The sequence below is a fragment of the Mangrovibacter yixingensis genome (assembly GCF_020523985.1).
GTDB classification, from domain to species: domain Bacteria; phylum Pseudomonadota; class Gammaproteobacteria; order Enterobacterales; family Enterobacteriaceae; genus Mangrovibacter; species Mangrovibacter yixingensis.
Genome location: NZ_JAIVKM010000014.1, coordinates 1 through 45,000, shown reverse-complemented (window position 1 = coordinate 45,000; position 45,000 = coordinate 1). Strand labels below are relative to the sequence as shown.

37 protein-coding genes are annotated in these 45,000 nt (G+C 51.7%); 19 read left to right on the top strand and 18 right to left on the bottom strand.

What is annotated here, in order from left to right:
- Positions 1-2,972, top strand: a 2,972-nt coding sequence (locus LC084_RS22580; protein WP_226574462.1) for an autotransporter outer membrane beta-barrel domain-containing protein, incomplete at its 5' end; no start/stop codon positions are given.
- A 196-nt stretch (positions 2,973-3,168) separates the two neighbouring features.
- Here the strand turns inward: LC084_RS22580 and ppa are convergent.
- Positions 3,169-3,696, bottom strand: a complete 528-nt coding sequence (ppa, locus tag LC084_RS22575) for an inorganic diphosphatase (protein WP_004098041.1) — start codon at positions 3,694-3,696, stop codon at positions 3,169-3,171.
- Positions 3,697-4,091: 395 nt separating this feature from the next.
- Here ppa and ytfQ point away from each other — a divergent pair, with 395 nt between their 5' ends.
- From ytfQ to yjfF, 4 genes are read left to right on the top strand one after another with little or no spacing between them, the layout of a single operon-like run.
- Entirely contained in the window at positions 4,092-5,048 is a 957-nt protein-coding gene (gene ytfQ / locus LC084_RS22570) for a galactofuranose ABC transporter, galactofuranose-binding protein YtfQ (RefSeq protein WP_226574460.1), read from the top strand.
- Between the two features lie 59 nt (positions 5,049-5,107).
- Complete coding sequence (ytfR, locus tag LC084_RS22565; RefSeq protein ID WP_226574458.1) at positions 5,108-6,610, top strand: galactofuranose ABC transporter, ATP-binding protein YtfR; 1,503 nt, start codon at positions 5,108-5,110, stop codon at positions 6,608-6,610.
- A 13-nt stretch (positions 6,611-6,623) separates the two neighbouring features.
- Positions 6,624-7,646, top strand: a complete 1,023-nt coding sequence (gene ytfT / locus LC084_RS22560) for a galactofuranose ABC transporter, ATP-binding protein YtfT (protein ID WP_226574465.1) — start codon at positions 6,624-6,626, stop codon at positions 7,644-7,646.
- Positions 7,633-8,634: a galactofuranose ABC transporter, permease protein YjfF gene (gene yjfF / locus LC084_RS22555; RefSeq protein WP_226574456.1), complete on the top strand. Its 1,002-nt coding sequence runs from the start codon at positions 7,633-7,635 to the stop codon at positions 8,632-8,634. Before ytfT ends, yjfF begins: the two co-directional genes overlap by 14 nt.
- Positions 8,635-8,903: 269 nt before the next feature.
- On the opposite strand, the gene LC084_RS22550 is transcribed toward yjfF, so the two are convergent.
- Positions 8,904-9,617 carry a hypothetical protein gene (locus LC084_RS22550; RefSeq protein ID WP_226574453.1) on the bottom strand — a complete coding sequence of 238 codons (714 nt, stop codon included), beginning with the start codon at positions 9,615-9,617 and terminating at the stop codon, positions 8,904-8,906.
- 358 nt (positions 9,618-9,975) lie between these two features.
- Positions 9,976-10,974, bottom strand: coding sequence for a class 1 fructose-bisphosphatase (gene fbp, locus LC084_RS22545; RefSeq protein WP_226574450.1), 999 nt, complete (start codon positions 10,972-10,974; stop codon positions 9,976-9,978).
- Positions 10,975-11,159: 185 nt separating this feature from the next.
- Between fbp and mpl the strand changes: the two genes are divergently transcribed.
- Complete coding sequence (gene mpl, locus LC084_RS22540) at positions 11,160-12,536, top strand: UDP-N-acetylmuramate:L-alanyl-gamma-D-glutamyl-meso-diaminopimelate ligase (RefSeq protein WP_226574448.1); 1,377 nt, start codon at positions 11,160-11,162, stop codon at positions 12,534-12,536.
- A gap of 799 nt (positions 12,537-13,335) precedes the next feature.
- Here mpl and LC084_RS22535 read toward each other — a convergent pair.
- Together LC084_RS22535 and yjgA are read right to left on the bottom strand one after the other, a co-directional pair.
- Positions 13,336-14,544, bottom strand: a complete 1,209-nt coding sequence (locus tag LC084_RS22535; RefSeq protein ID WP_226574446.1) for an aldose 1-epimerase family protein — start codon at positions 14,542-14,544, stop codon at positions 13,336-13,338.
- Between the two features lie 423 nt (positions 14,545-14,967).
- The gene (yjgA, locus tag LC084_RS22530) at positions 14,968-15,522 is read right to left on the bottom strand and encodes a ribosome biogenesis factor YjgA (protein WP_226574443.1); all 555 of its coding nucleotides are present in this window, start codon (positions 15,520-15,522) and stop codon (positions 14,968-14,970) included.
- 93 nt (positions 15,523-15,615) lie between these two features.
- On the opposite strand from yjgA, the gene pmbA reads away from it, so the two are divergent.
- From pmbA to LC084_RS22475, 11 genes are all read left to right on the top strand, one after another.
- Complete coding sequence (pmbA, locus tag LC084_RS22525) at positions 15,616-16,968, top strand: metalloprotease PmbA (RefSeq protein WP_226574441.1); 1,353 nt, start codon at positions 15,616-15,618, stop codon at positions 16,966-16,968.
- 46 nt (positions 16,969-17,014) lie between these two features.
- Positions 17,015-17,404, top strand: coding sequence for a cytochrome b562 (gene cybC, locus LC084_RS22520; RefSeq protein ID WP_226574439.1), 390 nt, complete (start codon positions 17,015-17,017; stop codon positions 17,402-17,404).
- Positions 17,405-17,708: 304 nt separating this feature from the next.
- Positions 17,709-18,041: a glycine dehydrogenase gene (locus tag LC084_RS22515; protein ID WP_226574436.1), complete on the top strand. Its 333-nt coding sequence runs from the start codon at positions 17,709-17,711 to the stop codon at positions 18,039-18,041.
- A gap of 10 nt (positions 18,042-18,051) precedes the next feature.
- Complete coding sequence (locus LC084_RS22510) at positions 18,052-18,417, top strand: glycine-rich SFCGS family protein (protein ID WP_226574433.1); 366 nt, start codon at positions 18,052-18,054, stop codon at positions 18,415-18,417.
- On the top strand, positions 18,417-18,713 hold the full coding sequence (locus LC084_RS22505; RefSeq protein WP_226574430.1) for a DUF4312 family protein: 297 nt from the start codon (positions 18,417-18,419) through the stop codon (positions 18,711-18,713). The genes LC084_RS22510 and LC084_RS22505 overlap by 1 nt, the downstream gene beginning before the upstream one ends.
- A gap of 240 nt (positions 18,714-18,953) precedes the next feature.
- Positions 18,954-19,730 (top strand): DUF4311 domain-containing protein, encoded by a 777-nt coding sequence (locus LC084_RS22500; RefSeq protein ID WP_226574428.1) that lies wholly within the window; start codon positions 18,954-18,956, stop codon positions 19,728-19,730.
- Between the two features lie 11 nt (positions 19,731-19,741).
- Positions 19,742-20,386: a DUF4310 family protein gene (locus tag LC084_RS22495; protein ID WP_226574425.1), complete on the top strand. Its 645-nt coding sequence runs from the start codon at positions 19,742-19,744 to the stop codon at positions 20,384-20,386.
- Positions 20,387-20,431: 45 nt separating this feature from the next.
- A complete protein-coding gene (locus LC084_RS22490; RefSeq protein WP_226574423.1) occupies positions 20,432-21,565 on the top strand; it encodes an amidohydrolase/deacetylase family metallohydrolase in 1,134 nt (377 codons plus the stop codon).
- The gene (locus LC084_RS22485; RefSeq protein WP_226574421.1) at positions 21,549-22,667 is read left to right on the top strand and encodes a DgaE family pyridoxal phosphate-dependent ammonia lyase; all 1,119 of its coding nucleotides are present in this window, start codon (positions 21,549-21,551) and stop codon (positions 22,665-22,667) included. The genes LC084_RS22490 and LC084_RS22485 overlap by 17 nt, the downstream gene beginning before the upstream one ends.
- Complete coding sequence (gene dagF / locus LC084_RS22480) at positions 22,664-23,404, top strand: 2-dehydro-3-deoxy-phosphogluconate aldolase (protein WP_226574418.1); 741 nt, start codon at positions 22,664-22,666, stop codon at positions 23,402-23,404. The genes LC084_RS22485 and dagF overlap by 4 nt, the downstream gene beginning before the upstream one ends.
- Positions 23,405-23,460: 56 nt before the next feature.
- The gene (locus LC084_RS22475; protein ID WP_226574416.1) at positions 23,461-25,377 is read left to right on the top strand and encodes a BglG family transcription antiterminator; all 1,917 of its coding nucleotides are present in this window, start codon (positions 23,461-23,463) and stop codon (positions 25,375-25,377) included.
- 147 nt (positions 25,378-25,524) lie between these two features.
- Here LC084_RS22475 and nrdG read toward each other — a convergent pair whose 3' ends face one another.
- The 5 genes from nrdG to treR all read right to left on the bottom strand — a co-directional run bounded on the left by nrdG (position 25,525) and on the right by treR (position 32,813).
- The gene (gene nrdG / locus LC084_RS22470) at positions 25,525-25,989 is read right to left on the bottom strand and encodes an anaerobic ribonucleoside-triphosphate reductase-activating protein (RefSeq protein WP_226574414.1); all 465 of its coding nucleotides are present in this window, start codon (positions 25,987-25,989) and stop codon (positions 25,525-25,527) included.
- Positions 25,990-25,991: 2 nt separating this feature from the next.
- On the bottom strand, positions 25,992-28,127 hold the full coding sequence (gene nrdD / locus LC084_RS22465; RefSeq protein WP_226574412.1) for an anaerobic ribonucleoside-triphosphate reductase: 2,136 nt from the start codon (positions 28,125-28,127) through the stop codon (positions 25,992-25,994).
- A gap of 416 nt (positions 28,128-28,543) precedes the next feature.
- Entirely contained in the window at positions 28,544-30,208 is a 1,665-nt protein-coding gene (treC, locus tag LC084_RS22460) for an alpha,alpha-phosphotrehalase (protein ID WP_226574410.1), read from the bottom strand.
- 58 nt (positions 30,209-30,266) lie between these two features.
- On the bottom strand, positions 30,267-31,685 hold the full coding sequence (gene treB, locus LC084_RS22455; RefSeq protein WP_226574409.1) for a PTS trehalose transporter subunit IIBC: 1,419 nt from the start codon (positions 31,683-31,685) through the stop codon (positions 30,267-30,269).
- 162 nt (positions 31,686-31,847) lie between these two features.
- Complete coding sequence (gene treR, locus LC084_RS22450) at positions 31,848-32,813, bottom strand: trehalose operon repressor TreR (protein WP_226574407.1); 966 nt, start codon at positions 32,811-32,813, stop codon at positions 31,848-31,850.
- 466 nt (positions 32,814-33,279) lie between these two features.
- Here treR and mgtA point away from each other — a divergent pair, with 466 nt between their 5' ends.
- Positions 33,280-35,979, top strand: a complete 2,700-nt coding sequence (mgtA, locus tag LC084_RS22445) for a magnesium-translocating P-type ATPase (protein ID WP_226574464.1) — start codon at positions 33,280-33,282, stop codon at positions 35,977-35,979.
- A gap of 92 nt (positions 35,980-36,071) precedes the next feature.
- Here the strand turns inward: mgtA and ridA are convergent, their stop codons facing one another.
- The 8 genes from ridA to arcA all read right to left on the bottom strand — a co-directional run bounded on the left by ridA (position 36,072) and on the right by arcA (position 43,609).
- Positions 36,072-36,476 (bottom strand): 2-iminobutanoate/2-iminopropanoate deaminase, encoded by a 405-nt coding sequence (gene ridA / locus LC084_RS22440; RefSeq protein ID WP_226574405.1) that lies wholly within the window; start codon positions 36,474-36,476, stop codon positions 36,072-36,074.
- Between the two features lie 103 nt (positions 36,477-36,579).
- Positions 36,580-37,041, bottom strand: a complete 462-nt coding sequence (gene pyrI / locus LC084_RS22435) for an aspartate carbamoyltransferase regulatory subunit (RefSeq protein WP_226574404.1) — start codon at positions 37,039-37,041, stop codon at positions 36,580-36,582.
- Between the two features lie 13 nt (positions 37,042-37,054).
- Complete coding sequence (gene pyrB, locus LC084_RS22430) at positions 37,055-37,990, bottom strand: aspartate carbamoyltransferase (RefSeq protein ID WP_226574402.1); 936 nt, start codon at positions 37,988-37,990, stop codon at positions 37,055-37,057.
- A gap of 203 nt (positions 37,991-38,193) precedes the next feature.
- Entirely contained in the window at positions 38,194-38,703 is a 510-nt protein-coding gene (locus LC084_RS22425) for an arginine repressor (RefSeq protein WP_226574400.1), read from the bottom strand.
- A gap of 123 nt (positions 38,704-38,826) precedes the next feature.
- Complete coding sequence (gene arcD / locus LC084_RS22420) at positions 38,827-40,299, bottom strand: arginine-ornithine antiporter (protein ID WP_226574398.1); 1,473 nt, start codon at positions 40,297-40,299, stop codon at positions 38,827-38,829.
- A gap of 68 nt (positions 40,300-40,367) precedes the next feature.
- Entirely contained in the window at positions 40,368-41,372 is a 1,005-nt protein-coding gene (argF, locus tag LC084_RS22415) for an ornithine carbamoyltransferase (protein ID WP_226574396.1), read from the bottom strand.
- 80 nt (positions 41,373-41,452) lie between these two features.
- Positions 41,453-42,370 carry a carbamate kinase gene (gene arcC / locus LC084_RS22410; protein WP_226574394.1) on the bottom strand — a complete coding sequence of 306 codons (918 nt, stop codon included), beginning with the start codon at positions 42,368-42,370 and terminating at the stop codon, positions 41,453-41,455.
- 18 nt (positions 42,371-42,388) lie between these two features.
- Positions 42,389-43,609 (bottom strand): arginine deiminase, encoded by a 1,221-nt coding sequence (gene arcA, locus LC084_RS22405; protein ID WP_226574391.1) that lies wholly within the window; start codon positions 43,607-43,609, stop codon positions 42,389-42,391.
- Between the two features lie 692 nt (positions 43,610-44,301).
- Between arcA and LC084_RS22400 the strand changes: the two genes are divergently transcribed.
- On the top strand, positions 44,302-44,757 hold the full coding sequence (locus LC084_RS22400; RefSeq protein ID WP_226574388.1) for a YhcH/YjgK/YiaL family protein: 456 nt from the start codon (positions 44,302-44,304) through the stop codon (positions 44,755-44,757).
- Positions 44,758-45,000 lie beyond the last annotated feature (243 nt).

The following is a 45,000-nucleotide window of genomic DNA, read 5'->3' as shown; positions in this document are numbered from 1 at the left end:
CGTTTGTACACCTCCAATCATCATTGATGCATAACATGGCCGACAGTCTGCTGGATATTGTCTCGGTGTTGGATTCACGAAGTACCAATATTTATTCTGAGGATGGGGGATATATTGGTAGCCGGACAGGCCTGTATGGCGTGGCGGTGTTGAATAATTCCTCATTTATCAACGACGGTACCGTGCAGGTCAGCGGCCAGGGCGCCCACGGTGTGGCGGTGGGGAATAACAGCCAGGCTGTCAATAACGGGCTGATAACCCTGAACAGCATGTCGAACGACCTGGACGAAGACGGCAACCTGTTAACCGAAACCGGCCTGCACCTGACCGCGCAGAACTTCCGCCGCGGCACGGCGATGCTGGTGAACGGGGGTGGTGCCAGGGCCGTGAATGCAGCCGGTGGTGAAATCCGGGTGCATAACGCCGGGATGGGGATGGTGGCGAATGACGGTACAGCCCTGAACCAGGGGACCATCACCCTGACGGTGGATAACGACAATACAGATGGCCTGTATGCCATGGCGGCTGTCGGGAGTGGTATTGCCATTAACGACACCACCGGGGTGATTAACATTAACACTGACCTGGGCCAGGCATTTTACACTGAAGGCAACGGTCAGGTGTTTAACTTTGGTACGGTGAACTTTTACGGCAGCCCGATAAATAACGGCGACCCGAACTGGGGCGCCTCTACCAGTGAATCTGATTATGTGATTCTCACCACCCCGGTACTGACCGCAGAGGGGGAAAACGGTAGCTGGAGCGATGAATCCCGGCCCTGGTTACTTCTGCAGGATACCGCGAATTATGGCGATGCCACCTTTGACAGTGCGCAGGAATTATACATCAACAGTGTACTGGTCAACCATGAGGGTGCCACAATCAACGCCCGTCTGTCAGGCATGGGCAGCGCGAGTCAGTTTGTGAACCGCGGCACGGTCACTGCCACAGAGCCGGGCAGTGCGGTGATAAAAAACCTGACCACCTGGAACGAAGGGCTGATAACCAACATCGGCCCGGCAGTCAGTGGGGAAGTCAACGCCCTGTGGAACAGCACCCGCTCCGGGGCGGATGTGTACCTGTATAACAGCGGTGAAATGATTGCCACCGGCGGGTACAGCGCCATCAGCACTTCCGGTGGAAACGCCACCAGTAATGGAGGATGGATTTATAACCTGGAAGGCGGGCGGATTTACGGTGAAAACCCTCTGGCCGCGCTGGTTAACCTGGGCCGCCCCTACAACTTCCACAATGCCGGTGAAGTGACCGTGAAGGGCGACGGTGCGGTGGCCATCCGTACCGGCACCGGTGGGTACACCACCCGCGTGGTGAACGACGGGGTGATAAACGTGGGGACTCAGGAGGGCCGGGAAGACGGCACCAACGGTGAAGGCCTGGTGGGTATTCAGGCACCGGGCGATGCCAATATTGTCAACAACACCGCAAACGGGGTGATTAATGTCTGGGCAGACAACTCCTGGGCATTTGAAAAGACCAGCAGTAAGTCAGTCCTCATCAATAACGGCAGCGTGGTGCTCCACGGAACCGGTGGCGGCATTATCAAAGACAGTGAGGATGACGGCCGGGGGGATGACGATGACCTTTCCGTTCCCAATCCGCCCTCCGTCCCGGAATGGAACAGCAATGCCAGCCTGGTTAACAACTATGTTATCGGCACCAATGCTGACGGCACGGCGGGGAAACTGGGGGGCAACAACCTGCATATCGACAGCACGGTGACCATCAGCGCCGGGTTTACGGCGGGCACGGCGGCGAAGGAAGTCACCTTCAGCAATGTCTTCACCGGCAACAGCATCAGCGGGGCAGAGAACATCGGTTCACAGACCGTGGTGTGGAACGCACAGGGGTATAACAACGCCGACGGCAACGTGGACGTGACCATGACCAAAAACGACTACGTGGCGGTCATCAGCGACCAGAGCGTGGCGGGCGTGGCAGCGGCGCTGGATAACGGCTACACCAGCAACAGCCTGTACAGCAGCCTGAACGTGTCCACCTCTGCCGAGCTGGACCGGGCGCTGAAACAGGTGTCCGGTGTCCAGGCCACGGGCCTGAACAAAGAAGCGCGTATTCTGGGCCAGCGCTTTACCCGGCTGGCGGCCGAATCCCCGGTGGCCACCGACAGCGGCCTGTCGTTTAACGTGGTGGCAAAAGGCGACAAACGGGCCGAAATGGCCAACAAAGTGACCTACGACATGGTGGCGGTGGGCCAGCGCTTTGACAGCGGCTTTGGTGAACTGGAAGCGCACTACGGCATGGCACGGCTTTCCGGCAGTGGCGGTAACGCCATGAGCCGCGCCGGGGATAACGGGCTGACCGGCGGTTACAGCCAGTTCTTCGGGCTGGGCCACCACCTGAGCCTGGGCGACGGTCTGGGCTGGCACAACAGCCTGCGTTACGACCGCCACCAACTGGACAGCCGCCGCGACATCCGCTTTGAAGGGGTGCGCAACAGTGCGCGCAGTGACGTGCACATTCAGCAACTGGCGCTGCGCAGTGAAGGGGCGAAAACCCTGAACCTGGGCGACAGCCTGAGTGTGAAACCGTTCGCCGGGGTGGCCGTGCGCCACCAGATGACAGGCGGCATGCAGGAGCGCGGCGCGGGTGATTTCAACCTGAGCATGAGCCGTTACACTGAAACGGCGGTGGATGCGGTAACGGGCCTGCGCCTCAACTGGGCGGGAGAGAGTGGCTGGGGTGCCCATGCCCACCTGGAAGCGGGGCCGAACCTGGCATTCAGCCGCCAGGGGCGCACGGCAAGCCTGGCAGGTGCATCGGGGCAGCAGTTCCGGGTGGAAGACGGCAAGCGCGGTGGCGGGGTGAACAGCCAGGCCACGGCGGGCACGAACTACCGTCAGGGTAACCTGGATATCGGTGCGAATGCGTTCCACTGGCGTGAAGACGGCGCACAGGACAAAGGCTTCCTGTTAAACCTGACCCGCTATTTCTGATAACAGGCGGTGAAAACGGGAAGTGCAGGCAACAGCGCACTTCCCGGATAACAGCCACCAACACCGGGTAATATATCCGGGTAATACATAAAAAAAGCACTGCCGCAGGGCAGTGCTTTTTTACTTTTTACTTTGCGCTGATAGGTGCAGTGAGCACTCTGCCACTGGCGCTACGCCACATGGCTGCATCAGGCAATTATTTTTTAGCGCGCTCGAAAGAGGCAACGATTTCAGCTTTAGCCGCTTCTGCGTTGTCCCAACCGTCAACTTTCACCCATTTGCCAGCTTCCAGATCTTTGTAATGTTCAAAGAAATGGGTGATCTGTGCTTTCAGCAATTCTGGCAGGTCGTTCACATCTTTAATGTGATCGTATTCTTTGCTCAGTTTGGTGTGCGGTACTGCAACCAGTTTGGCATCTTCGCCAGACTCGTCAGTCATTTTCAGCACGCCAACCGGACGGCAACGAATAACAGAACCTGGTTCCAGCGGGTACGGAGTTGGCACCAGTACGTCAACCGGGTCACCGTCCAGAGACAGAGTGTGGTTGATGTAGCCATAGTTGCACGGGTAGAACATCGCAGTAGACATGAAACGGTCTACAAACAGTGCGCCGCTTTCTTTGTCTACTTCGTATTTGATAGGGTCAGCGTTAGCAGGGATTTCGATAACAACGTAGATGTCTTCCGGCAGATCTTTGCCTGCTGGTACGTTCAGTAAGCTCATGTCTGTTTCCTTTAAATGTGTGGCAAACAAGTGCCGGGTATTATAGCCAACTGCGCCCGAATGTCTTCGCCTGTTTTTCTTAATCAGGAAAAGTTCGAGTCAACGGGCTGGTCGCTTTCCAGCATAAAAATCCATAAAGCCAGCTGCATTATTTATAAATTCTTGTAACCGGTTACAAAAGGGAAATGCCAGCGAATTCATTGGTGAAAAAAACCGCATTCACCTTTTCTGGTGAGGAGCCTCACCCAGCCCGATCCTTGACTAAAACTGGATGTTAACAATTATGCTACTTTTTTGAATTGTGATGTAACGCATTCTGTTACATCCCGTATTGTCTATAGTTTCCCCTGCAGATGTACTTCTTACCAATAATAACCCTACGAGAGGACGCGCTTATGTGGAAGCGGTTACTTTTAGTCTCTGCAGTTTCAGTGGCTATGTCATCAGCAGCGATGGCAGCCCCCCTGGTGGTTGGATTTTCTCAGGTTGGTTCTGAATCTGGCTGGCGTGCGGCAGAAACCAATGTTGCCAAAACGGAAGCGAAAGAGCGTGGAATTACCCTGAAAATTGCTGATGCACAGCAAAAACAAGAGAATCAAATTAAAGCAGTACGCTCTTTTGTTGCCCAGGGTGTGGACGCAATCTTCATTGCACCCGTGGTAGCAACAGGCTGGGAGCCGGTGCTGGAAGAAGCCAAAGATGCGAAGATCCCGGTGTTCCTGCTGGACCGTTCTATTGATGTGAAAGACAAATCCCTGTACATGACCACGGTTACGGCAAACAACGTGCTGGAAGGCCAGTTAATTGGCGACTGGCTGGTGAAAACCGTCGCAGGTAAGCCGTGTAATGTTGTTGAGCTGCAAGGTACTGTGGGCGCGAGTGTGGCGATTGACCGTAAGAAAGGGTTTGCTGAAGCCATCGCCAAAGCGCCAAACATTAAAATCATTCGTTCCCAGTCTGGCGACTTTACCCGTAGTAAAGGTAAAGAAGTCATGGAAAGCTTCATCAAAGCGGAGAATAACGGCAAAAATATTTGCATGGTTTACGCCCATAACGACGATATGGTCATCGGGGCAATCCAGGCCATTAAAGAAGCCGGGTTAAAACCGGGTAAAGACATTCTCACCGGCTCTATTGATGGCGTACCGGATATCTACAAAGCCATGATGGCAGGCGATGCCAATGCCAGTGTCGAGCTGACACCAGATATGGCAGGCCCGGCCTTCGATGCACTGGAAAAATACAAGAAAGACGGCACGGTTCCACCGAAAACCATTATCACCAAATCAACGCTCTACCTGCCAGATACAGCAAAACAGGAATACGAGCGCAAACTCCATATGGGTTATTAACCAACCTGGCTCAGGCTGCTTTTATGGCCTGAGCCGTTTCCCTGGCCGGAGACTCCGCGATGAACACCCGTGATAATCAGGAAATTTTGCGCACGGAAGGCCTGAGTAAATTTTTCCCCGGCGTGAAAGCGCTGGATCATGTCGATTTTCAACTACGCCGGGGCGAGATAATGGCCTTGCTGGGTGAAAATGGGGCCGGTAAATCAACATTGATCAAATGCCTGACGGGGGTTTATCAGCGTGATACCGGGGCAATTTACCTGGAAGGGCAGTCTGTCTCACCGAAAAATACGGCAGACGCACAGCGCCTGGGGATTGGTACAGTCTACCAGGAAGTTAACCTGCTCCCGAATATGTCCGTGGCCGACAACCTGTTTATTGGCCGCGAACCCCGCCGTTTTGGCTTACTGCAACGCAAAGAGATGATCAGCCGCGCCAGTAAGTTAATGGCTTCTTACGGTTTTGAACTGGATGTGCGTGAGCCCCTGAACCGTTATTCAGTTGCTATGCAACAAATTGTCGCTATCTGCCGGGCTGTGGATCTGTCGGCCAAAGTCCTGATCCTTGACGAACCCACCGCAAGCCTCGATACCAAAGAAGTGGAAATGCTATTCACCCTGATGCGCCAACTGCGTGATCAGGGCACCAGCCTTATCTTCGTTACCCACTTTCTCGACCAGGTTTATGAAGTGACAGACCGAATTACCGTACTGCGTAACGGTGCGTTTGTTGGCACGGAAAACACAGCAGATCTACCACAAATTGAATTGGTTAAGATGATGCTGGGCCGCGAGCTTGAACAAAACGCGCTTCAACGTGCCGGGCGAACACTGCTGAGCGACAAACCCGTGGTGGAATTTACCGGCTATGGCAAAAAAGGTGTGATCAAACCGTTCGACCTGGCAGTGCGCCCAGGTGAAATCGTTGGTCTGGCTGGCCTGCTGGGTTCCGGGCGTACCGAAACCGCAGAAGTGATTTTTGGTATTCGCCCTTCCGATGCCGGTAGCGTGGCGGTAAAAGGCAAAAATATGGCGCTGCGTACGCCGCATCAGGCTTCCTGCGCCGGGATTGGTTTTTGCCCCGAAGACCGCAAAACTGATGGGATCATTGCTGCCGCTTCTGTGCGGGAAAATATCATTCTGGCGCTCCAGGCCCAGCGTGGCTGGCTACGGCCAATTCCGCGTAAAGAACAGCAACAGATAGCCGAGCGGTTTATACGCCAGTTGGGGATCCGCACACCGGGCATGGAGCAACCCATCGAGTTTTTATCCGGTGGGAATCAACAAAAAGTGTTGTTATCCCGCTGGCTACTCACCAAACCCCAATTCCTGATCCTCGATGAACCAACCCGCGGTATTGATGTGGGTGCCCACGCTGAAATCATCCGCCTGATAGAAACACTCTGTGCAGATGGCCTGGCGCTTTTAGTTATTTCGTCGGAACTTGAAGAGTTAGTGGGCTATGCCGACCGGGTGGTGATCATGCGTGATCGCCAGCAAATTGCCGAGATCCCACTCGAAGATCTCTCTGTCGCCGCCATTATGAATGCCATTGCGGCATAAGGAGGAAATTGTGATGCCGCATTCGTTATCAGGCCCTGGTCCGCAACGCCGCAGTTTCCGCTGGCCGCAGGGCACCCCGCAATTTATTGCGCTGTTGCTGGTACTCCTGGTGGACAGCCTGGTTGCCCCCCACTTTTTCCAGGTCATTTTGCAGGATGGCCGCCTGTTTGGCAGCCCCATAGACATTCTCAACCGTGCCGCACCGGTGGCATTACTGGCGATTGGTATGACGCTGGTCATTGCCACCGGCGGTATTGATTTGTCTGTTGGGGCAACTATGGCAATTGCCGGGGCCACTGCCGCGGCGCTGACCGTACAAGGGCATTCGCTGGCCGTGGTGATTCTGGCTTCGCTGGGTGTTGGTATGCTGGCCGGGCTATGGAATGGTATTCTGGTTGCCATACTCAAGATTCAGCCGTTTGTTGCCACCCTGATCCTGATGGTTGCCGGGCGCGGTGTGGCACAGCTTATTACCTCCGGGCAAATCGTTACCTTTAACTCGCCTCACCTTTCCTGGCTGGGTAGCGGTTCGCTGTTGTTCTTCCCAACGCCCGTGGTCATTACCCTGATAACCCTGGTCGCTTTTTGGGTTCTGGTGCGCAAAACCGCGCTGGGGCTATTCATTGAAGCCGCGGGGATCAACATTCGGGCGGCGAAAAACGCCGGGGTGAATACCCGTATTGTCGTCATGCTCACTTATGTGCTGAGTGGTTTGTGTGCGGCAATTGCCGGGGTAATTGTGGCTGCGGATATTCGTGGTGCCGATGCCAATAATGCCGGGTTGTGGCTGGAACTTGATGCGATTCTTGCTGTGGTTATCGGCGGCGGTTCGCTCATGGGCGGGCGCTTCAATATGGTGTTGTCGGTGGTGGGCGCACTGATTATTCAGGGCATGAACACCGGGATTCTGCTGTCAGGCTTTCCGCCGGAAATGAACCAGGTGGTGAAAGCCATCGTCGTGCTGTGTGTGCTGGTTGTTCAGTCTCAGCGTTTTATCTCATTGATTAAAAGGTGGCGCCGCCATGATGAAGCGTAATTTGCCGCTGGTGATCACCCTGTTGGTGTTTATTCTCGGCTATCTGTTCTGCCTGGCTCAGTTTCCGGGCTTCGCCTCAACCAGGGTTATTTGTAATATTCTGACAGATAACGCCTTTCTTGGGATCATCGCCGTTGGTATGACCTTTGTGATTATCTCTGGTGGGATTGATCTTTCCGTCGGGTCCGTTATCGCTTTTACCGGGGTATTTTTGGCAAAAGCGCTGGGCGACTGGGGGATGTCGCCTGTTGTGGCATTCCCGTTGATCTTGCTGATGGGCTGCGGGTTCGGTGCGTTTATGGGGTTACTGATAGATGGCCTGAAGATCCCCGCTTTTATCATCACCCTGGCTGGTATGTTCTTCTTACGGGGAGCCAGCTATCTGTTGTCTGAAGAGTCGATTCCTATCAATCACCCTGTCTACCAAACCTTGTCCACTCTGGCCTGGCGAATTCCGGGCGGTGGCCGCCTGAGTTTCCTGGGCGTGGTGATGTTAGTGGTGGTGGTGTTTGGCATTCTGGTGGCAAGCCGCACGCAGTTTGGTAACCGGGTTTATGCCATTGGCGGCAGTGCTACATCCGCCAACCTGATGGGGATTTCAACCCGCAGCACCACCATTGGTATTTATATGCTCTCCACCGGCCTGGCAACCCTGGCGGGGATTGTCTTTTCTATCTATACCTCAGCGGGTTATGCCCTGGCCGGTGTTGGGGTGGAACTGGATGCCATCGCTTCTGTGGTCATTGGCGGCACGTTACTCAGTGGTGGTGTGGGAACAGTGCTGGGTACACTGTTTGGTGTGGCAATTCAGGGGTTGATTCAGACTTACATTAACTTCGACGGCACACTGAGTTCGTGGTGGACCAAAATCGCTATTGGCATTCTGTTATTTATTTTTATTGCGATGCAACGCGGGCTGATGGCGTTCTGGGAAGGGCGGCAAAGTGTTCCTGTTAACAGGGTTAACATACAGCCAACAAAGACGTAACCATATGAAAAATCATTAAACTTACCCCGGTAGTGGACGATAACCGTACTGTTATTTTTTTAATCATTCTTGCCACTACCGGGGCTATTTTATGTTATTTGTACTTGTTAAACTTCTTTGTTAGTTTGGTGAAAACAGCAATCCATATCGCCGTGGATATAAACCCGCAAAGAACACCATATGACGGAATAAAAATCACACAAATACACCAGCTGAGAATAATAATAACTGGGAATATTATGTCTGATAAAAGCAGAGAGATAAGGCTTTTAAACATTAAATGTTACCCCTATATCTTCATAAAAATCTTCCAGTGTTTCATAAAATTTTGTTTTTACTTTTTGGATGATTATTTCTAATACTGGCTCAATGAAGTAATACAGCATTTCGAGTTGTGCCGCATACAAAAGTGCATAATACTCTGGCTCCAAAATTTTCAGTTTTCTTGCTGCTAATGCAGCCTTGTGCTCGATACCAAAAACTTGTAACGCTAAAACAACATAGGGGGATTTGCCTGCTACTCGTTCTGCGACGACTTTAGAAACGGCTTCCGACCCGGATAGTGCTTTTGACAATGACCAGGCGATAGTATTGCGTGTGAATTTGTTAGCTGCCATGTTAGCTGTGTAGCCGCTAATATTCTTAACTGCTCGCTGGACACTCCCGTTTTTATTTCCCTCTTGCCGGTCTTTTTCAATCATTTCAAAATAAAGAAGAAGCATATAAAGAAAGACATCATCATGTTTAAATAGTGATGCTATAGAGAGTGCCATCCTCTTTTCTTCGGTTATTAATTCACTGCAAATATCACCATAGCGGGGGATTAAACAAGATGAATACCAACTGGCTCTTTCAATACCAGAGGAAATATCAGATAGTGTCTGTTGGGTTGCCTGTGAAAATGAGTTAACCCCGCGTTGAAGATAGATTGAGAGTTGCTTGTCGCTTTGTAGTTTTATCCTTAAATAATCTGATGTAAGCATCCTGCTTACTCCTTCTGGCTATTTTCTGTTTTTATATCATGTGGTAAGTGTTCTGTAATGAGCGGCCTTTTATTTTTTTGAACAAGCTCTGATATAACCTGGATGAATGAATATGTGGAGGGCAATATTTCCATTTACAATGAATGGTATGGAGAGAGAACTATGTTATTTTATTTTTCTCACTGAAAGCTCCAGTGTTTAACAATGCTTAGCGAATATTCAGGTGTGTTTGTGGTGTATGGGAACGTGGAGCATATGTGGCATTGATAATATACACATCATTCTGTTCTGCATGTATTGGCCTGATTAATGCCAGCCAATACATGCAGTTGTCACTTTCTTTATCTCTTAACCCATGTCAGTTTTCCGGGTATTCGCGCATAAAGCGCTCCAGGTCGTCAACCATCTGTTCTGTCCCTACAAAGAACGGGCGGCGCTGGTGCAGGCTGTCTGGCTGAATATCCAGAATACGCTGTTTACCATCACTCGCTTTCCCGCCCGCCTGTTCAGCCAGGAACGCCATAGGGTTGCATTCGTATAACAAGCGAAGTTTGCCTTCCGGGTAACTTGCTGTACTTGGGTACAGGTACAAGCCACCTTTCAGCAGGTTACGGTGGAAGTCAGCAACCAGGGAACCGATATAGCGGGAAGTGTATGGGCGGTTGGTAGACTTGTCTTCTTCCTGGCAGTATTTAATGTACTTTTTCACACCTTGCGGGAATTTAATGTAGTTCCCTTCGTTAATGGAATAGGTGTTGCCTTTCGGTGGGAAATTCATGCGCTCCTGAGACAGGCAGAAAACCCCCAGCGAAGGATCGTAAGTAAAGGCATGAACACCGCAACCGGTGGTGTAAACCAGCATGGTGGATGAGCCATAAACTACGTAACCTGCGGCCACTTGTTGGTTACCGGGTTGCAGAAAGTCTTCCAGAGTAACAGGCGTACCAACCGGTGTAACGCGGCGGTAAATAGAGAAGATGGTACCAACAGAAACGTTAACGTCGATATTGGTAGAACCATCCAACGGGTCCATCAGCACAACATATTTTGCATGCTCGCACCCTTCGAAAACAACAATTTCATCTTCTTCTTCAGAAGCGATACCAGCAACGATATCACGGGCTTTCAGTGCAGCTTTCAGTTTTTCATTGGCAAACAAATCCAGCTTTTGCTGCTGCTCGCCCTGCACATTCTCGGCGCCGCTGGCACCCAGGATATCAACCAGGCCTGCTTTGTTGATATCGCGGTGGATGATTTTAGCACCCAGTTTTATCGCCGATAACAACGCAGTCAGTTCCCCGGTGGCGTGAGAAAACTCGTGCTGCTTTTCGACAATAAATTCACCTAACGTTTTCATAACACTTTCCCTGCATTCAGTGGAGTAAAGCGGTTGAGTAAAACGAATACAACAATACTAACAAAGATTAAAATAAACGCGCACAGGTGAATCGCGCCAGCATGGATGGGATTTCGCTGAAAAGTCATTTATTCATCATAGAACAAACGGGTAGAATGTGCCCCAGGAAGGAAAAGGATAGAGCTATGCGCATTCATATTCTGGGTATTTGTGGCACGTTTATGGGCGGCCTTGCCATGTTGGCACGGGCCTTAGGGCATGAAGTAACCGGGTCCGATGACAATGTGTACCCGCCAATGAGCACGTTGTTGGAAAAACAAGGTATAGACCTGATTCAAGGCTATGATGCCAGCCAACTGGAACCACAACCCGATTTGGTTATCATCGGTAACGCGATGACGCGTGGTAATCCTTGTGTAGAGGCGGTGCTGGAAAAAAGTATTCCGTACATGTCCGGGCCGCAGTGGTTGCATGATTTTGTTCTGCGTGACCGCTGGGTCATTGCTGTTGCGGGTACGCATGGCAAGACAACAACAGCGGGAATGGTTAACTGGATCCTGGAAGAGTGTGGTTACCAGCCAGGCTTTGTGATTGGCGGTGTTCCGGGGAATTTTGAGGTTTCTGCCCGCCTGGGTGAAAGCCCGTTCTTTGTCATTGAAGCCGATGAATACGATTGTGCGTTCTTTGATAAACGCTCTAAGTTTGTGCATTACTGCCCGCGAACGTTAATTCTCAATAACCTTGAGTTCGACCACGCCGATATTTTCGACGACCTGAAAGCCATTCAGAAGCAATTCCACCATTTGGTGCGTATTGTGCCGGGCCAGGGGCGTATTATTCTGCCGGAGCACGATGCCAACCTGAAACAGGTTATGGCAATGGGCTGCTGGAGTGAGCAGGAGCTGGTTGGCGAACAAGGCCACTGGCAGGCGAAAAAGGCAAACCAGGATGCTTCCCAGTGGGAAGTGTGGCTGGATGGTGAACAGGTTGCATCTGTGGACTGGTCGCTGGTTGGCGAGCACAACATGCATAACGGCCTGATGGCAATTGCCGCTGCGCGCCATGTTGGTGTGGCACCAGCAGAAGCGGCTAAAGCACTGGGTTCATTTATTAACGCCCGTCGCCGCCTGGAGCTGCGCGGTGAAGCAAATGGCGTTACGGTGTATGACGACTTCGCGCATCACCCGACAGCCATTCTGGCAACGCTTGCTGCGTTACGCGGTAAAGTGGGTGGCACCAAACGTATCCTTGCGGTACTGGAACCGCGTTCAAATACCATGAAAATGGGAATCAGCAAAGATGACCTGGCGCCATCTTTGGGCCGGGCGGACGAAGTCTTTTTGTTCCAGCCACAGCATATTCCCTGGCAGGTTGCTGAAGTGGCTGAAGCCTGTGTGCAGCCAGCACACTGGAGTGCAGACCTGGACACGCTGGTAGATATGATTAGTAAATCGGCACAACCGGGTGATGTGATTCTGGTGATGAGTAATGGTGGTTTTGGTGGGATTCATCAGAAGTTGCTGGATGCGCTGGAAGTGAAGGCGCAGCGTTCAGTGGAGTAAGTGGGGGCAGTTTACCCTGGCTGGTGCGATTGTTCCGTTTACTTGCAGTGTGGTTGTTTCCGTTCCCCCGGGCTGGTGTGAAATTACGTTCACCTGAAGTGAGGTGGTTAATGTGGCTTCACAGCCGGTGAACGTGTTAAGGGGCCCGCCCCTTAACAATCCGGTTTTTCGCGGGCAACCGGTGCTGCGCACTGCGTTCACCTCCGGGCAGTCAGCCTGCGGCCGGCTCGACTCGGCGTCCTGCCTCGTTTCGCCTTATTCCGCCGTCCGGGCGGAATAACCTTGTCTTCCTTTCTGCGGTTCACCGGTTTTACGCGACCCAGCCAGCGCTGTGAATAGCGAATTTTTTGTGTGGTTCGGTGTGGCTGTGGGTTCTGGATTTGGTTTGTTTTCTTAATGTTTTGCTGGGGCTTACAGGCGGTGGGGTTAGTGGCCTCGAAATCGTTGAGGCGTGCCTGGCGGGCCGGGGCTGCCTGCAGGGATGCAGGCAGAGCGACGGGAGGCAGGAGGCCGACTCGGAGCGGTACCCGAACAGGCTGCCGGGGTAAGCCGAATGTCCGCGAAGCGGCGATTTTGCCAGCCACCGACGGGGGTGCAGGGGGGCCGGGCCCCCTGCGTGCGCCGTGCGCGGGTGGTGAGAGAAACCTGTATTGCTGACACGGCGCGCAACCGGCTCGGTACTGGCAGAATGTGGTTCGGGTTATATTCGCTTAACCGGATGCCGGTGTAGTGAAAGTTCCGTTCACCTGAAGTGATGTGCTCAATGTGGCCTCACTGCCAGTGAACAAGCAACACAGCCTTACTCCTTCGCCATCGGCGTACTGACTTCCTCTACTTTCTGGTCACCCTGAATCGTGGCGATATCCTGCTTAATCTGGTTTACGTCACTTGCGGAGTGCAGCAGTTGGTAGGTTAAATCAAAGTGTGCGCTCTGACCTGGTGCCAGTTGTTTTACACGTTTCTGTTCACGTTCAATGGTTACCGGGTAGGCATAGCTGGTGCCAGGCTCAATGCCGGTCACATAGCCTTGTTTCAGCGTATCGGTATTTTTCCACAGTGTCAGAACCGGAAGTTGTGTGGTGTTAAAGTGAATAGCCGCGCCTTTGTTGCCCGCTTTATTCACCACAGCGGCCAGAGTCTGGTGGTTGGCTCCAGACAGTGGAGCAATATTAAACACCATTTCGTCAAAGCCTTTGGTGGGGCCTGCATAGGTCTGCCAGGTGCTCAGGCCTTTTTTCGCATAGTCATTAAACGGGCTGATTTGCGCGATAGGGGCAAGGAATTGCGCGCCTTCTTCCAGAATAGGCTGGCCAAAATTACTGTGATAAATGATTTGGTAATCGTGGTCATAATCCCCTTTATTAGTCAGCACGTCATGAATGCTGAACTGACTGCTACCCGGTACATATTGCAATTCTGTTTGAGTCTGCAAATCAGCTTTTTTAAAGGTGCTCTCTTTCAGCAAACCGCGCACGGTAATGGTATAAGGCGCGCTGTCGCTTACACTCACTTCCACTTTCGATGCAGGTGTATTCCCGGCTTTACCATGCAGGGTGTACAGCTGGCCATCCGCAGTGCCTGGGTGCCCGGTCCATTCATAACCGCAGCGCACCATCATTTCATTAAACCCTTCCAGCCACCCCAGCCCGTTACGGCTTTCCAGGTTCATATAAGCCGGGTTAACCACCTCTTTAACCGGGGAATCCCAGCCCATCCGCACGCCAAACCCTTCCACATGCAGAATATCCATACCACGAGTGGGAATCAGAGTAATGGTCAGGCCGTTTTGGCTTTTGATAACCAGCAATTTACTGCCTTCCTGTTTGCCGCCATGCAGCACAGTTTGCTCAATGCTGAACGGAGATGATTTCATGTTCAGCTGGTGGCTGGAAATATGCCAGTTTCCTTGTTCTGTATTGCTTTCAGTGTCTGTCAGCACCCAAGTTTTGGCTGCCACTTGTCCAGAGATCAGTAACGCGAGGGTAGAGAGGAGCAGAGCTTTTTTCATCGGAACATCCTTTTGCTGAATCGATTATGTTTGTTTCAGCAGAGACTAATTTTTCAGGCGATAAGAAAATGTGATCCTCTTCAATTCACAGTATTAAGTGTTAGTTTTTGTAAATAAATGGGATTTGGATCGGGATTTTCGATGTAACAATTATTAATTTGCTTTATTTATGTGCAGTTAAATGGCTTTTGTTGTAACGATTCAGCAAAAATAAGGGGTAAAGGGGATATTGGCTGTAAGATGGAATTATGGCACCAGACAAAGCCACCGAGCAGTATGTCGGCAAACACAAATGATGGGTTCAGCACACGAAAATAACGAAAAGTACCTGTGGCAGGTTATTACCGAGAACAGATAAAAGCAGGCCACCACAAGCGGGCGTTGAATAAAACCGGCTGCCATTTGCGAGGGCAGCCGGAATAATTAGTCCTGGTTTTCAGCCAGATCACGTAAGTATTGAAAAATCAGGCGGCTGGATTTAGGCGGTTTATTGCCAGCCACTTCTTTCTTGGCATTACGCACCAGGGAACGCAGTTGCTGGCGGTCAGCATCCGGGTACAGACGCAAAACTTCTTCAACGGCTTCATCGCCACCGGCAATCAACTGGTCGCGCAGGCTTTCCAGCTTGTGAAACACAACAACCTGCTGGTTGTGGCGGTTTTTCAGCTTATCAAGCGCCTGGCGAATAGGGTCTACATCACGCTGGCGCAGCATTTTGCCAATCAACTGGATTTGGCGGCGACGGCCTTCTTTCTTGATCCGTTGTGCCAGTTCCACTGCTGCACGCAGGTCTTGATCCAGCGGGATTTTATCCAGCGCGTTTTTGCCAAGCTCAGTCAACTCAACGCCGAGACGTTTCAGCTCTTCTGCGTCGCGTTTAATTTCACTCTTGCTGACCCAGATAATTTCATCATCTTCGTCCTCTTCGTTTTGGCTATCGGGGACGTCATCGAGCCAGTCTTCAGGCTGTTTTGTCATATCAGGCTCCTTAAAAAGAGGCTAATACTACCAGTTAAGGTGCGCACTGCGAAATGGTTCTCTGTTAGACTGTCAATTAACTTACCTTACATTATGGCATTGGCGATGAAAGTAATCACTCAAGTTGCACAACAACGTAAAGCACTGGAAGAAGCGGTAGCCCATGCGCTGGAACTGGCCTCCGGTAAGGCGGATGGCGCAGAGGTCGCTGTCAGTAAAACGACGGGTATCAGCGTAAGTACCCGTTACGGCGAAGTTGAAAACGTGGAGTTTAATAGCGATGGCGCGCTGGGTATCACGGTATATTCGCAAAACCGTAAAGGTAGCGCTTCCTCTACAGATTTGAGCAAAGACGCGATTGCCCGCACAGTACAGGCGGCAGTGGATATCGCCCGTTATACCTCGCCAGACCCATGCGCGGGTGTGGCGGAAAAAGAGTTGCTGGCTTTTGATGCCCCGGATCTGGATTTATTCCACCCAGCAGAAATCTCCCCAGAACAGGCTATTAACCTGGCAGCCCGCGCAGAACAGTCAGCGCTCCAGGCCGACAAACGCATAACCAACACCGAAGGCGGCAGTTTTAACAGCCATTACGGCATTAAGGTGTTTGGTAACAGCTATGGCATGTTGCAGAGCTATTGTTCCAGCCGCCACTCTTTATCCAGCTGCGTTATTGGCGAAGCTAACGGCAGTATGGAGCGTGATTACGCCTATTCTATTGGCCGTGAAATGAGCGACCTGGCATCACCTGAGTGGGTGGGTGAAGAGTGCGCAAAACGCACTTTATCACGCCTGTCTCCACGAAAATTATCTACTATGAAAGCACCCGTTATTTTTGCGGCTGAAGCGGCAACGGGGCTGTTTGGCCACCTGGTCGGTGCGATCAGCGGTGGAGCGGTGTACCGCAAATCCACCTTCTTGCTGGACTCACTGGGCCAGCAAATCCTGCCAGAATGGTTGACCATTGAAGAGCATCCGCATCTGTTAAAAGGGCTGGCTTCCACGCCTTTCGATGGTGAAGGGGTGCGTACCGCACGGCGCGACATTGTAAAAGATGGCGTGTTGCAACAGTGGCTTCTGACAAGCTATGCAGCCCGTAAACTGGGCCTGCAAAGCACGGGCCATGCGGGTGGGATTCATAACTGGCGCATCGCTGGCCGTGGCCTGAGCTTTGAGCAGTTACTCAAAGAGATGGGCACGGGCCTGGTGGTGACAGAACTGATGGGCCAGGGTGTCAGCGGTATTACCGGTGATTACTCCCGTGGTGCTTCCGGTTTTTGGGTCGAAAATGGTGAAATTCAGTACCCGGTGAGTGAAATCACTATTGCCGGTAATTTAAAAGATATGTGGCGCAATATGGTCACCGTTGGCGACGATATTGAGACCAGAAGCAATATTCAATGCGGTTCGGTATTGCTGCCGGAAATGAAAATCGCCGGGCAGTAATGTTTTCGGGTGCGACCTGCCGCACCCTTTATAAAAAGGTGAGCCAATGCGTAAAACTCTGTTAGCCCTGTTAGCGGCCTGTTCATTCTCTCTGGCGAGTACGTCAGTCCTTGCGCAAGACCTTGGTGTAGATATGGACACGCTGGCCCAGAATTACAAAACCGTGATGAGCACCAAAGATGCCGGTGAACTTAAAACAGCGCTGACCAATATGCGCCAGGCAGCGGAAGACGCGAAAAAGTCCACGCCGGATAAACTGGATGGTAAAGCCAGCGACAGCCCGGAAATGAAGGATTACCGCCATGGGTTGGATATTCTGGTAGGCCAGATAGACGGCGCATTGAAACTGGCAGATGAAGGCAAAGTGAAAGAGGCGCAGGCTGCCGCGGAACACTTCAAACAAACCCGCAATACTTACCATAAGAAATACCGCTAATCACGGTGTCAGCCTGGCTGTTTTAATGCATTAAAAAATAAGTCAGGCTTATGACTCTGCCCCGGTTTACCGGGGCGTTTTGTTTCCCCTTCCTCTGCGTTTATTGCTTTTCCCCACGGCGAATCTCTGCCTGAAATTCACTTTCCAGCGTTTTTGTTTGCCATTGCGCTTGAGTGCGAGACAGATCACTTCTCTGCGCCATTTTTCCACTTTGAAGTGGAAAACAACTTGCTACAAACCCCCGCGCAGGCGCGTTAGCTTAATAACATCTCAACGAATCAAGGTAAGTCGCGTGGATAACAAAATGGCCCTGAACACGGGGGCTTCTCAGGAAGAACACGCTGCGGCACTGGCCGGGCAGGTATTACGCCAGGTAGACCAGTTGCTGGCAGAAAAAGGAATTTCTCCAACACCGGTACAGCAACAAATGCTGGTGTCGCATCTTCGGGCAATGGCCTGGCGTTCGGTGAGTGGTGAACCCTTGCCAGAAGTTGACGCCAGCTTGTTCGATGAGATCCCCCAGGCAGCAATGCAACTGGCTCAAACAGTGGTCGATATCTTCGGCAATTTACCCCGGGAAGAGGTCTGGTTGTTATCTGTCCATTTCGCAGTAGCAAAAGAAAACGGTGTCAGTTAAGGAGCGCAAAGTGGAACAAATTACAGTGGTTATTGGCGACCGCCTGGGAAAAGGGCAGAAGGTTGCAGCAGGTGTGGAAAAAGCCGGTGGGCGTGCAGTTGTGGTACCGGGTGTCGCGGCTGATATGAAGCTGGGTGATGTCATGAAAGCCGAGCAGGCAACCTTTGGTATCTCGTTTTGTGGCAGTGGCGGTGCCGGGGCAATTACTGCCCAGAATAAATACGGCTACAAAGCCAAATACGGCATGCGCTCAGTGGATGAAGGTGTCACGGCAATTAAAGAAGGCTGCAATGTTCTGGGGTTTGGTTTTATGGACATTGAAGAACTGGGAATGCGCCTGGTTGAAGCCTGGCAGAAAAAATACGGCAACGGCTGATGAAACAACTTTCAACAACCACCGTCACCGTGCAGGGAAAAGGTGTCTCGAAAGCAGCCGCTTTTTCCGACGCGTTTTCCCATATCCAGCGTGAGGTGTTGAAAGGCACTTCATTGGTATTACTGCGCATTGAACCACAGGATGTGAAAGTCATTGCCGCCCGCCAGTTCGTGCGGAAAGAAGCGTTTTTGTTTTTCTTTCTGCGCCGTGAACGACGGACATTCAGCGTTGAGCTGGAAGTTACCGTCACAGTGACGGCGATAGATCCAGAACAGGTGGATTTTATCGCTCAGTAAATAACGTGATACCCGAAGGTATTCGGGTTGCAGGCCGAGGGTAACGCAGTACCCGCGCGGATAGTTGCCAGTGCTCAGTGGAGTACGGGCTGTCAGCACGCCAGCAATCAGGGGCTAAACGGTATCTATGCACGGCATCCTTCAGGCGTTGTTCTTGTTGGTTGCACCTGCGCATCGGTATTTCTGTGCAGTTACGCATCCTGAAAGGTCTTGTGTATAAAAACAAAAAGGGCAGGACGTATGTTTTTCATCATATTAATAAAATCGCTCATTATTGGTGGGTTGGTTGGTGTCGGTGTTGGGGCCGGTGCCGCACGAATGTTTCATGCGCCAGTGACTCAAGGTATGGGCGCATTTCGCACGCTGGGTGAATTGAATGCCTGTGAAGGCGACCCGGCATCACACTTCTCCTTTGGCCTTGGGTTTTTCTTTAACGCATGGGCCTCATCGGTTGCTGCCGGGTCATTCACCCAGGATGTTGACCACCGCATCATCCCTAACTGGGGTGTTGCTGCGCTCATGATAAAAAACCGGGATGTTACCCAAACCCTGCACAACCCTAAAAAAATGGCGATTGCCTGTGGCCTGATTGGCATGGTGGTGGTTGCCTTTCTGAACTCTACCGCCTCTGCCGTACCCGCCGCTTTGCAGGTAACGGCGGTCAAAGTGTTGGTGCCCGCAGCGAATCTTCTGGTTAACACCGTTATGCCCGTTATTTTCTGGCTGGCGGCAATTGATGCCGGGAAACGCTCTGGCTTATGGGCCACCATTTTCGGCGGCCTGGCACAAATGATTATGGGGAATGCGGTTCCAGGCCTGGTGCTGGGCATCCTTGTTGGAAAAGGTGTGGAAGAAAGTGGGTGGAACAAAGTCACCAAAATCATGATGACGGCGATTATCACACTGTTTGTATTAAGTGCCTTCTTCCGCGGATTTGATCTGAAATTCCTTGAGTCGTTCCGCCTTGGCGCACCGAACTGGCTTGAACTGCTGCATAACTCGCTGAGCGGTAAATAAGGGGAAAGCAAATGGAAGAGAACAAAGGTTTTTGGTACGCAGACTGGTCATTCCCTATTTTTGTTGGCCTGTTATCTGCGGGTGTCTTTGCGGGTACACACATGTATTACCTGTATGGCATTGGCGCATTCAATGAAGTGGCGTTTGTGTCTATGTTGCGTTCAGGTATGGATACCGGGGTTTACGGAGCGGTAGCCGCATTTGGTGCCAGTTTCCTGTTTGCCCGCATTATTGAAGGCTCACTGGTTGGTATTTTGGATATTGGCGGGGCCATTCAAACAGGTGTTGGGTTAGGTGTCCCGGCTTTATTGCTTGGTGCAGGCATTGTGTTCCCGGTCGCGAACTTTGCCGCCTCACTGGCTACAGGGTTAGTGCTTGGCCTGGCGATTGGCTACATCATTATTCTGGCGCGCAAGTTCACCATTAACCAGAGCGATTCCACTTATGGGGCCGATGTCATGATGGGTGCCGGGAATGCCTCTGGCCGTTTTCTTGGCCCTCTTATCATTCTGAGTGCCATTAGCGCCTCCATTCCAATTGGCCTCGGTGCGCTGGTTGGCGCACTGCTGTTCTACCTGTGGCAGAAACCTATTACGGGTGGCGCTATTTTGGGTGCCATGGTGCTTGGGGCGATTTTCCCCATCGCAATCAGCTAAATACCACGCCAGTGGGCGCATTGCCTGCTGGCGTAAGGAGCCGTTATGTTCGATATGATCCTGCGCAGGGTTCGCCTGGTCGACGGTAGCATTACCGATATCGCAATCAACCAAGGGGTGATTGCACAAGTCGGTAAGATAGATGCCTCAGCCCGGCAAGAAATAACCCTGGGCGGGCGCTTTTTCCTCAGTGCCGGGTGGATAGACAGCCATGTGCACTGTTACCCCAAATCCCCTATCTACCACGATGAACCCGACAGCGTGGGGGTTGCCACGGGCGTCACAACCGTTGTGGATGCTGGCAGCACCGGGGCCGATGACATCGATGACTTTTGGCAACTGACCCGTGAGGCAGTCACTGAGGTTTATGCCCTGCTCAATATCGCCCGCCAGGGGCTGGTTACCCAGAATGAACTGGCGGATATGGCAAAAATTGATGCCAGTGCAGTTAGCCTGGCGGTAGCTCGCCACCCGGATTTTATCGTCGGGCTGAAAGCCCGCATGAGCAGCAGTGTGGTGGGCGAAAATGGCATTGCACCCTTGCAACGGGCAAAAGTGATTCAGCAGGAAAATGGCAACCTGCCTCTGATGGTGCATGTAGGCAATACGCCACCAGGCCTGGATGAGATAGCCAAGCTGTTATCTTCGGGCGATATTCTGACCCACTGCTTTAACGGCAAACCAAATCGTATTTTTTCCCCTTCTGGTGAACTGCGCGGCGCAGTACGGCAGGCGTTAAAACGGGGTGTCCGCTTTGATGTCGGGCACGGCACTGCGAGCTTCAGTTTTGCCGTGGCTGAAAAAGCAATCAGCATGGGGTTGTTACCGCACACCATCAGTTCCGACATCTATTGCCGTAACCGTATCGATGGGCCAGTCAAAAGCCTGGCGTTGGTGATGGCGAAGTTTCTTGCACTTGGCATGACACTGGAGCAAGTGGTGGCCTGTGTTACGCAACATGCGGCAGAAGGGCTGCGCCTTGTGCGTAAGGGCCGCATAGCACCCGGGCTGGACGCCGATTTCACTCTATTCGATGTGCGCCCATACCAGGGGCAACTTACCGATAGCGAACAAAACGTATTAGCGGCATCAGAATGCATTATTCCACTGGCTGCAATGCGGGCAGGAACATGGTTTTTGACAGAACAAGGGAAGGCCGAGCATGTCTTCAGTATATGAAAAATATCAGGTTAAACCGGTCATTAATGCTTCTGGCCGCATGACTATTTTGGGTGTGTCCACACCATCCGGCGCGGTGGTGGAAGCGGTCACGCAGGGGATGCAGCACTACTTTGAAATGCATGACCTGGTGGAAAAAACCGGGCAGTACATTGCCCGGCTGCTTGAAACCGAAGCGGCAACTATTGTGTCCTGTGCATCGGCAGGGATTGCGCAAAGTGTGGCGGCCGTATTGGTCAAAGATGACGACTGGCTGTTAACCCACCTGCATGAAACACCACTCACCCATAATGAAATCGTGTTGCCAAAAGGCCACAACGTGAACTTTGGCGCACCGGTTGGCGCTATGGTGGCCCTCGGGGGCGGCAAGCTGGTGGAAGCGGGTTATGCCAACGAATGCAGCGCCAGGCAACTTGCTGCTGCCATCACACCGCAAACTGCTGCGGTGCTGTATATCAAATCTCATCACTGTGTGCAGAAAAGCATGCTCACGGTTAGCGAAGCCGCTCAGGTTGCTCGTGAACATCAATTACCGCTGATTGTGGATGCCGCAGCAGAAGAAGACTTGCGTTGCTACTACCAGGCCGGAGCAGACCTGGTGATTTACAGCGGTGCTAAAGCCCTTGAAGGGCCAACCAGTGGCCTGGTGGTTGGCCGGCAACCTTGGGTGGGTTGGGTACAGCGCCAGTCAGCAGGTATTGGCCGTGCCATGAAAGTGGGCAAGGAAGGCATTCTGGGGCTTGCCTGTGCAATTGAACAATACCTGCATGCACAGCACGAAACAGGACAGCAAATGGTGGCGAAGATGTCCCCTTTTATTGAGGCGCTTAACCAACTGGAGGGCGTGCAGGCGCGAGTGGTGTGGGATGCGGCTGGACGGGATATCGCCCGGGCAGAAATGACCTTTGATGAAGCAGTCACCGGCCTGCCCACCGGCCAGTTACTGGAACAACTCAAACAAGGTGAATACGCCATTTATTTCCGTGGTTATAAAGCCAATAGCGGCATTGTAGAAGCCGATGTCCGCAGTGTTGATGCCCAACAATTAATGACGATTTACCACAGCATTCGCGCTGTACTAAAAAAGGAGACAACAGCATGAGCCTGAGCCCACGTTTTTACCAGGACCGCGTGTGCCTGAATGTTCTGGCGGGTTCCCACCAAAATGCGGTGGATATCTATGAAGCCGCAGAAGGTTATGTACTGGTGGGGGTGCTATCCAAAAATTACCCGGATACAGAACACGCCGTGGCAGACATGCGCGAATATGCATCACTTATCAACAACGCGATTTCGGTGGGGCTGGGTGCCGGTTCCCCTGGGCAGTCGGCCATGGTGAGCGAAATCTCCCGCCAGATACAGCCACAGCACGTTAACCAGGTGTTCACCGGGGTTGCTACCAGCAGAGCTTTATTAGGGCAAAGCGACACCGTGGTAAATGGCCTGATTTCCCCTACCGGGACACCAGGGCTGGTCAAAATCTCCACCGGGCCGCTTAGCAGCAAAGCACCGGACGGCATTGTCCCCATTGATACTGCTATTGCGTTGTTAAAAGATATGGGCGGCAGTTCGGTGAAATATTTCCCTATGGGCGGGTTAGCCTGCCGTGATGAATACATTGCGGTTGCACAGGCATGCGCACGCCAGGATTTCTGGCTGGAGCCTACTGGGGGGATAGACCTGGACAATTTTGAGGCCATCCTCGATATTGCCCTGCAAGCCGGTGTTAAACGCATTATTCCGCACGTGTACAGTTCCATTATTGAGAAAAACACCGGGCAAACTCGCCCAGAGGATGTGCGTACCCTGCTCAACAGTGTTAAAAAATATCTGGGGTAACCCTTATTCAGACACACGGGCGCACTGGGGTGCCCGTGTCACCAGAGGACACAGACGTGCGATTTCCCAACCAACGGCTGGCGCAATTGTTTTGTTTGCTGGAAAACGAAACGCTACCTCAGGATGAGTTGGCTCGCCGCCTGGCTGTCTCCACTCGCACAGTCAGAGCGGATATTACAGCATTGAATATGTTGCTGGCCTGCCATGGTGCGCAATTTATTTTGAGCCGTGGAACCGGCTACCAGTTACGGGTTGACGACCCAGACCGTTTTGGTGCGTTACAAAACCAGCACCAGGCACCATTACGCGTTCCCCGCACCAGCGCTGAACGGGTTAACTACTTGCTGGTACGGTTTTTAACTTCGGCGTTCTCCCTCAAACTTGAAGACCTGGCCGATGAGTGGTTTATCAGCCGGGCAACGTTACAAGGCGATATGGCGGAAGTGCGCGATGTGCTGGCCCGTTATAATTTGTCAATTGAAGCAAGGCCCCGGCATGGCATGAAACTGTTCGGCGATGAAACCGCTGTGCGGGCGTGCCTGACTGACTTACTGTGGCAAATCAGCCAGCAGGACAGTGACAGCCCACTAATACAAGAAGAAGCACTGAATTCAGGTGTGCTGGCGGCACTGGAACCGACTTTGCAAAACTGCCTTGAGCAGTTTGCCATCCGCATGACAGATGAAAGTGTGGATTTTCTCAGGTTTTATTGCGCAGTGGCGGTACGGCGTATTAGTGAAGGTTACCCCATTGCCAGTTTTCACGCCGAGAACGTAGATGAACCCGTGCGCCAGGCGGCCAGTACCATGAGCCACTTGTTGCATCACCTGAGCGGCAAAGCGCTGTCAGATGCAGAAGAGAACTGGTTGCAAGTGCATTTCGCCGCACGTCGTATTCTGGATGCTGACCCATGCGCTATCAGTGCCGATGATGACGAAGCGTTGGTCAGCTACATTCTGCGTTATATCAACAGCCACTATAATTACGATTTGACCAGCGACCAGCAACTGCATGCCGATTTGCTCACTCATATCAAAACCATGATTACCCGGGTCCGTTACCAAATCCATATCCCCAACCCATTGCTGCAAAATATCAAACAGCATTACCCGCTGGCATGGGACATGACACTAGCAGCGGTTGCCAGTTGGGGAAAACATACGCCATACACCATTAGCGAAAATGAAGTGGGTTTTTTGGTATTGCATATTGGTGTCGGGCTGGAGCGCCACTACGATATTGGCTGGCAACGTAACCCACAGGTGCTGCTGGTGTGTGATACCGGTAATTCCACTGTGCGTATGATTCAGGCCCAGTTAGTGCGTAAATATCCACAAATTGAGGTGACACGCATTATCTCGCTCAGGGATTACGAGCAACTGAGCACCGTTGCTGAAGATTTTGTGATTAGCACTGCACGGCTAACGGAAAAAGACAAACCCGTTGCGACGATGTCTCCATTCCCTTCAGATTACCAGGTAGAACAGATAGGCAAACTGGTTCTGGTGGATCGCACCCGGCCATGGATGCTGGAGCGGTTTTTTGATGCGCGCCATTTTCGCATTATTGACAAGCCTATAAGCCAACAAACCCTGTTCACCAGCCTGTGCCAGCAACTGGAAAATGAAGGCGTTGTCGGGCCGGATTTCCTGCCCTCTGTGACAGAGCGTGAAGCTATTGTCAGCACCATGCTGGGCGATGGCATTGCGTTACCGCACTCGTTGGGTTTGCTGGCACACAAAACGGTGGTGTACACCGTACTGGCTCCGCAAGGTATTACGTGGGGCGATGAAACGGCAAAAGTGATTTTTCTGCTGGCGATCAGCAAAGAAGAATATGAAGAAGCAATGGCGATTTACGACTTGTTTGTGACGTTTTTGCGTGAGCAGCGTATGCCATTACTGAAAGACTGCCGGGATTTCGAGGAATTTAAAGCCATGGCTGTTTCTTGCCTGAATACCCCTCAAAACTAGTGTATTCAGAACAAAGGCAAGGCGTGGGAAGCAGGTTATTTTCTGGAAAACTGAACCCAAAAACTGAACCCGAAAGTGTAGCCAGAAATCATAACCAAACAAAACAGCCCCGCGCTCTATGCCGTGGGGCTGTTTTGTTTTAAGCCTTCAACGCAGGTGGTGGATAACCTGGTTGCTGCTGCCGCGCCAGATTAGCGCCGGGTCGCGTAAATCTTGCATGTACTTGCCATCAACCAGCACATTAATCAGCGCCACAACTTCCTGCTGAGCTTCGTCCAGCTCGCTCAACAGGTAACCCGTCCAGACCCAGATGTCTTTGCCAGGGCATTCACGGCAAATGCGCCGCACCAGCCGCAACACAGCAGAAACATTGGCCGGGTGAAGCGGGTCACCACCGGAAAGTGACAGGCCCTGGCGTTTCACCCGTGTGTCTTGTAAGTCGGCAATTATCCTGTCTTCCATTTCCTGGGTGAACGGCACCCCGGAATTTACCCGCCAGGTACTTTTGTTATAGCAACCGGGGCATTCGTGGGCACAACCGGCGACAAACAACGTACACCGGGTGCCAGGGCCATTCACCACATCCACCGGGTAATATTGGTGGTAATTCATAATTAACCCAACTGGCCGTTATTGAGGTGTTTCACCCGGCGCTTCACTTCTTCCTGTTTTCCTGCGTTAAACGGGCGGGCATCCGGGCTGCCAAGGTAGCCACAGACACGGCGGATAACAGACACCCGTGAGGAATCGTGGTTACCGCATTTCGGGCAGACAAAGCCTTTACTGGTGCACTCAAATTCACCGGTAAAACCACACTCATAACATTCATCAATCGGTGTGTTCGTACCGTAATACGGAACATGCTGGTAACTGTAATCCCACACATCTTCCAGCGCACGGAGGTTGTGTTGCAGGTTCGGGTACTCACCGTAGCAGATAAAGCCCCCATTGCTCAGCGGCGGGTACGGTGCCTCAAAGTCGATTTTGTCGTAAGGGTTAACTTTTTTCTCTACATCCAGGTGGAAACTGTTGGTGTAGTAGCCTTTATCCGTAACGCCCGCTACCACGCCAAATTCGGCGGTATCCAGGCGGCAGAAACGGTCACACAAATTTTCACTCGGCGTGCTGTACAGGCTGAACCCATAGCCAGTTTCTTCTTTCCACTCGTCCACCGCTTTACGCAGGCGGGCGACAATGGCAACGCCAATGGCGCGCAGTTTTTCATCGTCATAAATATGGCGGTTACCGGACAGCGCATTAATGGTTTCATGGATGCCGATATAACCAAGCGAAATTGACGCACGGCCATTTTTAAAGATTTGCGCGACATCGTCATCTGCTTTCAGACGCACACCACAAGCCCCTTCCATATAAAGAATTGGGGCGACACGTGCCTTCACACCTTCCAGGCGTGCAATACGTGTCATCAGTGCTCTTTTCGACAGTTCAAGGCGGCTGTCCAGCAGCTTCCAGAATTTGGCTTCATCCCCTTTGGCTTCCAGAGCAATTCGCGGCAGGTTCAGGCTAATAACCCCCAGGTTATTACGCCCGTCGTGAATTTGTTCACCGTTTTCTTCATAAACACCAAGAAAGCTACGGCAGCCCATTGGGGTTTTAAAGGAGCCGGTCACTTTCACTACCTGATCGTAGTTCAGAATATCCGGATACATACGCTTACTGGCGCATTCCAGAGCCAGTTGCTTGATGTCGTAGTTCGGGTCGCCGTCACGGTGGTTCAGGCCATCACGAATCGCGAAGACCAGTTTAGGGAATACTGCCGTTTTACGGTTTTTGCCCAGCCCGGCAATACGGTTACGCAGAATAGACGTCTGAATCAGGCGGGATTCCCAGCCAGTGCCCAGACCAAAACCGAAGGTGACGAAAGGCGTTTGGCCATTGGCGGTATGCAGCGTGTTGACTTCGTACTCCAGAGACTGGAAGGCGTCATAGCACTCTTTTTCAGTACGGGCGCGGGCATACCCTTCGGCATCGGGGATCTGCCATTCATCGGCGGTTTTGCGGTGTTTTTGGAAGCTGGCAGTCACGAATGGCGCCAGAATCTCATCGATACGGTTAATTGTGGTGCCGCCGTAAATATGGCTGGCAACCTGCGCGATTATTTGTGCAGTAACAGCAGTCGCAGTGGAAATGGACTTCGGCGGTTCAATTTCCGCGTTACCCATTTTAAAGCCCTGAGTCAGCATGCCTTTTAAATCAATCAGCATGCAGTTAAACATAGGGAAGAAAGGGGAGTAATCCAGATCGTGATAGTGGATTTCACCACGTTCATGGGCCAGGACAATATCACGAGGCAACAAATACTGCTTAGCGTAATGCTTGGCAACAATCCCAGCCAGCAAATCACGCTGGGTAGGGATAACTTTGCTGTCTTTGTTGGCGTTTTCATTGAGGATAGCCGTATTGGTTTGCTCTACCAGACCACGTATTTCCTGGTTGAGTTTGCCGCGTTTTTCACGGGCGACGTCACGGTCGTGGCGATATTCAATGTAAGCGCGCGCCAGTTGTTTATGGTTTCCGGCCATTAACTGGTTTTCAACAGCAGTTTGAATTTCATGGATATCGACCTGACTGCGGCCTTCCATTTGTGCACGGACGACTTCTGCGACGGTGGCGCAATAGTCTGCGTCATCGACACCTGCAGCTTTAGCGGCACGAAGAATAGCTTCTTTAATGCGCTCTGAATTGAAAGGTACTTTGCACCCATCTCTTTTCAACACGTGCGGTGTCATGATCTCTCCATTTTAAAAACAGGTTTTCCACAGAGGCAAGGGTTCATAAACAAGGTGCTATGTATCTGGAATACGCCAGAAAGCTCCCGTCTTTGCCTCGATTTATCCACAAATACTTCCCTTGCGGAAATGCGGCCTTAGTAAGGTATAACAGATGATTACTACAATATGTAGTTGAGGAACGCATTTTAGTGTCTATATATAGTGATTTGCATCAAACATGTTTGCGTTTTTTTTGATGCAGAACAAAGTAAATCTTGCGGAGAAGTAATGGCGCGGCTTGCTGGCTGAACGTGAAATAAGCATTCAGATTTTTTCCTGTTATGCGCTTAAAAAATGTCCTTAGAATGGTGATTATCTAAACAATTCAGGCCAGTTTTTTCATGCTGGCCTGAATACGGGAAAAGTAAGTGGGATTAATCCTCTACAGCCAGCCACCAAATAGCTTCAAAGGGACGCAACCTTATACCTTCGGGTTGCGATGGTGGCTGAGAATAGTTGGCTGCCAGGATTTCTGGTGTACCCGGCAAGGCACAACCTGACCAATGTTGCGGCTCTGAGCTTAGGTTGATAGCAACCACCAATTGCTGGCCCTGCCATGTACGGCGGTAACACCACAATGCCGATGAATCGGGCAGCAAGTCTTCATAGTCGCCCCAGGTTATCACCGGGTGTGTTTTACGCAGGCGAATCAGTTGCTGGTAGGTGTAAAACACCGAATCCGGGTTATCCAGTGCGGCACGGGCATTAATTTCTGGGTAATTACTGCATACGCTTATCCACGGGGTTCCCTTGGTAAAGCCTGCATGCGCACTGTTATCCCACTGCATCGGTGTGCGGCTGTTATCGCGGGATTTACTGGCCAGCACCGCCAGTAGTGCCTCTTTGCTTTCGCCACGTTGCTGGCCTGCGGCAAACATGTTCAGGCTTTCTACATCGCGGTATTCCTCAATAGTGCTGAAATGTGGGTTAGTCATGCCCAGCTCTTCGCCTTGGTAGATATAAGGCGTGCCCTGTAAGCCATGCAGTGCCAATGCCATCGCTTTTGCCGCTACTTCGCGCAACGGGCCTTCGCTACCAAAGCGGGACACAATGCGCGGCTGGTCGTGGTTACACCAAAACAGCGCATTCCACGCCTGGTTGTGCATGCCCTGTTGCCACCAGGTAAAAATCTTTTTCAGTTCAATAAAGTCCGGTTCAGCCAGAGCCCATTTTTGCCCGTTCGGGTAATCCACTTTCAGGTGATGGAAGTTGAACGTCATGGATAATTCGCGGCCATCGAGTGCTGCATACTGGCGGCAGTGCTCGAGTGATGTCGAAGACATTTCACCGACAGTCATTAACTGGCGCGGAGCAAACACTTCACGGCTGAATTCCTGCAAGAAATCATGAATGCGTGGGCCATCGGTATAAAAGCGGCGGCCATCGCCACCGGGTATATCTTCCGGCCAGCCAGGGTGTTTGGACACCAGGTTAACCACATCCAACCGCAGGCCATCAACGCCCCGGTCTGCCCAAAAATGGCATATCTTCTGGAGCGCCTGGCGTACTGCCGGGTTCTCCCAGTTTAAGTCTGCCTGTTCCGGTGCGAACAAATGGAGGTAATGCTGCCCGCTTTCGGCATGCCATTGCCAGGCACTGCCGCCAAATTTCGCCTGCCAGCCGTTTGGCGGTGTATCGGGTGTCCCATCGCGCCAAATATAGAAATCACGGTGTGGGTCTTGCGGGTTTTCCGCTGCACGGAACCACGCGTGTTCAGTTGATGTGTGGTTAAACACCATATCCAGAATAATGCGAATACCGCGCTGGTGGGCTTCTGCAACCAGGTTATCGAAATCGCCCATGGTGCCGTATACCGGGTCAATGGCCAGGTAATCAGCAACGTCGTACCCATTATCCACTTGGGGAGAAACATAAAACGGTGTCAGCCAGATAGCGTCCACGCCCAGGCTTTGCAGGTAGCCCAGCCGCTGGATAACACCCGCCAGGTCACCGGTGCCACTGCCGGTGGTATCCTGAAAACTTTTCGGGTAAATCTGGTAAATCACACCGTTTTGCCACCAGGGCAGTGTTGTTGTCATTGTGCTTTCCTGCATCATCAAAAAGGAACAGGCGGGAAGCCGCCCGTAAAGTTAAGGCTTAAACCGCCTGCAATGTGCCCTGGTGGGTTTTACGTTTGTACAGCACCGTGGTCAGAATAATGGGCACAACAATAGCGACCGCCATAGCGAGTGAGAAGGTGCCCCAGAAACGCGGCTGAATAGAGAGAATGCCGGGTATGCCCCCCACGCCAATACCGTTTGCCAGTACACCGCTTAAACCGCACAACAGAGCAGCCAGACCTGAGCCTGTCATGGCGCACAGCATCGGGAAGCGGTACTTCATGTTAATGCCGTACATGGCCGGTTCTGTGACGCCCAAAAAAGCAGAAATGGCGGCAGGTACAGAGATTTCGCGTTCATTCTGTTTCCGGCTAACCAGGATAACGCCCACAACGGCAGCACCCTGAGCAATATTGGACAACGCAATCAGAGGCCAGACAGGTGTACCGCCCATGCTCTGAATCATCTGCATGTCGATGGCCAGCGTGGTTTGGTGAACACCGGTAATCACCAGTGGCGCATAAAGGAACCCGAACAGCGCAGCACCAATTGGGGCAAAACTGCCAGTCATCAGGTGGCGCACTGCAAAGGCAACACCGTCACCAATCATGCGGCCAGCAGGGCCAATCAGTGCATGGGCCAGGAATACAGCCAGCAGCAGCGAGCAAACAGGGACGACGACCAAATAGAGGTAATCCGGAACCAGGCGTTTGAGACGGGTTTCAATCATGCCCAGCGCCAGACCGGCAAGCAGAGCCGGAATAACCTGCGCCTGGTAACCCACTTTTTGAATGGTAAACCAGCCAAAGTTCCACACTTCCGGTGTCTGGCTACCCAGCAGATAGGCGTTCATCAATTGGGGCGATACCAGCGTGATGCCCAGCACGATCCCCAGGATGGGCGTACCACCCATTTTCTTCACAGCAGACCAGCAGATTCCCACAGGCAGATAGAAGAAAATAGCTTCGCCAATCAGCCATAAGAAGTCGTACAGGGTTTTTAGGGCCGGGTAAATTTGCGCCAGGGTTTCGCCGTTGCGAAAGGGTACATCGCCAATGACATTACGAAAACCAAGGATCAAGCCGCCGCTGATAAGTGCAGGCAGCAGCGGGAAGAAGATCTCGGCAAAATGGGAGATCCAGCGTTCATGCCATTTCATGTTCTGGCGTGCGGCTTGTTTTACCTGATCTTTATTGGCTGAACTTTGCCCGGTTTGTGCCAACAGCGCCTGGTACCAGTCGCCGACATTGGTACCAATGACTACCTGGAATTGCCCGGCATTGGTAAAGCAGCCTTTCACCATCGGTAATGTTTCAATGGTTTTGGGTTGTGCCAGCGCGGGATCGTTCAGCACAAAACGTAGCCGGGTAATGCAGTGGGTTACGGTGGCGATATTTTCCTTGCCACCAACCAGCGCAATCAACGTATCAATATCCTGCGGGTTAATTTTTTTCATGGTAAATCCCTGTGGAGGTAGGTAAAGGCATCAGCGAATTTTGCCTGACTGCAGGGTAGCTATTTTCGGATTGGGTTAAAATGGGAACGTTCCCGAACCAGGGCGATGATCACAATAAATCGCCTTTTACTCAATGAACCCCAGTGGGATCAGACAGTGGGATCAGCCCGTGGTTAACGCGGGTGCCAGCCGCGCGGTGATCACTATCTGGCGGGGCGGCTGCTGGTGGTTTATCTGATCAATTAACTGGTGGGCCGCCTGCTCGCCCGCTTCGTTGTAACCCGGATCTACGGTGATGATCTCCGGGTGCAGAAAACGCACTAATGGCGTGTTGCCCACGCTGGCTAATTGCAGGTGAGCCATATTCTGTTCCTGCAAATATTTACTGGCGCCAATTGCCAGCATATCGGTTGCACAAACCAGCGCCGTGGTGGCTGGGGTTAAAACCTCGGCGATATGGTCATAACCTTGTTGCATACCAAGGCCGGGCAGGGCGGCACAAGAGGGAATTTGGTAGTGTGTACAACTGTCCAGGTAAGCCTGGTGGCGGCGCAGGCCGGTGGTGGTATCGCTGTGGGGGGCACCAAGAAAACTGATATGGCGATGGCCTTGCTGGTAGAGCTGCTGCATCAGAAGTGCGATAGCGCCATTATCGTCATAACACACTGAAGCAAGGCCCGGCGCATCCCTTGCCAACAGAACCAGGGAATCACGCCAGCTATCCAGAACGCTTTCATTGATACCAGTAAAGCCAAACAACACAATGCCATCAATATGGCGCAACCGCATAACACGCAGATGCTCTTCAACACGCTCTGGTGAAAACTGGCTTTCCAGCATAATTGGGTCGTAACCCTGTTCATAAAACAACGGCAGCATAGTTTGAACGGCCAGGTTTTCTGACAGGGAATCCAGACGGGTAACGATAATCGCCACCACTTTGTCGCTTTGCCCGCGCATGGCTCTGGCGGAGCGTGACGGGCTGAACTCTTGCTGGCGCATTACCGCTTCTACCCGCTCACGGGTTTTTTTACTGACACCACTTTCATTATTCAGCACCCGAGAAACCGTTGATTTGCCAACGCCACTGAGCCGGGCGATATCTTTGATTGTCAGGCGTTCTGGCATGTCTGGGCGTCCTTCAGGTTGGGGGTGGCATCGTCGGTATAATAATGCCTGACGCGCCAGATTTCCCCTGTTTGCCTGCAAGAAAAGTGTTAGCCAGTAAGAAAAACGCAACTCCGCTTGGTTGAGGTACCGTTTACAGTACAAAGCGTAATATACGCGCGCTGAACATGGGTCTGGTTGCGTGGTTATTCCGCCCGATATACACCAGGCCTGTTTCTTTTCACCTTGCCGGAGGATTCATGGACCCTGATCCAGCACCTCATTTAACCAGTAAATACCTCACCCGGTAAGGCACGCCTTTTTCCGCCGTTGCCTTACTGGAATATGTAATGCAGCGGCGTCTTTGTATGACGTCTCTGTTGTTTTTGTTTTCGCCACGCAACCCTGTGGGTACTGCGTGGTGCTGTTCTGTGCGCCAACTGATGGTAGTGAAGCGCACGGAGGGATAGTTATGCACGTAAAAAAAATGACTCGCCGTCTCTTCTCACAATTGATTCGCCGCTTGCCTCACCGCCTGGTGGCACGTGACCCATTACTGGACAGCCGTTCAACACACCAGGCTGGCACCATGCCACAAGGCCTTGCTGAACAGTGCCTTAAAGTAGCGCAAATGCCAGAAAGCGAACTCTGGCAGGTGTTTAACAGCCATCCGGAAGGGCTGGCTGCCGATGCGGTAGCACGGGCTCGTGCGCAGCATGGTTTCAACCGTATACCGGAAGAAGCACCCACACCCTGGTGGGTTCACCTGTGGCAGTGTTATCGCAACCCTTTTAACCTGCTCCTGACTGTGCTGGCAATCATCTCTTATTCAACCGAAGACCTGTTTGCCACGGGCGTTATCCTGTTGATGGTGGCGATTTCTACGTTACTGAACTTTGTTCAGGAAGCGCGCTCCACCAAAGCGGCGGATGCGCTGAAAGCCATGGTCAGCAACAAAGCAACCGTATTGCGCATGGTGGATGAACTGGGTACCACGCGCTGGTGCGAGATCCCCTGCGATCAACTGGTTCCTGGTGATATCGTTAAGTTGTCTGCCGGTGACATGATCCCTGCTGATCTGCGGGTTATTCAGGCCAGAGATCTGTTTATTGCCCAGGCTTCATTGACCGGGGAATCATTGCCGGTAGAAAAAGCAGCCCACAGCCGCCAGGTTGAACAACGTAACCCACTGGAAAGTGACACGCTGTGTTTTATGGGCACCACCGTAGTGAGCGGCACAGCTCAGGCTATGGTGATTGCCACCGGGGGAAACACCTGGTTTGGGCAACTGGCTGGCCGGGTTACACAGCAGGAGAATGAACCTAACGCGTTCCAGAAAGGTATCAGCCGTGTCAGCATGTTGTTGATTCGTTTTATGCTGGTGATGGCACCGGTTGTGTTGCTGATTAACGGCTACACCAAAGGCGACTGGTGGGAAGCGGCACTGTTTGCATTATCTGTAGCCGTTGGCCTGACACCTGAAATGCTACCGATGATTGTCACTTCCACACTGGCGCGTGGTGCAGTAAAACTCTCGCGCCAGAAAGTGATTGTGAAACACCTTGATGCCATTCAGAACTTCGGTGCCATGGACATCCTGTGTACCGATAAAACCGGTACTCTGACTCAGGACCGAATCATTCTGGAAACCCATACGGATGTGGCCGGGGAAGTCAGCAACCGGGTTTTACACCTTGCCTGGCTGAACAGCCATTACCAAACCGGCCTGAAAAACTTGCTGGATACAGCAGTGCTGGAGCGGGTGGACGAATTCCAGGCCCGGGCAAATGTTGAGCACTGGCATAAAGTGGATGAGATTCCGTTCGATTTTGAGCGCCGCCGTATGTCAGTGGTGGTAAGTGAAACGCCGGATGCACACCTGCTGATTTGCAAAGGGGCATTACAGGAAATGCTGGATGTATGCACTCATGTGCGCCAGGGCGAAGAGATTGTACCGCTTAGCGATGCGTTGCTGGTGAGAATCCGCCGGGTTACGGATGACCTGAATCGCCAGGGGCTACGCGTAGTGGCTGTTGCCAGCAAGTTCCTGGTAGCACGGGAAGGGGATTACAGCCGGGTTGATGAATCTGATTTGATTCTGGATGGCTATATCGCATTTTTGGACCCGCCAAAAGAGAGCACCGCACCGGCACTGAAAGCTCTGCATGCCAGCGGAATCACGGTCAAAATTCTGACTGGCGACAGCGAACTGGTTGCCGCGAAAGTGTGCCGTGAAGTGGGCCTGGAGCCGGGTGATGTTATCACGGGGGGCAGCATTGAAACCCTGGATGACGAGTCTCTGGCAGAACTGGCGCGCAATACAGTGGTGTTTGCCCGCCTGACACCACTGCATAAAGAACGCATTGTGCGCCTGCTGCGCCAGGGCGGCCATGTAGTGGGCTTTATGGGCGATGGCATTAACGATGCTCCGGCGTTACGCGCAGCCGATATTGGTATTTCTGTTGATGGTGCCGTGGATATCGCCCGTGAAGCCGCTGATATTATTTTGCTGGAAAAAAGCCTGATGGTGTTGGAAGCGGGTGTTATTGAAGGGCGGCGCACGTTTGCCAACATGCTCAAGTATATCAAAATGACGGCCAGCTCTAACTTTGGCAATGTGTTCAGCGTGCTGGTTGCCAGTGCTTTCCTGCCTTTTTTGCCGATGTTGCCGCTGCACTTACTGATTCAGAACCTGCTGTACGATGTATCCCAGGTTGCCATTCCGTTCGATAACGTGGATGACGAGCAAATTCAGAAACCTCAGCGCTGGAACCCGGCAGATTTGGGGCGGTTTATGGTGTTTTTTGGCCCAATCAGCTCCATTTTTGATATTTTGACCTTCTGCCTGATGTGGTTTGTGTTCCACGCCAATGTGCCGGAAGCACAAACGTTGTTCCAGTCTGGCTGGTTCGTGGTTGGCCTGCTGTCACAAACGCTGATTGTGCATATGATTCGTACCCGCCGGGTACCTTTCCTGCAAAGCCGTGCTGCATGGCCGCTGATGGCGATGACGCTGGTGGTAATGAGTGTCGGGTTGTGGCTGCCGTTCTCTCCGCTGGCTTCGTACCTGCAATTACAGGCGTTACCACTCAGCTACTTCCCGTGGTTGGTGGGGATCCTCGCCGGATATATGGCGCTGACACAATTGGTGAAAGGAATTTACACCCGCCGTTATGGCTGGCAGTAATACCGCTGTTTTTGCCAGATAAAACAAACGGCCTGCTTATAGAGCAGGCCGTTTAGCGTTGTGGTTCTGTGGTTCCGCTATTCCGTTACCTGTTACACCAAAGAAAGGTGAGTACGCGGAATGGCAATGGCTTCAATTTCAATTTTAACGTCTTTTGGCAGGCGAGCCACTTCCACACAAGAGCGTGCCGGGAAAGCCGCATTGTGTTCATTAAAGAAGGCTTCGTATTCCGCATTCACGGTAGCGAAATCGTTGAGGTCTTTGACAAACACGGTGGTCTTAACAATATCACCAACTTCTAACCCGGCCGCTTCCACAATGGCTTTCACATTATTCAGAGACTGGCGTGCCTGGGCGGTGATATCTTCCGGGACTGTACCGGTTTGCGGGTCTACCGGAATCTGGCCTGATGTCATGATCATGTTGCCCAAATTCACACCCTGAACATAAGGGCCAATAGCGGCAGGGGCTTTATCGGTACTGATTTCGCGAGACATATTTACTCCTGTTAATTAACCAGCCGTAGAAAAGATGCCCACCATTATAGGGAGCATCTGGGCCATTGCCAGCATTGCCAGCCTGAACTCAGTCATTCAGAACTTAATCATTCAGAACGACGTGGCGGGCAAACTCTTTCTCGCAGTACTTACACTTCAGGGTGATGGCTTCATCACGCACCTTCACGTTAAAACTGGAAGCGACTGGTTCATTGTGGCTGATGCAGTTCGAGTTTGGGCACACCAGTACGTTATCCACACGCTCTGGCAGGCTGGGGCGGCTCTTACCCACCACGTTGTAATCATCAATACGGTTGACGGTGGCGTGGGGCGCATACAGTGCCAGTTGGTTTACTTGCTCTTCAGTTAAAAACGTGTTCTCGATTTTGATAAGGTCTTTGCGGCCCATTTCGCCGGAGGGCAAATTCAGGCCGATAGTGATGCGCTGGTCGGTTTTGGTCAACTGGAACAAAGAGAGCAGTTTAAACCCGACCTGGGCTGGAATATGGTCGATAACTGTGCCGCATTTAATGGCTTCAACCTGCAATTTTTTATCGTCAGTCATTATCTTGTCTCCCTTACAGTGCCAAATCTTCATTCAGAACCAGCGCCAGCAATGCCTGGCGGGCAAAAATGCCATTCCCTGCTTGCTGGAAATACCAGGCATGAGGGGTTTTATCAACATCGGTCGCGATTTCGTCAACACGCGGCAATGGATGTAGCACTTTCATATTGCTGCGGGCACCTTCCAGGTCGGCAGCGCGTAATACAAACTGGGCTTTCACATTGGCATATTCAGAGGGGTCGAGGCGCTCTTTCTGTACGCGGGTCATATACAGAATATCCACTTCGGCCATAACGGCATCAATGCTGTCATGCAGGCTCCACTGAATACCTTTCTCTTCCAGCATATCGAGAATATATTGCGGCATTGCCAGCGCAGATGGGGCGATAAAGTAAAAGCGGTTACCGTTGAATTTCGCCAGTGCCTGAGTCAGCGAGTGAACAGTACGGCCATATTTCAGGTCACCCACCATGGCGATATTCAGGTTTTCTAACCGACCTTGTGTTTCCTGAATGGTGAACAGATCCAGTAATGTTTGGGTCGGGTGCTGGTTGGAGCCATCACCAGCGTTTAACACCGGAATATGGCCGGAAAATTCGGTAGCCAGGCGTGAGGCACCTTCCTGTGGGTGGCGCATAACAATGGCATCCACATAGGTACTAATCACTGAAATGGTATCTGCCAGCGTTTCGCCTTTTTTACCAAGCGAGGTATTGCTGCTGTCAGAAAAGCCAACCACCGCTGCGCCCAACCGGTGCATCGCTGTTTCAAAGGAGAGGCGGGTACGGGTTGAGGCTTCGAAGAAACAACTGGCGATAACCTTGTGCTTTAACAATTCCGGTTGTGGGTGCGCTTTTAACTGTGCGGCTGTCGCCAGAGCCAGCTCAAGCTCCGCCCGGTTAAGATCATTAATCGAAATGATGTGTTTTTTATAAAGCGGATTGGCCATGTTTCTCTCCTGTTAACGAAACGCGGGCAAAAAAAAGCCCCTCAACGAGGGGCTCTGGATCGGTGCAACGGGAAGACAGCACCTGTATTCAGGTGAGTACGCAAAACGGCTTGTGGAATTGGCGTAACCATGCATCCTCCCGGCAAATTGTGCGGCATTATACGCATCCTGAGCCCTTCATCAAGGCGTAAATGCACATTTTTTTATCGTACCGCAACCGGTTGCGATAAAACGGCTGTCAGCCCAAAACTTTGCACAATTTTGTGATGTAAATGGGACGTTTTGGTGACATCCCGTGGCGCAACCCAGACAACACTGCTGCCCGCTACCACGCCTAAAACATCAGGCAGTGCGCGATAATCGAGAATCTTTCCTACCGCACGCCCGTAGCCTGCAACAGTATGGAGGATAACAAACTCAGCATTGTGCTCGACGCTGATAACCATTTCACCAATAGCCCGCCCGGCATTGGGTTCAGGTTGTTCTTGCGGGTTGAGGCTGTAGATTTTCTCTCCCCTGGCATTGCGAATTTTAATGACCCCTAGAATGCGTAACAAACGCGAAATCGTGGACTGGCTGATAGCCTGAAAACCGTGGCGCTGCATATCGCGCCGTAACGCATCCTGGCATCCGTAGCTGTGGTTGATGATTAACCGCTGGCATAATGCCAACTGTTGCATCTCCTTTTCAGACGATGTATTTGGGGTTTTCATACTGCATCCTGTTCTTCAAAATAAAACCAAATATTGTGCTAACTGTTTAACATAACTGTATTATTTATACCTCTTGGCCAGTCAGCCTTTGAGCATGTCAGGTCAACTGGCCCGCAAAAAATATCAGGTTATACTCAGTGAACCTTGCAAGATAAGCAGCAGTGTCCATGCAGCAGCCAGCACAATGGCTATCACCAGCCACCATTCTGCATTGTTGAACATGAGGCGGTTCTGAATGCGACGCTGCCAGATATACACCAGTATACCAGGGGCAAAGAGCAGAGCGCTCAGCAGCATGGAATCACCCGCGGCATAGCACAGCCAGAAGCCATAAATGGTTGCGATGATCCCCAGGGCTATCGCCCCACCACGGCGTTCATTTTCCTGGTAGCGTTCACCTGTTAGCGCCAGTTTTAATCCATAAGCGGCACTGAACAGATAGGGCGGTAAAATCGCGGCGGTAGCAATGGAGAACAACGCCTGGTAACCCGCCTGATAGAACAATGTCAGCAACAGGAACACCTGAATCAGGCCATTGGTTATCCAGAGTGAGAAAGAGGGGGAATGGCGGCTATTTTCCCGGGCAAATACCGCAGGGAAGATGCCATCCTGTGCGGCTACGCGCGGGAGTTCCGCGGCAAACAAGGTCCAGGCGAGCAGTGCTCCGGCAACAGATAAAATCACCCCGCCAGCCACGAAACGTGCCCCCCAGGGGCCAACAACATGTTCCAGTACGCCAGCCATAGACGGGTTCTTCAGCCCAGCCAGCGTGGCCTGGTCCAGAATCCCCATCGAAAGCACACTAACTAACACATAAATAGCCAGCGCCCCCAGTAAGCCGGTGACGGTTGCTTTACCAATATCAGAACGCCGGGCGGCACGGGCGGAAACCACCGTCGCGCCTTCAATACCAATAAACACCCAAGTGGTGACTAACATCGTATTTTTGGTTTGGTCAAACAGACTGCTGTGCGTGTTACTGGTTTGCATCACGCGGCCCCAGAAATCAGCCGTAAAAATACCCATTTTGAATGCCAGCAAGGCGGCGATAATAAAAACAACCAACACCAGCACCTTGATAACGGTAAGCAGCGAATTGATCCATGCCGCTTCCCGCACACCACGCAACACCAGCGCATGAACCAGCCACAGCACAATGGATGCGCCAACCACAGAAATAAGGTTATTGCCCTCGCCAAAAACAGGAATGAAAAAGCTCAATGCGCTAAACAGCAGGACGGCATAAGACACATTGCCGAGCCACGCAGAAAACCAGTATCCCCAGGCGGCCTGAAAACCAATAAAATCGCCAAACCCAGCGCGGGCGTAACTATAAATCCCGCCATCCAGTTCCGGGCAGCGGGCGCTCAGGTTTTGGTAGATAAAGGCCAGGCAAAGCATGCCAATACCGGTGATAACCCAGCCAGCAAGTAGCGCGCCGGGTGATGCCACTGCCGCAAAGTTTTGTGGCAGGCTGAACACCCCACCACCAATCATCGAACCTATGACCAGGGCAACCAGCGCGCCCAGGCCTAACTTTTTCTCACCGTGTTCCGCTGCATGGGAATCGGTGTCGCTTTGTGTAAGATCTGCCATCGTCGTTCTCCTGCTGCCCTGGGGCAGCCTGTGGATAATGCGGCAGGTTGCGCTGCCGCATGGCTGTGTTATTCACCCAGGGTTGCCACCATGACGGCTTTAATGGTGTGCATGCGGTTTTCGGCTTCATCGAAAACGATGGAACAAGGGGATTCAAAAACGCTCTCGGTTACTTCCAGCCCTTTCAGACCCCAGGTTTTTTCAATCTCTTTACCAACGGTGGTTTCATCGTTATGGAATGCTGGCAGGCAGTGCATAAATTTCACATTCGGGTTACCAGTGGCTTTCACGACGGAATCATTGATCTGGTAAGGTTTCATCAGAGCTACACGTTCCGCCCAGGCTTCTTTGGCTTCGCCCATCGACACCCAAACATCGGTATAGAGAAAATCCACACCAGCCACCCCTTCCTGTACGTCGTCGGTCAGCATGATGCGTGCGCCAGTTTGCTTGGCGATATCCTGGCACTGCGCAACCAGTGCCTGTTCCGGCCAGAAAGACTTCGGGGCCACCAGGCGAATATCCATACCCATTTTCGCGGCACCCACCATCAGGGAATTACCCATGTTGTTACGGGCATCGCCCAGGTAAGCAAATGCGATGTCTTTTAGCGCACGGCCGGGGGTGTGTTCCTGCATGGTCATCAGGTCGGCCAGAATTTGTGTGGGGTGGAATTCATTGGTCAGACCGTTCCAAACCGGCACTCCAGCATATTTCCCCAACTCTTCTACAATGGCCTGGCCATAGCCGCGGTATTCAATACCGTCGTACATCCGCCCAAGTACACGAGCGGTATCTTTCATGGATTCTTTATGGCCAATCTGTGACCCGGTCGGCCCAAGGTAGGTGACCTGTGCACCCTGGTCGAACGCACCCACTTCAAAGGCGCAACGGGTACGGGTAGAGGTTTTTTCGAAGATCAGCGCAATATTTTTACCTGTCAGGGTTTTCTTCTCGGTCCCGGCTTTTTTGTCTGCCTTTAAAGAAGCTGCCAGCTCCAGAAGGTAGTTAATTTCAGCAGGCGTAAAATCGAGAAGTTTTAAAAAATTTTTATTTTTCAGTGAAATAGTCATTTTTATATCCTTTTTTGGATAATACTTTTCTGCCCCGGCCTGGTGGTGGCAGGGGGCGTGTGTGGCAATAAAATCGCGAATTAGTTGTTTGAAATACGGGTGCCTTTGTCGCCCGCCAGAATCGCCAGGCCATCTGCCAGGGCGCCAATACCGGCAATCCCGTGGCATTGCTCCACAAATTGGCAACAGGCGGCTACTTTCGGGCCCATGGAGCCCGCATCAAAAGTCATATTCTTAAGTTCTGCCGGGGTCACCTGTGCCAGTGGGCGCTGGTCTGGTTGCCCCCAGTTGAGATACACCCCGTCAGCATCAGTCAGGATCAACAGGGCGTCTGCTTCAATCTGGCGGGCCAATAGTGCTGCGGAGAGGTCTTTATCAATCACCGCTTCAATGCCGTGGTAACCATCGCCTTTTTCAACCACTGGAACACCGCCGCCACCGTTACAAATCACCAGGTGGCCGCGCTGAATAAGGGCGCTGATGGCATCGCTTTCCAAAATGCGTTTCGGTTGGGGAGAAGGCACCACCCGGCGGGTCCACTCGCCGTCCTGGCGGAAAACCCAGCCTTTTTCGGCGGCCAGTGTTTCGGCCTGCGCACGGTCATACACCGGCCCGATATATTTAGTCGGGTTGCTGAATGCCGGGTCACTGGCACTGACTTCTACCTGGGTGAGCAGCACGCTGATTTCCTGATCGGGCAGGGCGTTTTTCAGGGTTTGCTGCAACATATAACCAATCATGCCCTGGCTTTCTGCTCCCAAAATATCCAGCGGATATGGGGCAACTTTGTCGAAGGCGCTATTTTGCAGAGCCAGCAGACCAACCTGTGGGCCATTCCCGTGTACCAGTACCACCTGCCACTGGCGGGTGAGTTGGGCTATTGTCCGTGCTGCCAGTGCAATATTTTCGCGCTGAACAGATGCCTCAAGAGGCTGGCCACGTTTAAGTAGTGCATTGCCGCCAAGGGCAACGACCAGTGTGGGTTTACGTTCCGTCATGTTCGTTGTTCTCCGTTATTAAATGCCATCACGTTCCAGCGGGCAGCTCATGCAGCGTGCGCCACCACGGCCGCGCCCCAGTTCATTGCCTGGAATTGGCAGCACGGTAATACCGGCTTTGTCGTATTTTTCATTGGTCCAGGTATTGCGTTCATAGCCCACAACAACCCCTGGGCGCAGAGTCAGTACGTTGTTGGCGTCATTCCATTGTTCGCGCTCTGCTTCAAAGGCATCGCCGCCAGTGGTTATCAGTTTTACCTGGTCGATATGCAGAGCCTGTTCCAGCGCATGCAGCAGATTGGGTGCCTGCTGGCGTTTTAGCCCACCCCGTCCATCGGGCGTCAGCACCCAGCACTGTGCGTTATGGCGCACTACTTCCGGGTAAACGGAGAAGGTGTCGATGTCGATGTGGGTCATCACGGTATCCAGGTGCATACAGGAGCGGTGTTTCGGCAATTCCAGCGCAATAACTTGTTTAGCCTGGTGATGCTGGAATAGAGATGTAGCGAGGAATTCAACCCCTTGCGGAGTGGTACGTTCAGACATACCAATTAAGACGGCATCGCGGCCAATAACCAGCACATCTCCGCCTTCCAGTGTGGCATGGTCATAATTGATATTTTCATCACCGTAATATTTAACAAAATCACCAGCTGAAAATAATGGGTGCCAGCGATAAATGGCCCGCAAATTATTTGTTTCACGCTGACGTGCTGTTTTTGCCATGGGGTTAATTGAAACACCATTATAAATCCAGCAGGATGTATCTCTGGTGAATAAATGGTTGGGAAGTGGTTTCATAATAAAATCGGTGGCGCTATGGGTATCTGTCACCATATTTTTAATATGCCCGGGCATTTCACCGTAAGTAACACCACCAGTGAGGCGGCGAGCCAGTTCGCGGTGAGGTAAGTCTGCCAGCCAGGCGCGTACATCGGAGGCAAATGCTGGCCCCAGGCGGTAGTCGGATATTTGGGTGCTGAGTAACCAGTCGCGGGCTTCTGTGTTATCCAGCGTTTCGCTAAGTAAATCAGTGAGTAATAATACTTCTACACCTTGTTCCCGCAGCGTACTGGCGAAGATATCATGTTCTTCACCCGCTTTTTCCACTGATAGTACATCATCAAATAACAAGTCCTGGCAGTTTGAAGGAGTAAGACGTTGCAGGCTAAGGTTAGGGCGGTGCAGTAATACACTGCGTAATTGCCCAATTTCTGAACCGACATAATGTTTTTTCATGTTTGTTCCTCATTATTTTTATTCCGAAAGCCTGTTTTAAATAACAGTTGTCCGCATCCTGTTATTGAGTTTTCAGGATGTGATTTCCATTAAATCAGGCTTAATGGTGTTGGCAGTTAATTATTCTGTTGAGGTTATTAAAAGCAGTTTGTAGAGGTATTTCAATCCGAAAAGTAAAACTGTTTTGTTTGTTTGATTTAGCTCTTAAATAATGAATAATGTGCTGAGTTAAATCTGAATAAATAATCTTTATATAGGTTTTAATATTTGTTGTTGTTATTATTTTGTGAAAATATGCAAATTTATGAATATTTTAACTTATTGATTATATTGATTTATTTATTTTGTTTTGCATAATTATTCAAAAAAATACTGTTTTGATTTTGTTGCTTCTTTATTGTGGGAAATAGTTAACCGTAAAAATGCATAAAAAAGAGAAATGAAAAACTGTGACTATGAAGGCTTTTTTTTAGCATGATTATAAAAATCAAGAGCATAGATGTTTGCTTATGCACTGCATTGCATAAAACATGCATATTTTGTGCATAAAAAGTGCCAGCATGTTAACAACTGACTTACATTCACGGAGATAAACATGCGATGGGTATCAAAGACAATAATTTGGGCTGGTATGGCAGTGCGATTCATCGTATAAATCAGAGAGTGAAACACGGTTTTAATAAGGAACTCACATGATCATTGGTAACATCCATAATTTGCAGCCCTGGTTGCCAGATGCATTGCGCCAGGCTATTGAGTATGTAAAAGCACACGTCACTGACGAAACCCCTGCTGGTAAATATGAAATCGACGGTAATCGTCTGTTTTATATGGTTTCTGATGACATGACGGAGCCTTTCGTCGACCGTAAAGCGGAATATCATGCCCGCTGCCTGGACATTCAAATTGTTCTGAATGGTAAAGAAGGGATGACGTTCAGCACGCACCCGGCAGGTAAACCAGATACTGACTGGTTGGCAGACAAAGACATTGCGTTCCTGGCCGCTGGTGTGGACGAGAAAACGGTAGTGTTGAATGAAGGTGACTTCGTCGTATTCTGGCCGGGCACAGTGCATAAACCGCTGTGTGCTGCCGGTGAACCGGGCAAAGTACGTAAGGTTGTAGTGAAATTGCGTGTGAATGATTAAGTAGAGTAGGGCGGGGGCCAGGCCCCCTTTGCCCGTCACAGGCTGTGAGCGCATCGCTTCAAGTTTCATCACACTGACATCCGGTTCAGTGAATATAACCCGAACCACATTCTGCCAGTACAGCGCCGGTTGCGCGCCGTGTCAGCCACACAGGTTTCTCTCACCACCCGCGCCCGGCGCACGCAGGGGGCCCGGCCCCCCTGCACCCCCGTCGGTGGCTGGCAAAATCGCCGCTTCGCGGAC

Bases quoted from the DNA above. Each gene is read 5' to 3' on its own strand.
- ppa (WP_004098041.1), bottom strand. From the start codon at position 3,696: ATGAGCTTACTGAACGTACCAGCAGGCAAAGATCTGCCGGAAGACATC.
- ytfQ (WP_226574460.1), top strand. From the start codon at position 4,092: ATGTGGAAGCGGTTACTTTTAGTCTCTGCAGTTTCAGTGGCTATGTCA.
- ytfR (WP_226574458.1), top strand. From the start codon at position 5,108: ATGAACACCCGTGATAATCAGGAAATTTTGCGCACGGAAGGCCTGAGT.
- ytfT (WP_226574465.1), top strand. From the start codon at position 6,624: ATGCCGCATTCGTTATCAGGCCCTGGTCCGCAACGCCGCAGTTTCCGC.
- yjfF (WP_226574456.1), top strand. From the start codon at position 7,633: ATGATGAAGCGTAATTTGCCGCTGGTGATCACCCTGTTGGTGTTTATT.
- LC084_RS22550 (WP_226574453.1), bottom strand. From the start codon at position 9,617: ATGCTTACATCAGATTATTTAAGGATAAAACTACAAAGCGACAAGCAA.
- fbp (WP_226574450.1), bottom strand. From the start codon at position 10,974: ATGAAAACGTTAGGTGAATTTATTGTCGAAAAGCAGCACGAGTTTTCT.
- mpl (WP_226574448.1), top strand. From the start codon at position 11,160: ATGCGCATTCATATTCTGGGTATTTGTGGCACGTTTATGGGCGGCCTT.
- LC084_RS22535 (WP_226574446.1), bottom strand. From the start codon at position 14,544: ATGAAAAAAGCTCTGCTCCTCTCTACCCTCGCGTTACTGATCTCTGGA.
- yjgA (WP_226574443.1), bottom strand. From the start codon at position 15,522: ATGACAAAACAGCCTGAAGACTGGCTCGATGACGTCCCCGATAGCCAA.
- pmbA (WP_226574441.1), top strand. From the start codon at position 15,616: ATGGCATTGGCGATGAAAGTAATCACTCAAGTTGCACAACAACGTAAA.
- cybC (WP_226574439.1), top strand. From the start codon at position 17,015: ATGCGTAAAACTCTGTTAGCCCTGTTAGCGGCCTGTTCATTCTCTCTG.
- LC084_RS22515 (WP_226574436.1), top strand. From the start codon at position 17,709: ATGGCCCTGAACACGGGGGCTTCTCAGGAAGAACACGCTGCGGCACTG.
- LC084_RS22505 (WP_226574430.1), top strand. From the start codon at position 18,417: ATGAAACAACTTTCAACAACCACCGTCACCGTGCAGGGAAAAGGTGTC.
- LC084_RS22500 (WP_226574428.1), top strand. From the start codon at position 18,954: ATGTTTTTCATCATATTAATAAAATCGCTCATTATTGGTGGGTTGGTT.
- LC084_RS22495 (WP_226574425.1), top strand. From the start codon at position 19,742: ATGGAAGAGAACAAAGGTTTTTGGTACGCAGACTGGTCATTCCCTATT.
- LC084_RS22490 (WP_226574423.1), top strand. From the start codon at position 20,432: ATGTTCGATATGATCCTGCGCAGGGTTCGCCTGGTCGACGGTAGCATT.
- LC084_RS22485 (WP_226574421.1), top strand. From the start codon at position 21,549: ATGTCTTCAGTATATGAAAAATATCAGGTTAAACCGGTCATTAATGCT.
- dagF (WP_226574418.1), top strand. From the start codon at position 22,664: ATGAGCCTGAGCCCACGTTTTTACCAGGACCGCGTGTGCCTGAATGTT.
- nrdG (WP_226574414.1), bottom strand. From the start codon at position 25,989: ATGAATTACCACCAATATTACCCGGTGGATGTGGTGAATGGCCCTGGC.
- nrdD (WP_226574412.1), bottom strand. From the start codon at position 28,127: ATGACACCGCACGTGTTGAAAAGAGATGGGTGCAAAGTACCTTTCAAT.
- treC (WP_226574410.1), bottom strand. From the start codon at position 30,208: ATGACAACAACACTGCCCTGGTGGCAAAACGGTGTGATTTACCAGATT.
- treB (WP_226574409.1), bottom strand. From the start codon at position 31,685: ATGAAAAAAATTAACCCGCAGGATATTGATACGTTGATTGCGCTGGTT.
- treR (WP_226574407.1), bottom strand. From the start codon at position 32,813: ATGCCAGAACGCCTGACAATCAAAGATATCGCCCGGCTCAGTGGCGTT.
- mgtA (WP_226574464.1), top strand. From the start codon at position 33,280: ATGACTCGCCGTCTCTTCTCACAATTGATTCGCCGCTTGCCTCACCGC.
- ridA (WP_226574405.1), bottom strand. From the start codon at position 36,476: ATGTCTCGCGAAATCAGTACCGATAAAGCCCCTGCCGCTATTGGCCCT.
- pyrI (WP_226574404.1), bottom strand. From the start codon at position 37,041: ATGACTGACGATAAAAAATTGCAGGTTGAAGCCATTAAATGCGGCACA.
- pyrB (WP_226574402.1), bottom strand. From the start codon at position 37,990: ATGGCCAATCCGCTTTATAAAAAACACATCATTTCGATTAATGATCTT.
- LC084_RS22425 (WP_226574400.1), bottom strand. From the start codon at position 38,703: ATGAAAACCCCAAATACATCGTCTGAAAAGGAGATGCAACAGTTGGCA.
- arcD (WP_226574398.1), bottom strand. From the start codon at position 40,299: ATGGCAGATCTTACACAAAGCGACACCGATTCCCATGCAGCGGAACAC.
- argF (WP_226574396.1), bottom strand. From the start codon at position 41,372: ATGACTATTTCACTGAAAAATAAAAATTTTTTAAAACTTCTCGATTTT.
- arcC (WP_226574394.1), bottom strand. From the start codon at position 42,370: ATGACGGAACGTAAACCCACACTGGTCGTTGCCCTTGGCGGCAATGCA.
- arcA (WP_226574391.1), bottom strand. From the start codon at position 43,609: ATGAAAAAACATTATGTCGGTTCAGAAATTGGGCAATTACGCAGTGTA.
- LC084_RS22400 (WP_226574388.1), top strand. From the start codon at position 44,302: ATGATCATTGGTAACATCCATAATTTGCAGCCCTGGTTGCCAGATGCA.